The sequence below is a fragment of the Pseudomonas sp. PDM02 genome, from assembly GCF_014852285.1.
In the GTDB taxonomy this organism is placed as follows: domain Bacteria; phylum Pseudomonadota; class Gammaproteobacteria; order Pseudomonadales; family Pseudomonadaceae; genus Aquipseudomonas; species Aquipseudomonas migulae.
This window is the reverse complement of sequence record NZ_JACVBL010000004.1, coordinates 1-55,990: the sequence shown is the minus strand read 5'-3', so window position 1 is coordinate 55,990 and position 55,990 is coordinate 1. Positions and strand designations below refer to the sequence as shown.

Here is a 55,990-nt window from a genome sequence, read left to right as displayed (position 1 = left end):
CGCGGGCAAGCCTCGCTCCTACAGGTTATTGGTGAACCCTTGTAGGAGCGAGGCTTGCCCGCGAAGGCGTCCTCAGGTCAGACGCGGGACGCGAACAACGCCTGATGCTCCCGGCACTGCTGCGCCGTCAACATGAACACGCCATGCCCGCCGCGCTCGAAATCGAGCCAGGCAAAGTCGACTTCCGGGTACAACGCGTCAACGTGAACCTGGCTGTTGCCCACTTCGACAATCAGCAAACCCTTCTCGGTCAGATGATCCGCCGCTTCGGCGAGCATCCGTCGTACCAGGTTCAAGCCATCGTCGCCACAGGCCAGGCCCAGCTCGGGTTCATGCTGATATTCCTGCGGCATGTCGGCGAAATCTTCCGCATCGACGTAAGGCGGGTTCGACACGATCAGGTCGAAACGCTGACCCGGCAAGCCATCGAAACCATCGCCCTGCACGGTGTAGACCCGCTCATCGACACCATGGCGCTCGATGTTCTGGTTGGCCACTTCCAGCGCTTCGAACGACAGATCCGCCAGCACGACTTCGGCGTTCTGGAACTCATAGGCGCAGGCGATACCGATGCAACCGGAACCGGTGCACAGGTCAAGAATCCGCGCAGGCGCGGCGCCCAGCCACGGTGCGAAACCCTTTTCAATCAGCTCACCGATCGGCGAACGCGGAATCAATACACGCTCATCGACGATGAACGACATGCCGCAGAACCATGCTTCACCCAACAGGTAAGCGGTCGGAATGCGTTCTTCGATGCGCCGCTTGAGCAAACGCTGCAGCTTGACCAGCTCATCGTCTTCCAGATTGCAGTCGAGGTAGCTGTCAGCAATTTCCCACGGCAAGTGCAAGGCACCCAACACCAGTTGACGGGCTTCGTCCCAGGCGTTGTCGGTCCCATGGCCGAAAAACAGATCCTCCCCATGGAAGCGGCTGACGGCCCAACGGATATGGTCACGCAGGGTACGAAGTCGGGAAGTGATCACGGGGTAAGCTCCAGAAAAAACGACTGGCAATTCTAACAGCCAAAACGCGTTACGACGACGCAGGAAAAACACCGGCTCAGATGTAGGACATATCCATTTTTATCGCTGGCTATTGAACAAAACGAGGATATTGACAAGGCTGCAGGCCAGTAACGACGGCGCCTACGATGGTAGCGATTCACAGAAGCGCTCAGCCAGAGGACAATGTCGCAAAAGCCCCACTCCAAGGAGCCCCAGAATGTCCGTTCCAAAAACGATGTTTCAACTCAGCGGTCGCGGTTATGCCGCCGCCAATCTGAGCCATGCGACCCTTGTCATCATCGATGCCCAGAAAGAATACCTCAGCGGCCCCCTGGCCCTGGTCGGCATGGATGCTGCTGTCGCGAACATCAAGCAGCTGGTGAGCGCTGCCCGCGCAGCCGGCCGTCCTATCGTGCATGTGCGCCACCTCGGCACCGTCGGCGGGCTGTTCGATCCGCAAGGCGAGCGCGGTGAATTCATCCCGGGCCTCGAACCACAGAGCGACGAAACCATCATCGGCAAGTTGCTACCGAGTGCGTTTCACGGCACCGAACTGCTGGACCGCCTGCAAAATCTCGGCTCCCTGGACCTGATCGTGTGCGGTTTCATGAGTCACTCCAGCGTCAGCACCACCGTGCGCGCCGCGAAAAACCTGGGCTTTCGCTGCACCCTCGTTGAAGACGCCTGTGCAACGCGCGATTTGCCCTACAAGGGTGGCGTGTTGAGCGCTGACCACGTTCAACAGACCGAAATGGCGATCATGGCGGACAACTTCGCCACCCTCGCCCTGACCCACGATCTGATCTGATCGACGCTTGATGAGCGGTTCATGCCGCCGCTCATCCGCAAAAGCCTCTCGTTCGCTGTAAATGTCATAGCCTCAGGAACATCCCGGTCAACTCCCGGTCGAAGGGCCGATACCCATTGAGGAAGGTCGGAATGAAGTTATCCGATGGTTTTGACGCACGCCGCTTGCGGCCCAAAGGCCAAAGCAACTGGCGTTTTCGATTCGGCGCAGCCTTTGCTGCCTTGCTGGCAACGTGCGGTGTGTTGCTGGCGATGGCCGGCGCCGCCAGCCTGCTGGGCCACCCGCCGGCACTCGGCGAGTTGAATGCCAGCCCGCTGGGCTCGGCAATCATTCTGGCGGTCGGTCTGTTCCTGCTCTACCTCGGCGTTTGGCTGTGGCGGCGTTGCCGTCGCCGCGCGCGCCAGTCGCAAGAGCTGAACATGTCCCCGCATCTGATGAAAAAACACGACTGAATTGACGGCCTGACGTTTACCGGGCCCCAATTGTTATCGGTCGTGTCTCGACTTGGGTAAACTGGCCGCCCTTCGCGGAGGCTGATATGCAAGACAACGATTTTTCCCTGTTCAAAAGCGCGATCCAAGGCGTCAAGCCGATCAAGCACGATCGCGCCGAAACCGGCAAACCCAAGGCTGACCGCGCGCAGATCGCCAAGCTGCGTCAAGCCGCCACCGTGCGCACCGATGCCACCACCGTTGACGGTCTGTCCGATCAGTTCGTGATCGACGTCGGCCCGGAAGACGAGCTGATGTGGGCGCGCGACGGCGTGCAGGAAAGCCAGATGCGCAAGCTCAAGATCGGGCAAATCCCCTTCGAAGGCAGCCTCGACCTGCACGGCATGAGTGTGGAAAAGGCCCGGGAAACCCTCTGGGCGTTCCTGGCGGAAGCGACCAAATTCGAAATCCGCTGCGTGCGCGTCACCCACGGCAAAGCCGTACGCCTGGACGGCAAGCGGCCGATGATCAAAAGCCACGTCAACACCTGGCTGCGCCAGCATTCACAGGTACTTGGCTTCACCTCGTGCCAGGCGAAACATGGTGGTGCCGGAGCGGTTTATGTGATGCTCAAACGCACCATGATGGAAGGTCGCGACGAGTAAAGTCGTTGCGCCACGCTTGCAGCGTCGTAGCCGCCACACCGATCTGGCTACTGGCTGACCACTCAGTGCGGGTACACCGACTTGCAATGATATGGGAGCTCCCGTAATACTTCGCAGATGGAATTTAAAGAAAGACTCAAAACAGCCCGCCAACACGCCAAGCTCAATCAGACCGAGCTTGCCGAGCGCGCGGGGCTGACTCAAACCTCAATCTCCGACCTCGAGCGCGGGAAATCGAAAGCGACAGCCTTTGTTGCCCAGATCGCTTCAGTGTGTGGCGTTTCACCGATGTGGCTGGCTGAAGGTGTCGGTGACATGCTTAAAGGGGTCTCCCCCCCTCCAGGCATTTCAATGTCAGACATCCAGCCTTGGGACGACAGCACACCCCTGGATGACGATGAGGTTTATGTCCCCTTCCTGCGTGAAGTTGAGCTGGCGGCGGGTTCAGGCCGTTTCGTGATCGCAGAAAACGACAGCGCCAGGCTGCGTTTCTTCAAGAAAGACCTGCGTCACAATAACGTGCAGTTCAACAACGCCAGGTGCGTGTCGGTGAGCGGGAACAGCATGTTCCCGGTACTGCGCGACGGCGCCACCGTTGGCATGAACATTGGCAAGAATTCGCTGGGCGACATCGTCGACGGCGACATGTACGCGATCAACCACAACGGCCAGCTCCGTGTGAAACAAGTCTACCGACTGCCCAGCGGGATCCGTCTACGCAGCTTCAACCGTGACGAGCATCCGGACGAGGACTACACCTTCGCCGAGGTCCAGGAGCAGCAGATTGCGATCCTGGGTCATGTCTTTTGGTGGGCAATGTATTCGCGGTGAACCGAGTTGCGGTGATTCGTGAACGTCCAGTGCCATAACGTGCAATACAGCAAATCGACGCACATCCAAGAGGAGCCCGCCAAGCGCGGGCTTTTTTGCATCTGGAATACAGGCACAGAATAAAATATGGGAATACCCGTTTACACGAAATATGGGAACGCCTATATTCGTATTCAAGCCAACGGGAAATCGATCGGAAGCTGCCAACTATCACTTCTGCCCATTCATTGAGTGGGCAGTGGGATGTAGGCCTGCATCAAACGCAAGGCTCACCAGAGCAAAAAGCGACATCAATGGACTGAGGTAAAAACCATGACTGTAGACATCAGCAACTTCACCATCGCTACCCCGCTTCCAATCTCCGACACCAACCCGATTGCGCTTGAACTCATCGGCTGGCGCGCACTGCTCGAATGCCCCGACGTCATCTCAATGCTTGAAGATGGTTCGCTGCAGATGACGGCGCCGACGCTTGGAGCGTCCAGCAAGAGCACGCTACGAACTCGCTGTGAGTGGAAGGAGCCAGGTTACTGGCTGTTCTCCAGCGCAGCGGACCACTGGAACCGCCAGGAAATGCGACTGACCAAAGTCAACTCGCTGCAGAAAGTCGTGATTGGCCAAATTCATGTGAAGGGTTCAGAACGACCTCCGGTGAAGGTGTTCTGGAACAAAGGAAAAATCACCATGGGGTTCCGGTCAAGCTACCTCCAGGACGATCCGGTCAACTCGACGGTGTTGGAAAACGTACCGCTCGGTGCACTTTTCAAAATCAACATTCACGCCAACTCGAGCGGCGCCGTTTCTGTATCGGCCAGCTGTAACGGCGTCAAATCCACTTCCGCGATCATGCGCCTCGACAACACTTGGGACACGAAAACGCTTGCCTTTCACGGCGGCGTGTACAACCAGATCGATTACTCCGACACCACCGACCCGCTAGACGGTTCTGTCTGCATCATCAGCGATCTGTCGATCACTCACGCCTGATAGACCTGCTCGGCCTGATGAGCAAAACAGGTTTCAGGGGAACATCACTGCTGCAGCCTGGCGACAGGCTGTAGCGGGATGCGGATAAAATCCGGCAGGCCTGCGCGACCGACAAACACTTGCATGCCGTGATGACCGATTTTGGGCTTCGCGCCCGCTGGCAATACAACTGCCGTCACACATACGCTACCATGTGCCTCATGTCGGGGATGAACCCTGCGTTTTATTGCCACTCGGCTCGGTCGTAGCGTTCAGATGTTGCTATCGACCACGCCCGACGAATCAACTCCGGCATCGACCAGAGTGAACGGGCCGTTTGAAACGAGCTCGATTGGTACAACATTGGTACAGACAGAAACAGTACCCCTCTGAAACCCTTATGGAATCAGCCCCTGTGACACTGGAACAGAATTACACCGCGATTCTCGGCCAATTGGGCGAGGACGTCTCCCGCGAGGGCCTGCTCGACACGCCAAAACGTGCCGCCAAAGCCATGCAGTACCTCTGCCGCGGTTATGAACAGACACTGGAAGAAGTCACCAACGGTGCCTTGTTCAGCTCCGACAACAGCGAAATGGTGCTGGTGAAAGACATCGAGCTCTACTCGTTGTGCGAACACCACCTGCTGCCATTCATCGGCAAGGCGCACGTCGCCTACATCCCGAGCGGCAAAGTGCTGGGCCTGTCGAAAGTCGCGCGGATCGTCGATATGTACGCCCGCCGCCTGCAGATCCAGGAAAACCTCAGCCGCCAGATCGCCGATGCGGTCCAGCAGGTCACCGGCGCCCTGGGCGTTGCGGTGGTGATTGAGGCCAAGCACATGTGCATGATGATGCGCGGTGTGGAAAAGCAGAATTCGACGATGATCACCTCGGTGATGCTCGGTGAGTTCCGCGAAAACGCGGCGACCCGCAGCGAGTTTCTCAGCCTGATCAAGTAATTCGCAGCAACGAAGAAAACCGGCATTCATCGCCGGTTTTTTTTCGTCTGCGAAAAATCAGGTAAGCTGCGCGCCTTCTTTCGCCCCGTGAGGCTTGTACCGTGTTCGTTAAAGCGCTTCGTGTCGGCCTCGGCCAACTGATCATTTTCATCGACTTCATCACCCGTCCCGGCAAGAAGCAGCGCCCTGCCGCCGCCCAGGCTCAGGTTGAAGCGGCTGCCAAGGACCTGACGCTGTATCAGTTCCACGCCTGCCCGTTCTGCGTGAAAACCCGCCGCACCCTGCGCCGCCTGAACGTGCCGGTGGCGTTGCGTGATGCGAAGAACAACGAGCAGGATCGTCAGGTTCTGCTGGAGCAAGGCGGCAAGATCAAGGTCCCGTGCCTGCGCATTGAAGAGAATGGCCAGACCACCTGGATGTATGAGTCCAAGGTGATCATTGATTATCTGGACAAGCGCTTCGCTGCGGCGTGAGGTTTGTGGTGTGGCTGACGGCCTCTTCGCGGGCAAGCCTCGCTCCTACAGGTTATGCATCTTCTGTAGGAGCGAGCGGTGCGGCGATCCGACTTGCCCGCGAAGGCGTCGGATCAACCACCACAAATCTCAGACAAAAAAAACCGGCCCATGAGCCGGTTTTTTTATCGCTGCGATCAGGCCGCTTCCGCCGCCTGCGCCTGTCGCACCACCGCCGCCAATCGCTTCAACCCTTCATCCAGCCGCGCCGGATCGATGTGGCTGAAGTTCAGCCGCAAATGCCCCGGGTGATTGTCCGGCTCCGGAAAAAACGGCTCACCCGGCATGAACGCCACATCCGCCGCCAGTGCAGGCTTGAGTAACGTGCGCGTGTCCAGCGGTTGTTTCAGCGTCAACCAGAAAAACAGCCCGCCCTGCGGCACGTTCCACTCTGCCAAATCAGAAAAATGCGTTTCCAGCGCCGACTGAAACGCATCCCGGCGCCCCCGGTAAAAATCCCGCAGCTCACTCAGGTGCTGCTGGAATTTCTCGGTGCCGATCCATTGCAGCGCTTGCCACTGGCCGACGCGGTTGGTGTGCAGATCGGCGGACTGCTTGAGCTTCAGCAAATGCGGAAACAGGTCCGGACTGGCGATCAGGTAGCCGACCCGCAGCCCCGGTAACAGGGTTTTCGACACGGTGCCGGTGTAGATCCAGCTGGTCTTTTTCAAGCGACTGACGATTGGCCTGGCACTGCCGCCATCAAACGTCAGCTCGCGATACGGCTCGTCTTCGATCAGGGTGACGCCGAACTCATCCAGCAACGCGGCGACCGCATCGCGCTTGGCCTCGCTGTAGCGTACCGCCGACGGGTTCTGGAACGTCGGGATCAAGTAGATGAACGCAGGCTGGTGTTTTTCCAGACGCGTGCGCAGCTCAAGCAGATTAGGGCCATCGGCCTCCAGCGGCACGGTGATGCAGTCGGCGCCAAACAGTTGAAAGATCTGCAACGCCGCCAAATACGTCGGCGCTTCAAGCAGGATCTCGGTGCCTTTGTCGATGTAGAGCTTGGCCGCCAGATCGAGGGTTTGCTGCGAGCCGCTGACCACCAATACCTGACTCGCCTCGCACGGCACGCCCAGCGCTCGCGCCTCGGCCGCCAAGGCTTCGCGCAACGCCGGCTCCCCTTCGCTCATGCCGTATTGGCCGATGGACAGCGGCATGTCGGCCCATTCGACGGTCGGCAGCATGACTTCGGCCGGCAAGCCACCGGCAAACGACATCACTTGCGGGCGCTGGGCTGTGGCGAGAATTTCACGAATCAAAGAACTTTTAAGGCGCGAGACACGTTCGGAAAAAGCCATGGGGGGTCACCGGTAGCGAGGCCTGAGAAAAATGAGTCAAACTGGTTGACCGAAATTACGACAACCCGAACGGATACGTCAACATGCTTGACCTTAAAAATCCCGCCTCCCAGCAACAGGCCATGGAAGCGTTTTTCTTCGGCTACCAGGCGTTCACCGCCAAGGCCGACGAAATGCTCGAGCGTCGCGGCTTGAGCCGGGTGCATCAACGCATTGTGTTTTTCATCGCCCGTTATCCGAACCTGAGCGTCAAGGAGTTGCTGGCATTGCTCGGTGTGAGCAAGCAGGCACTGAACATTCCGCTGCGCCAGTTGGTGGAAATGCACCTGGTGGACAGCGTTGCGTCCGAGACCGACAAGCGTAAACGGTTGCTGGAACTGACCGTGGAAGGGGCGCGGTTTGAGCAGTCGTTGCGGCGTGAGCAGGTGAAACTGCTGGAGCGGGTGTTTGCCGAGGCTGGGGAGACGGCGGTGAATGGGTGGTTGGCGGTGAATCTGGCGTTGGGGGAGAACCAGCAGAAGATGTGACCTCGAGTCAGTCTTCGCGGGCAAGTCGGATCGCCGCACCGCTCGCTCCTACAGGATATGCGCCGCTTTTGTAGGAGCGAGGCTTGCCCGCGAAGGCGTCCTTTCTGGCGATATATCCCTATTGCCAAACTTTTCGTCTACAAAATCAAAAACATTATTTGCATTATTTGTATACAAAAGCATAATCCACTGCGTGCGAGTTCCTGACCAAGCGGTCAACAAATTCGCGAATGCCTCAAAGGGCCGCTGCCACCCTCATGGGTCCGGCCCTGGAAATAACAATAAAACTCTTGAGGAGTACTCGCTGTGGAAAGCCGCAAATCCGAAGCCCCGTCGCTGGAACTCTCGCCGCCATTACGCAATGGCTGGCTGGAACGCATCTTCAAACTCAGCTTGCATGGCACCACGGTGAAGACCGAGTTGATTGCCGGTCTGACAACCTTCATCACCATGGCTTACATCATCTTCGTCAACCCCAACATCATGGCCGACGCCGGGATCGATCACGGCGCGGCATTCGTTGCAACGTGCATCGCGGCTGCACTGGGTTGCCTGTTGATGGGCCTGTACGCCAACTGGCCAGTCGGCCTCGCGCCGGGCATGGGCCTCAACGCCTTCTTCACCTACACCGTGGTCGGCACCATGGGCTACAACTGGGAAACCGCACTCGGTGCAGTGTTCGTTTCCGGTGTGTTGTTCATGATCCTGACCTTCTCCAAGATCCGCGAATGGCTGCTCAACAGCATTCCGGTGAGCCTGCGCTTTGCGATGGGCGCCGGCGTAGGTCTGTTCCTCGGCCTGATCGGCTTGAAAACCGCCGGCATCGTCGTCGATAGCCCGGCGACGCTGATCAAGCTCGGCTCGCTGCGTGAACCCGGCCCGCTGCTCGCCGCGATCTGCTTCCTGATGATCGCCGTGCTCAGCTACCACAAGGTGTTCGGTGCGATTCTCATCAGCATCATCACCGTAACGCTGGCCGGCTGGGGTCTGGGCCTGGTGCATTACGAAGGGATCATGTCGGCACCGCCGAGCCTGGCACCGACCTGGATGGCCATGAACGTTGCCGGCGTATTCAACGTCAGCATGATCAGCGTGGTGCTGGCCTTCCTCTTCGTGCACATGTTCGACACCGCCGGCACTTTGATGGGCGTCGCCCAACGCGCCAACCTGGTGAACGCGGACGGCCGCATCGAAAACCTCTCTCGCGCCATGAAAGCCGACAGCGCCTCCAGCGTATTCGGTGCCGTGGTGGGTGTTCCTCCGGTAACAAGCTACGTGGAAAGTGCCGCGGGTGTAGCCGCTGGTGGTCGGACTGGTCTTACCGCTGTTACCGTAGGTGTGTTATTTATTGCAGCCATGTTTTTCGCACCGCTGGCTGGCATGATCCCCGCTTATGCAACAGCCGGCGCGCTGATTTACGTGGCGATGCTGATGATGGGCGGCATGGCGCACATCGAATGGGACGAAGCGACCGACAGCATTCCGGCGATCGTCACCGCGATCATGATGCCGCTGACCTTCTCGGTCGCCGACGGTATTGCGCTGGGCTTCATCACCTATGTGGCGTTGAAAGCCGGCACCGGTAAATACAAGGAAATTTCCGTGAGCCTGTGGGTGCTCTGCGCGATCTTCATCGCCAAGTTCATCTTCTTGTAAACACAGGTACTCGCTTGAAAACAGCCTCACCCCGTCGGGTGAGGCTTTTGTGCAAATGGAGGAAAGTGATGAGTCTGGAAACCTGGCTGCTGTTCAGCGGCGCTGCGCTGGTGGTGATCCTGATCCCGGGGCCACTGTCTTTGCTGATGATCAGCAACAGTCTGAATTACGGTTTGCGTCGTTCTTACCCAGCGTTTTTGGGTGGCGTGATTGCGTCGATCTGCTTGCTCAGCGCTTCCGCGTTGGGATTGGGGGCGTTGTTGCTGGCTTCGGAACAGCTGTTCAGCGCATTGAAAATCGTCGGAGCGCTGTACCTGTTCTACCTCGCCTGGCAGAGCTGGCAGCAATCGCGCCAGCCATCGGTCGGCGCTGAAGTGCCCCAGGCTGCGCCGGTGCCACGTTTCCGTGCCCTGTTCGGGCGCGCATTTGTGCTGGGTGCGAGCAATCCGAAAGACATCCTGTTCTTTGCCGCATTCCTGCCGCAGTTCTTGAGCGCCGGGCAACCGTTCCTGCCGCAGTTGCTGGTGATGATTGCTACGTGGACGGTGTTGGATCTGCTGTGCAAATTGGCTTACGGGTTAGGTGCCCATGGTGCGGCGCGGTATCTGCGCAGTGGCAAGGGGCAGAGCTGGTTTAACCGGGTGAGTGCCGGACTGTTTAGCGGCGCCGGCGCAGCGTCGCTGTTGAGCCGTTAAGAGCTTCGCGGGCAAGTCGGATCGCCGCCCGCTCGCTCCTACAGGTTTTTGTGTCGTTCATGGAATGGAAAACAACCTGTAGGAGCGAGGCTTGCCCGCGAAGGCGTCGGCACATTCACCACATTCCTCGGGACGAAAAAAAGCCCGCAGTGTGAGCGGGCGAAAGACCAAAGAAGCTATATGCGCAGTCGCTTCTCGGAGGCGACAGCTGCTTGGGGGATCAGCTGCCGCGGTACGTGGAATAGCTATAAGGCGAAATCAGCAGCGGCACATGGTAGTGATCCTGTTCCGCAGAGATGCCAAACCGCAGCACCACCACATCCAGGAACGCAGGCTCCGGCAGCTGAACGCCACGGGCGCGGTAGTAATCGCCCGCATGAAACTGCACCTGATAGACCCCGGTGCGGTAGTCATCGCCCTGCAGCAGCGGTGCATCGACGCGGCCGTCGCTGTTGGTGATTGCGCTGGCGACCAATTCCAGCTGCGAGCCTTCAACGCGGTACAACTCGACCTTGATCGAGCTGCCCGGGCAACCGTGTGCAGCGTCCAAAACGTGTGTAGTCAAACGTCCCATTGATTCTGCGCGCCTGCCTGCGTGGAGCAGTCAGACCTCGCGCCTCCCGAAGTCAGTTGAAAAGGAGACCGCACCGATTCGGAGCACGAAAAGCTGCGGCGAGCGACTGATTAAGACACTTTTCATAAAAATTGTACACAATAAAAACGACATTTTTGCAGCCAGTACCGCCATTCAAGGATTCGCAGTCAATCTGACGCCAAACCATGCGAGCAGCGGACCTTCTATCCATTAGCTGACCAACTGGGCAGGTTTCTTGCAGTAGCACTCCAAGATGACAGCAGATGAAAAATGCGAAAATTCAGGCTTACAAAGTGGATATAAAGTTGTATACAATCAGCCCATCGCTGTGACGCCAGCCTGTCATCCCATCGCCAGGCCGCCACACAACCTGTCAACGAATAAGAAGGAAGACTGCAGTGAGCGCTGACTACCCACGCGACCTGATCGGTTACGGCAGTAACCCTCCTCACCCACACTGGCCGGGCAATGCGCGCATCGCCCTGTCTTTCGTGCTCAATTATGAAGAAGGCGGCGAGCGCAACATCCTGCACGGCGATAAAGAGTCCGAAGCCTTCCTTTCGGAAATGGTCTCGGCGCAGCCGCTGCAAGGCGCGCGCAACATGAGCATGGAATCCCTTTACGAGTATGGCAGCCGCGCCGGTGTCTGGCGGATTCTGAAACTGTTCAAGGAATTCGACATTCCGCTGACCATCTTCGCCGTGGCCATGGCCGCCCAGCGCCACCCGGACGTGATCCGCGCGATGGTCGATGCCGGTCACGAGATCTGCAGCCACGGCTATCGCTGGATCGACTACCAGTACATGGACGAAGCACAGGAACGTGAGCACATGCTCGAAGCGATCCGCGTCCTCACCGAAATCACCGGCGAACGCCCGTTGGGCTGGTACACCGGCCGCACCGGCCCGAACACCCGTCGGCTGGTGATGGAAGAAGGCGGCTTTCTCTACGACTGCGACACCTACGACGACGACCTGCCCTACTGGGAACCGAACAACCCGACCGGCAAGCCGCACCTGGTGATCCCGTACACCCTGGACACCAACGACATGCGCTTCACCCAGGTCCAGGGCTTCAACAAGGGCGACGACTTTTTTGAATACCTGAAAGACGCTTTCGATGTGCTGTACGCCGAAGGTGCCGAAGCGCCGAAAATGCTCTCGATCGGTCTGCACTGCCGGCTGATCGGCCGTCCGGCGCGTCTGGCCTCGCTCAAGCGCTTTATCGAATACGCTAAAAGTCATGAACAGGTGTGGTTCAGCCGCCGCGTCGACATCGCTCGCCACTGGCACGAAACCCACCCGTACCAAGGGGCTGCCCAATGAGCACCTTTCAAACCCTGAAACCCTCGACCCTGAGCCGCGACGCGTTCGTCACCGCTTTCGCCGACATCTACGAACATTCGCCATGGGTGGCCGAGAAGGCCTTCGACCTGGGCCAGGACGCTTCGATCGACGAGATCGAAACCCTGCACCAGCGCATGAGCGACATCCTGTTGAGCGCTGATCACGAAAGCCAGTTGTCCCTGATCAACGCTCACCCGGACCTGGCCGGCAAAGCCGCCGTCCAGGGCCAGTTGACCGAAGCCAGCACCAATGAACAGGCTGGCGCCGGTATTCACCAATGCACGGCCGAAGAGTTTTCTCGCTTCACCGAGCTGAACGACGCCTATAAAGCCAAGTTCAAGTTTCCCTTCATCATGGCGGTAAAAGGCAGCAACCGGCATCAGATCCTCGCGGCGTTCGAAACGCGCATTCACAACCCGGCAGATACCGAGTTCAAGTGCGCGCTGGCGGAGATCAACAAGATTGCCCTGTTCCGATTACTGACCCTATAGCGAGCCTTCCCCGAGCGACATTGGACGCAAACATCGCCCAGGGCACTGCAAGCATCCCAAGCCAACTTATTAAAGGCAGACAAGAAGAATGAAAGCTTACGCCGTACCTTTCGAGAAGTTCGTCAACCTGGCCGACGCCCGCCTGGGCACCAAAATCATTTCGGTCACCGATGACTGGTTCGCAGACGCCAACCGTCTGTTCCAACCGACCCCGGCCGTGTGGAAGGAGGGCGTGTTCGATGACAACGGCAAGTGGATGGACGGCTGGGAATCGCGTCGCAAACGCTTCGAAGGCTACGACAGCGCGGTCATCCGCCTGGGCGTGCCAGGTTCGATCAAAGGCGTAGACATCGACACTTCATTCTTCACCGGCAACTTCCCGCCGTCGGCTTCGCTGGAAGCCTGCTTCCTCGCGTCTGGCGAACCGGACGACAACACCCAGTGGACTGAAGTGCTGTCGGCCGTCGAGCTGCAAGGCAACAGCCACCACTACCACGAAATCAGTAACGACCAGGCCTTCAGCCACCTGCGCTTCAACATCTACCCGGATGGTGGCGTGGCCCGTCTGCGTGTCTACGGCATTCCGTTCCGCGACTGGTCCGCTGTCGGCGACAACGAACAAGTGGACCTGGCCGCCGCCCTGAACGGTGGCCGCGCCCTCGCCTGCTCCGACGAACACTTCGGCCGCATGAGCAACATCCTCAACCCAGGCCGTGGCATCAACATGGGCGACGGCTGGGAAACTGCACGTCGTCGCACGCCGGGCAATGACTGGGTCATCGTCGCGCTGGGTCATGCCGGCGAGATCGAAAAAGTCGTCGTCGACACTTTGCACTTCAAGGGCAACTACCCGGACACTTGCTCGATCCAGGGCGCCTTTGTGAAGGGCGGCACCGACAGCCAGATCGAAACCCAATCGCTGTTCTGGCGCGAACTGTTGCCGGCGCAGAAACTGGAAATGCACGCCGAACACACCTTCGCCGAGCAGATCAAGGCGCTGGGCCCGATCACCCACATCCGCCTGAACGTGTTCCCGGATGGCGGTGTGAGCCGCCTGCGTGTCCTGGGCAAGGTCGCTAAATAAGCGGCGCGCCATTCGCGGGCAAGCCTCGCTCCTACAGGTATCACCGACCGTAGGAGCGAGGCTTGCCCGCGAAGACGCCAGATCAAACAACACAAATTTTGGATAAGAAGACCAGCATGCGCACACTGACGATTGAACCGCTGACCAAAGAAGCCTTCGCCCCTTTCGGTGACGTGATCGAAACCGACGGCAGCGATCACTTCATGATCAACAACGGTTCGACCATGCGCTTTCATAAACTGGCGACGGTGGAAACCGCCACGCCAGAAGACAACGCGATCATCAGCATTTTCCGCGCCGACGCGCAGGACATGCCGCTGACCGTCAGCATGCTGGAGCGTCACCCGCTGGGCAGCCAGGCTTTCATTCCGCTGCTCGGCAACCCCTTTCTGATCGTGGTCGCGCCACTTGGCGATGAACCTGTATCAGGCTTGGTCCGCGCCTTCGTCACCAACGGCAGGCAGGGCATTAATTACCATCGCGGCGTCTGGCACCACCCGGTGCTGACGATCGAAAAGCGGGATGACTTCCTGGTGGTTGATCGCAGTGGCACAGGCAATAACTGCGATGAGCATTTTTTCAAAGAGGATGAGCGTTTGATCCTCGCCCCCCACCAATAAGAGAAGGTCTGATCACTCGACAACAGAGTGACAGGCGAGAGGTAAAGACTGTGGAAGCACATCTGTTGGAATGGCTGAACCTGAGCGTGCGCTGGGTTCACATGATTACTGGCGTGGCCTGGATCGGTGCGTCGTTCTATTTCGTCTGGCTGGAAAACAACCTCAATCGGGTCAACCCGAAAAGTGGTCTGGCCGGCGATTTGTGGGCGATCCACGGCGGCGGTATCTATCACCTGGAAAAATACAAACTGGCTCCACCGACCATGCCGGACAACCTGCACTGGTTCAAATGGGAAGCCTACTTCACCTGGATGTCGGGGATCGCGCTGCTGTGCGTGGTGTTCTACTCCAACCCGACGCTGTACTTGCTGGCACCGGGCAGCAGCCTGACCGGCCCTGAAGGTGTTGCCCTGGGCATCGCTTCTTTGTTCGTTGGCTGGTTCGTCTACTCCTTCCTCTGCGACTCGGCCCTGGGCAAACGCCCTGCCCTGCTCGGCTTCATCCTGTTCGTGCTGATCATTGGCGCCGCTTACGGCTTCAGCAAAGTGTTCAGCGGTCGTGGTGCGTACCTGCACGTCGGCGCGATCATCGGCACCATCATGGTCGGCAACGTGTTCCGCATCATCATGCCGGCACAGCGCGCACTGGTAGCGGCGATTGCCGAGAACCGCACACCCGATCCGGCACTGCCGGCCAAAGGCCTGCTGCGTTCGCGTCACAACAACTACTTCACCTTGCCGGTGCTGTTCATCATGATCAGCAACCACTTCCCGAGCACTTATGGCAGCCAGTACAACTGGCTGATCCTGGCCGGGATCGCAGTGTTGGCGGTGTTGGTGCGTCACTACTTCAACACCCGTCATGACAGCCACAAGTTTGCCTGGACCCTGCCCGTCGCAGCCGTGGGCATGATCTGCCTGGCTTACGTGACTGGCCCGGCGCAGATGCCAAGCGCACCTGAAGTGGCCAAGGCACCTGGCACCATCGAGTACCAGCCGCTGCCGGAAACCGCCCTCGGTGGTGGTGCCAAACCTGCCGCACCGAAACCGGCTGAAGCACCGGTCCAGGCGGCAAACGCCGGCCCGGGGTTCGACAAAGTGCACAGCGTGATCCAGGAACGTTGCGCGGTATGCCACTCGGCCAAGCCGACCAGCCCGTTGTTCAGCGCAGCGCCGGCCGGCGTGATGTTCGATACCCCCGAGCAGATCCGCCAGAACGCGGCGCGCATCCAGGCTCAAGCCGTCACCAGCCAGATCATGCCACTGGGCAACATCACCCAGATGACCCAGCAGGAACGTGACCTGATCGGCGCGTGGATTGTTCAGGGAGCTCCGACCAATTAACCGTTGAAAAGCTTCGCGGGCAAGTCGGAACGCCGCCCGCTCGCTCCTACAGGTTTTGTGTCGTTCACAAATGATGCAAATCGCCCCAGAACCTGTAGGAGCGAGGCTTGCCCGCGAATGGCCGCGCCGCGGTCTCCCCTGATGCACAAAATCACAAGAATAAAAAAGATCCGAGGTGTTGCATGTCCGAGCTATCCCAAGCGCGCATCCCCGACGCACCCGCCATTCAGCGTTTGCCCCTTTTGCAACTGATCCTGGTCGGTCTGCAACATGTTTTGCTGATGTACGGCGGAGCCATCGCGGTGCCGCTGATCATCGGACAGGCCGCTGGCCTGAGTCGTGAAGAAATCGCCTTCCTGATCAACGCCGACCTGCTGGTGGCCGGCATCGCCACCATCGTCCAGTCGCTGGGCATCGGCCCGATGGGCATTCGCATGCCAGTGATGATGGGCGCCAGCTTCGCCGCCGTCGGCAGCATGGTCGCCATGGCCGGCATGCCCGGTATCGGCCTGCAAGGAATCTTCGGCGCGACCATCGCCGCCGGGTTCTTCGGCATGCTCATCGCACCGTTCATGTCCAAAGTCGTTCGGTTCTTCCCGCCGCTGGTGACCGGCACAGTCATCACCTCGATCGGTTTGTCGCTGTTCCCCGTCGCCGTCAATTGGGCGGGCGGTGGTGCCGGCGCCGCTCAATTCGGTTCACCGATTTACCTGGCCATCGCCGCACTGGTGCTGGCAACCATTCTGTTGGTCCATCGTTTCATGCGCGGTTTCTGGGTCAACATTTCCGTGCTGATCGGCATGTGCCTCGGTTACGTGATCTGCGGGTTGATCGGCATGGTCGACCTCAGCGGAATGGCCCAGGCGCCTTGGCTGCAATTCGTCACCCCGCTGCACTTCGGCATGCCGAAGTTTGAACTCGCGCCGATTCTGTCGATGTGCCTGGTGGTGGTGATCATCTTCGTCGAGTCCACCGGGATGTTCCTCGCGCTGGGCAAAATCACCGGCCAGGAAGTCTGCCCGCGCATGCTGCGTCGCGGCTTGCTGTGCGATGCCGGCGCGTCGTTCTTCGCCGGTTTCTTCAACACCTTCACCCACTCCTCTTTCGCGCAGAACATCGGTCTGGTGCAGATGACCGGCGTGCGCTGCCGCTCGGTGACCATCGTTGCCGGCGGGTTGCTGATCGTATTGAGCCTGCTGCCGAAAGCCGCGTTCCTGGTCGCCTCGATTCCGCCCGCCGTGCTTGGCGGCGCAGCGATTGCGATGTTCGGCATGGTCGCCGCCACCGGGATCAAGATTCTCCAGGAAGCCGACATCGGTGACCGTCGCAACCAATTGCTGGTGGCGGTGAGCATCGGCATGGGCCTGATTCCAGTAGTACGTCCGGAGTTCTTCGCCCACCTGCCGTTGTGGATGAGCCCGATCACCCACAGCGGCATCGCCATGGCAACGTTGAGTGCCTTGGCGCTGAACCTGCTGTTCAACATCCTCGGCGGCAAGGAACGCGCCGCGATCAACGACTGCCACGCCCACTCGCACTAAGACAGAACGCAAACCCTGTAGGAGCCGGCTTGCTGGCGAAGCGGTGGGTCAGACGACATCAATGTTGGATGTTCTGACCTCATCGCCAGCAAGCCGGCTCCTACAGGGGTGGGACACCTGCGCCTTGAAAATAAAAACAAGAGGGAGCAACAGATGATTCGGACACAGACAAACCTGCTGTTAGGCAGCGGTCTTCTGGCTGCCAGCCAAGCCATGGCCGGCGATTTACTGCTGTGGCAGACCAACAGCCTGAGCTATCTGTACGGCAAGGATTTCGCGATCAACCCGTCGATTCAGCAGACGATCACCTTCGAACACGCCGACCGCTGGAAGTACGGCGACAACTTCCTGTTCGTCGACAGCACTTACTACAACGGCGAAAAAGACCGGAACAAAGGCGTTCATGCCTATTACGGCGAATTCAGCCCACGCCTCTCCTTCGGCAAAATCCTCGACCGCCGCTTCGAATTCGGCCCGATCAAGGACGTGTTGCTGGCCATGACCTACGAGAATGGCGAAGACGACACCGAAGCCTACCTGATCGGCCCCGGCTTCGACCTTGCAGTACCGGGCTTCAACTTTTTCACCTTGAATTTCTACTATCGCCAGACCGAAGGCTCGCGCCCCGGCGATGATGTCTGGCAGATCACACCGGCCTGGTCCTACACCGTCCCGCTGGGCAATTCGAACCTGTTGATTGACGGCTACCTCGACTGGGTCGTGGACAACGACCAGAACGCGCGCGGCACCTATCACGCCAACCTGCATTTCAACCCGCAGATCAAATACGACCTGGGCAAGGCCCTGGGCTGGCGGGAGAAACAGGTGTATGTCGGCGTCGAGTACAGCTACTGGAAAGACAAGTACGGCGTGGAAAACAACGCCCGCCTCGACACCAATGAAAACACCACCAGCCTGCTGGTGAAGGTGCACTTTTAAGATGACCCGCAACGGTGCCCAAAACCTGTCGTCGGTGCGCTGTTGCGGGGCACTTGAGACCAGGCCCTGGAGTCAGTATTCTCCGCGGCCGCCTGAATCCGCTTTAAAAAAAAGCCCGGATTTAATTCCTGACCAGAAAGCCAACTTATCCCGGCCCTGGACGGTATCAAGGCATTCCACCCCCCCTCTCAATCGACGGCTCTTGAGCCGCCGAACGGGAGTTTTTTTGCTTTTCGAAAGCCTTGGCGCAGCTCTTGCTAACAGCACTGAAGCTGACCGATTGGATGATTTTTTACCGCTACGGAAAAAGGCGCCACACCAGAGCGCCGACCTTAAAAAAACAACGTGAAACACCTACTTTTTGGGAGCAACCGAATGAAACGTACGTGCACTAGCCTGATGCTGGCGGGATCCTTGCTGGCCGGGGGCCAGGCCATGGCCAGCGACTTGCTGCAATGGCAGAACAACAGCCTGACCTACCTCTATGGCAAAGACTTCCAGGTCAACCCGCGCATTCAGCAGACCGTGACCTTCGAACACGCCGATGGCTGGAAATATGGGGATAACTTCTTCTTCGTCGACAAGATCTTCTACAACGGCGAAAAGGATTTCAACGTCGGCCCGAACACCTATTATGGTGAGTTCAGCCCACGTATTTCCCTGGGCAAAGTCCTCGACCAGAAAATCGGATTCGGCCCGGTCAAAGACGTGTTGCTGGCGATGACGTACGAGTTTGGTGAAGGCGATACCGAGTCCTACCTGATCGGCCCGGGTTTCGACCTGGCGATTCCAGGCTTCGACTACTTCCAGCTGAACTTTTACCAGCGTCATACCGAAGGCAGCCGTGCGGGCGACAACGTCTGGCAGATCACGCCAGTGTGGTCCTACACCATCCCGGTCGGCGATTCGAGCATCCTGATCGATGGTTTCATGGACTGGGTAGTCGACAACGACTCCAACTCCAAAGGCGACTACCACGCCAACCTGCACTTCAACCCGCAGGTTAAATATGACTTGGGTAAAGCGCTGAATTTTGGCGAGAAGCAGTTGTATGTGGGTGTGGAGTATGACTATTGGTCGGACAAGTACGGGATTAAGGATAGCCAGTACTTCAAGACTGATCAGAGTACTACGAGCTTTTTGGTGAAGTTCCACTTCTAATTACCACCCTCCGTGTCCAGAGCATATTCTGGACACCCGGAAAGAGGCTAGTGATTTAGCCTCTTTTGGTATTCCACATGCAAGGCATACGCCAAATATGTCGAAGTATCTGCATTATTACTGCCCATTACACCTCGAACATCTGCACTACCATTAAACTCATCAAGCGCGGCGCGGAAATCCATCACGGAATTTTCCGAACCCTCACTTATAGTTTCAGTAAAAAATTTTCGATCCTTTATAAACCCTACACTAAAGAAATCTGGCGACTCGCCCCTCATCACCTGACGAGAAGCCTCCATAACCTCATCTAACGTTTTTCTTACAAGCGAAGTATTCGCAGAAAAACCATTATCAAGCAGCAGTGGAAATGACCAATAATCAACAGTAGAGGCTCCTTTCCCCGGCATTCCTTCAACTTTTTTAGGTAGATGTGACGCCTCATGCAAAATAGTTGTATTTATCGTCACCCCAGCTTCTATATTATTTTCATTTAAAAACATACGACCTACGGTATCGGCTTCCATTATATACCCAACAATACTTACCCCGTCTGGGGCTTTTATTTTCACGAACCGACTCTGCCCACTCTCGGCCTGATAATTAGCCAACATATTCCTGGTTCGCCCCCACCCCTTCACAACGTTCCCAACAACCTCTTCATACGCCGGCCCCAAAAAAGCACTTTGTATTGACTCGCTTGCCTGCGGGTACTCCTTCAGCATCGCAATTGCATCATTGATTATTTCGATAGATTCTTTCAGGCCCTCCAACACAATAGATTGCTCCACACCTGAAAACTCCTTCAATCCCCTCGCCAATATATGATCCCCACCTTTCAATACATCATGTTCTATAGAGTCGCCTTCCCAGTCATATCTACCGTCAATATCAACATTTAAAACGGGTCTCCCGCCAACAAAATTATAAATATTCAGGCCATTTATCCGCCCCAAAGGATCCGGACTCACCCACCTTTGTAACCAAGGCGCGTAATACCGATACCCATAATAATAAAGCCCCGCCGCATCCCGTTCTTTACCCGAATAACGAATCGTTTTGTACCTGGCTTCGATCTCGCTGACACCCGCCCACAACGCCGTCCCACCAAACGCGTAATAAACCTCCCGACTCAGAACTCTGCCCTGCTCATCCAACTCCAGAGTGCTGGAATTCAGATGATTGCTCAGGCAAAAACGCAGTTGATCGTTACGAACATCACGAGGCAATCCATCGACCCAGTGCAAGGCGCGGACCTGACCGCGCCCGGCCTCAACACTGACCACATGCCGCTCTTCTCCAGTGGCCTTGTCACGATGGATTTCCAAACCCGGCAAGTAGCGCGTTTCAGAACGCAATGTGCGATGCGCAGCCAGAGTCAGTCGGACTTTTCGCAAGCGATGTCCGGGACTGTCGTAGCAGTAACATTCAGTATCGTCAGGACCGTCGTCGCGCTTGACCATCGTTACGCTGCTGAGCTGGTTCCGTACATCCCAACTCATCTTTTGCCCGCGCAGTAACTCCAACTGATTGCCGTTGGCATCGAAACCGTCGACCAGATTGCCTTTATCCGCAACGCTGCGATTACTGTCCGTCGCCGTAAACATCTCAAAGGTTTCTGCACCGCTGTGATGGCGGGTTTTCAGATTGCCGGCGGCGTCGTAATTGAAAGTCTGGGTGTAATTGCGCAACTGGTTGGGGTCCAGCGGCGTGGTTTGCCAGGTTGGCAAAGCCGGGCCGTAACTGGGTTGACTGACTTCGCTGCCAATGGCTTCGGTCAGTTGGTAAAGGCTGTCGTAGCCATAGCGACAGACCGGATCGATCCGCTGATTATTGAAATAACGCGTCAGTTGAGCCAGGTCTTCGATGAAGGTGATATTGCCGACGGGATCGTAACCGTAGCTAAAATCCTGAAGCGGCTTGCCATCGACATCGCAGGACTGCAATTGCAGGAGGCGCCCGTCTTCACCTGCATACCGTGCAATGGTGGTAACGCCATTGCCAGCCCGTTCGCTGACGCCCCGGCCGAAGGCGTCGTAGCGGATTTCACTGACCAGCAAACGGGGATCTTCTAAAGAACCGGCCAGCTTCAATCGGGTTTCACGTAGCTGACCGGCCCGGTCGTAAGCGAACGATCTGACGTTATCCATGGCGTCAGTCTGACAATGCATTTCTCCTACAGGGCCGTACTGCCACGTCGTCTCGAACACCTCGTCTTCCAGTTCCGCCTCGGCGAATTCAGATGACCAGTCCGGCAGCTCCAGATCGCGCAGGAAACGCGTTTGCTCCGCCAGCAGCGATCCACCCACGCCATAGTCACAGAAGCTGCGCCTGCCGGCCGGATGGTCATGGCGGATCGGTTGACCACACTGGTTATGGGCCGCCCGCTCGTCACGGGCATCGCCATACGTAAAGCGCTCGGAAACGCGCGGCAGCTGCTGCGCCATATGCTCCGTAACGGCTGTCAGGCGCTGGAGCTCATCAAATTCGCTGTGACGCTGACCGCCGCGACCGTCCCAGAACGAGCAGGCCGCATCCGCCTGATTCATTAAGCTGAGCTGCCACCCGGCATCGACACTGTCCACCAGCAGAGCCCGGCCTTGCAGATCAAAGGTGTTTTCAAGATTGGGTTTCGGCGCCGTTCCCCACAAGCGTGGGTCCCAGGACGCAAAAAGCCGTCCGGCAGGATCGAAGTGGTTACGGGTAATGCGGGTATCAACGGACGGGTTCAACGGATGACGGCAATAGGCGACATTTCGCACAACCAACCCGCGTGAATCCACCACCGCCAGACTCGGTGTGTGAGCATCAATCCATTGCGCGGCCGCCATGTTCGAACCCTCTGCCTGAGGGTTTTAATCTGATCAAAGTAGCAAGTGTACGTCTACTGTCACAAATGACAGTTCAAGCGGGCTCCGGCACCGAAAGCCCGAGAAACCGACACAGCTCTTCGCGTTTGGCCAACGCATCCCGTCGCCCCAAATCAATCAACTCGCTGCAATACCCCGCCTCGAACAGCAGGTAACTCAACACCCCCGCCCCGCTAGTCTTGGTCGCACCCGGCCCGCGCAAAAACAGACGCAGCGCTGCCGGCAGTTCCTGGCGATGTCGCGCAGCGATCTCATCAATCGGCTGGCTCGGCGAAATCACCAGCACCTCCACCGGCGCTACGCCGAGCGTGCGGGTCGGCGTGCCGGCGGGCATCAGATGGCTGAACTGATTCAAGCGTTGCAGCAGTTCGATGTCACTTTCCAGGCTGTCAATGAACGTACTGTTGAGCATGTGCCCACCGATCTGCGCGAGCGTCGGCTGCTGCCCGGTGTAGGCCCGTTGCAGCGGTCGCTCCGGGTCGACCCCGCGCGGGTTGCCGCTGACGCCCACCACCAGCACGCGGCTGGCACCCAGGTGCAGGGCCGGGCTGATCGGTGCCGATTGGCGCACCGCGCCGTCACCGAAATATTCCTCGCCGATTTTTACCGGGGCGAACAGCAGTGGGATGGCGGAGCTGGCGAGCAAATGCTCGACGGTCAACTGCGCAGGAACGCCGATGCGTCGATGGCGTAACCAGGCGTCGATGGTGCCGCCGCCCTGATAGAAGGTGACTGCCTGACCCGATTCGTAACCGAACGCGGTGACCGCCACGGCCTTCAACTGCTTCTGCGCGATGGCTTCGGCGATGCCGGTCATGTGCAATTTGTCGTTGAGCAACCGGCGCAGCGGCGAGCTGTTGAGCAGGGCCACCGGCACCTGAGCGCCGATGCCGAGCAGACTGTGGCTGACAAACCGGCTGGCCTGACGGATCACGCCCGGCCAGTCGCTGCGCAAAACCAGATGGCTACGGAACCCTTGCCAGAAAGCGGTCAGGCGTTCGATGGCATTGCGAAAATCCATCGCCCCACTGGCGAGGCTGACCGCATTGATCGCCCCGGCCGAGGTGCCGACGATCACCGGGAACGGATTGTTTGCCCCCAACGGCAGCAATTCGGCAATCGCTGCCAGCACGCCGACCTGATAGGCCGCCCGAGCCCCGCCGCCGGAAAGAATCAACCCTGTAACCGGTTCGCCTGGACTCATGCACAACTCTCCATGGTGCTAGTTGGAATTTTCCATTTCCCTGCAGGAGCGAGACCGGCTTGTCGGCGATGGTCGTCAACGATGACGTTGGCTGCCTGACACTCCGCGACGCTCTCGGGTTTTTCGCGAGCAGGCTCGCTCCTACAGGGATTGGGGATTCAGCCGCGTTTTGCGTACAACTTGGGTTCGCCCGGCGGACGACTCTTGAAGCGGCGATGGGCCCAGAGGTATTGCTCCGGGCAGTCGCGCAAGACGCCTTCGATCCATTGGTTGATCCGCAGGCAATCGGCCTCTTCGGTCTCGCCGGGGAAACCTTCGAGCGGCGCATGGATCACCAAGCGATAACCGCTGCCGTCCGCCAGACGCTCTTGCGTGAACGGCACCACCAGCGCCTTGCCCAGCCGCGCAAACTTGCTGGTGGCAGTGACGGTCGCGGCCTGAATCCCGAACAGCGGCACGAAGATACTTTGCTTGGCGCCGTAGTCCTGATCCGGTGCGTACCAGATCGCCCGGCCGGCCCGCAGCAGTTTGAGCATGCCCCGCACGTCTTCACGCTCCACGGCCAGCGAGTCGAGGTTGTGTCGCTCACGACCATTGCGCTGGATGTAATCGAACAGCGGGTTCTTGTGCTCGCGGTACATGCCGTCGATGGTGTGTTGCTGGCCGAGCAGCGCCGCGCCGATTTCCAGCGTGGTGAAATGCACGGCCATCAGAATCACGCCTTTGCCTTCGCGCTGGGCCTTTTTCAGGTGCTCCAGCCCTTCGACATGCGCCAACCTGGCCAGGCGCTCCCGCGACCACCACCAGCTCATGGCCATTTCAAAGAATGCGATGCCGGTGGAGGCAAAGTTTTCCTTGAGCAGGCGCTTGCGCTCGGCAGCGGATTTTTCCGGGAAGCACAGCTCCAGGTTGCGCTTGGCAATGCGCCGTCGGTCGCCCGCCGCGCGATACATCAATGCACCGAGGGCACGACCAATAAACAGCAGCGCCGGGTAAGGCAACTGAACGATCAGCCACAACAGCCCCAAGCCGCACCACAGCGGCCAGAAACGCGGCATCAGAAATGTTTTTTGAAAACGCGGGCGATCCATTAAAGGTTCCGGAAAGACAATGGCCGCGCATTCTACATCGTTCGACCCGGCTTGCGGCTCGCGAGCGTTCTCGTTATAAGTCTCGGCACTTTTAGTGACAAGCCGTTGTATGCCGACCATGAGCCAAATCGAACCGCAAGACCAGGATCCCGTGTTCCAGTTGAAGGGCAGCATGCTCGCCATTACCGTGCTGGAGCTGGCCCGCAACGACCTCGAAAGCCTTGATCGGCAATTGGCCGCCAAGGTCGCCCAGGCGCCCGGCTTTTTCAGCAACGCGCCGCTGGTACTGGCGCTGGACAAGCTTCCGGCCAGCGAAGGTGCGGTCGATCTGCCAGGTTTGATGCGCGTCTGCCGCCAGCACGGCCTGCGCACCCTGGCGATCCGTGCCAGTCGCATCGAAGACATCGCCGCCGCCATCGCGGTCGACCTGCCGGTGCTGCCGCCGTCCGGCGCCCGCGAGCGTGCGCTGGACCCGCTTGAAGGCACCGTGGCGAAGAAACCGGAAAAACCCGCTGAACCGACGATCAAACCGACGAAAATCATCACCTCGCCGGTACGCGGCGGCCAGCAGATTTATGCCCAGGGTTGCGACCTCGTCGTGATCTCTTCGGTCAGCCCGGGGGCGGAACTTCTCGCCGACGGCAACATCCATGTATACGGACCGATGCGCGGTCGTGTATTGGCCGGGGTCAAAGGCGACACGAAAGCCAGGATTTTCTGTCAGCAAATGAGCGCTGAACTGGTCTCCATCGCAGGCCACTACAAGGTTTCGGAAGATCTGCGTCGCGACCCTTTGTGGGGCGCGGGTGTACAGGTCAGCCTGTCGGGCGATGTGTTGAACATCATTCGGCTTTAACGGATACTGCCGCATTTTCCAAGCATCTCTAAAACGTAGCGAAAACGGCTCAAACGAAGTAGGAAAAAGGCCTAAAGCAGTGTTTACCGGGGGTAAGCGCGGTTCAGGACCGGATTCCAGCCAAGCTGTCCGACTGCAGTCGTTTTTCCAGAGATGTTTTTCAGGGGCTAAATGTCCTTTTTCCTTAGGGGTGAAACACCTTGGCCAAGATTCTCGTGGTTACATCCGGCAAGGGTGGTGTGGGTAAGACCACCACCAGTGCTGCTATCGGTACCGGCCTCGCACTGCGCGGTCACAAAACAGTTATCGTCGACTTCGACGTCGGCTTGCGTAACCTCGACCTGATCATGGGTTGCGAGCGTCGCGTCGTGTATGACTTCGTCAACGTGGTTAACGGCGAAGCCAACCTGCAACAGGCCCTGATCAAAGACAAACGCCTGGAAAACCTCTACGTACTGGCCGCCAGTCAGACCCGCGACAAAGACGCGCTGACTGTCGAAGGCGTGGAAAAAGTCCTGATGGCGTTGAAGGAAGACTTCGAATTCGTGGTCTGCGACTCCCCGGCCGGCATCGAGAAAGGTGCTCACCTGGCCATGTACTTCGCCGATGAAGCGATCGTCGTGACCAACCCGGAAGTCTCCTCGGTTCGTGACTCGGACCGCATGCTGGGCCTGCTGGCCAGCAAATCGCGTCGCGCCGAAAACGGCGAAGACCCGATCAAGGAACACTTGCTGTTGACCCGTTACAACCCGCAACGCGTCAGCGATGGCGAGATGCTCGGCGTTGAAGACGTCAAGGAAATTCTCGCTGTGACCCTGCTGGGTGTGATCCCTGAGTCCCAAGCGGTACTCAAGGCGTCCAACTCCGGCGTGCCGGTGATTCTCGACGATCAGAGCGACGCCGGTCAGGCGTACAGCGATGCGGTCGAACGCCTGCTGGGCAAAACCGTGGAGCATCGGTTTCTCGATGTGACGAAGAAAGGATTCTTTGAGCGTCTGTTTGGAGGCCGGTAATGAACATTTTTGACTTCTTTCGTGCTAACAAGAAGCCAAGTACCGCCTCGGTAGCGAAAGAGCGTCTACAGATTATCGTGGCGCATGAACGCGGCCAACGCAGTACGCCGGATTACTTGCCAGCCTTGCAGAAAGAGCTGGTCGAAGTCATCCGCAAGTACGTCAATATCGGGTCCGATGACGTGCATGTCGCCCTGGAAAACCAGGGTAGCTGCTCGATTCTGGAACTCAATATCACCCTGCCGGATCGCTGAGTCGACCCGTCGGGAGCCACGGCGGCTCAGGCTTTTGCAGCTCCTTGTAGGAGCGAAGCTTGCTCGCGAAGGTGTGTCAGTCGACATTAACGTTGCTGACACACCTTCGCGAGCAAGCTTCGCTCCTACAAGAGCCCTGAAAGCCTGAGTCGCCGTTGGCGTTTGTTACGAGGCTGTTTAATGCCGCTGTCCAACGTCCACATCATTCATCAGGACGCCGCCGTACTGGTGGTGAATAAACCGACCCTGTTGCTTTCCGTCCCTGGCCGGGCCGATGACAACAAGGATTGCCTGATCACCCGCCTGCAAGAAAACGGCTACCCCGAAGCCCGCATCGTCCATCGCCTGGACTGGGAAACCTCCGGCATCATTCTGCTGGCCCGTGACCCGGACACCCATCGCGAATTGTCTCGGCAATTTCACGACCGTGAAACCGAAAAGGCCTACACCGCACTTTGCTGGGGTCAGCCGGAACTGGACAGCGGCAGCATCGACCTGCCCCTGCGCTACGACCCGCCGACCAAGCCGCGCCATGTGGTGGATTTCGAGTTCGGCAAAAACGCCCTGACATTCTGGCGCGTGCTGGAACGATGCGGCGACTGGTGCCGGGTTGAACTGACGCCGATCACCGGCCGCTCCCATCAGTTGCGCGTGCACATGCTCTCCATCGGCCACCCGCTGCTGGGTGACGGGCTCTATGCCCACGAGCAGGCGCTGGCTGCCTGGCCACGGCTATGCCTGCACGCGAGCATGCTCAGCTTCACTCACCCGCAGACCGGTGAACGCCTGCGTTTCGAGTGCCCCGCTCCGTTTTGAGCAGACTCGCCGAAATGAAAAACGCCCTTCAACTGAAGGGCGTTTTCATTTACTGAAACAAATTACCCGTCGTAAAAATGGCGTTAAATTATTGTCATAAATTTGTAAAGAAACGTAAAATGATGGCACTACGATAGCAGGCAGGATGCCCCGTGCTCAGTTGCAAGACACTTCAGAACGACTACCCAATCACCTTCAACTTTTCCAACACCACCCTGCACCTCAGTGAACAGCCTTGCATCGAAGCACGGCAAGCGCTGGAGCAACTGATTGAAAAGCGCAGCGCTCGCAAGCTCACCCGCGCGAGCGCACCGCTCGCCAGCGGTGACACCCCTCTATTTGCCAAGGTTCAGCCGCTGGATACGTTAAAGGCGAAAGTGCGGGTAACCTTTGGCAAACCACAGCGTAACGGTCGCTTCGACTGGCCGCTGGAAGAACTGATCAATACCCATGAAGCGCAGCGCCGTGGCGTCCGGATGCCACCACTGCAAGGGTTTGGCTACACCAAAGATCTGCTGGGACTGACCCAGGAGTATTTCATTATCACGCGCCTGCTTGACGACCATCTTGACGGCGTACAGTGGCTTAAACGCAACCCCGGCAACGTGGAGGCATTTATCCTGGATGCTTTCGATCTGCTCCACTCCCTTGCCCTGAAGAACATCACTCACATGGATTTCTGGGCCGGCAACATCATGATCCCAGAATCGTCGCAGTCACCGCTCAAAGCCATCGATTTTGAAAACTGCTTCTCCGGCCAGACACCCCATCAAAGCGAAACCCTGGGTTTCCAGCTGGGATTTTTCTATCGCCGGGAAATCTACAAACACATTACTGAAGCCGACTATGATCGGCTGGTTGAAACGTACACAGGACAACTCCCTGGCATCTCGAAGAAAAAGTTCAACCCGGTGTATGTCGCGAGCAAGCATGAATACGTGGGTCGCAAGCAACGCCGTGAAGTGTTCCTCAGCGGACTTCTGATCACAGGCTGACGCGCAAATCAGACCCACCGACAAACGTCGCGCGACGGACGGCATTGTGTCTGCAATGCCGTGAGCCAATACGGTAAACTTGCGCCATTGCTGTCTGGAGCTACTTATGCGCGAAGAGTTGAACCAAGGCCTGATCGATTTCCTCAAGGCCTCCCCTACCCCGTTTCATGCCACCGCCAGCCTTGTTCAGCGCCTGGAAGCGGCGGGTTATCAGCGTCTCGACGAACGCGAGCCCTGGACCACCGAAGCCAACGGCCGCTACTACGTCACCCGTAACGACTCTTCGATTGTCGCCGTCAAAATGGGCCGTCACTCTCCCCTGCACGGCGGCATCCGCCTGGTCGGCGCCCATACCGACAGCCCGTGCCTGCGAGTCAAACCCCAGCCGGAACTGCAACGCCAGGGTTTCTGGCAGCTGGGTGTCGAAGTGTATGGCGGCGCGCTGCTGGCTCCGTGGTTCGACCGCGATCTGTCCCTGGCGGGCCGCGTGACCTTCCGACGCGACGGCAAGGTCGAGAGCCAGCTGATCGACTTCAAGACGCCGATCGCGATCATTCCCAACCTGGCCATTCACCTCAATCGTGAAGCCAACATGGGTTGGGCGATCAACGCCCAGACCGAATTGCCGCCGATCCTCGCGCAATTCGCCGGCGACGAGCGCGTGGACTTCCGGGCCGTGCTCACCAATCAACTTGCTCTCGAGCATGGCCTGAACGCCGACGTGGTGCTCGACTACGAGCTGAGCTTCTACGACACCCAGAGCGCTGCGGTCATCGGCCTGCATGGCGACTTCATCGCCGGTGCGCGCCTCGACAACCTGCTGTCCTGCTACGCCGGCCTGCAAGCGTTGCTGACGGCTGAAACCGACGAAACCTGCGTACTGGTCGCCAATGACCACGAAGAAGTCGGCTCCTGCTCGGCCTGTGGCGCTGATGGCCCGATGCTGGAGCAGACGCTGCGTCGCTTGTTGCCCGAAGGTGATGAATTCGTACGCACCATTCAGAAATCCCTGCTGGTCTCGGCCGACAATGCCCACGGCGTACATCCCAACTACGCCGACAAGCACGACGCCAACCACGGCCCGAAACTCAACGCCGGCCCGGTGATCAAGGTCAACAGCAACCAGCGTTACGCCACCAACAGCGAAACCGCCGGGTTCTTCCGCCATCTGTGCATGGCCGAAGAAGTGCCGGTGCAAAGCTTCGTGGTGCGCAGCGACATGGGCTGCGGCTCGACCATCGGCCCGATCACCGCCAGCCACCTGGGCGTGCGCACCGTGGACATCGGCCTGCCGACATTCGCCATGCACTCGATCCGGGAGCTGTGCGGCAGTCATGATCTGGCGCACCTGGTGAAAGTGCTTAGCGCGTTTTACGCCAGCCAAGAGCTCCCGTAAAACCTTGTAGGAGCCGGCTTGCTGGCGATCCAGGCGACGCGGTGCAACTGACGCACCGCGCTGATCCTATCGCCAGCAAGCCGGCTCCTACATGTGTTAAAACCGCTAGACTTTAAATATCCCCTTCGACAAGGCAGTCGCTCATGATCTCGATGTCTTCATTTCACGCCATGCTGATCCCGATTCTTGCCGGGATGATCCTGCTGGCGATCGGCTTCAACTTCCGCGACAAGAATGCCGGCGTGTTCGCGATGTGGATCGGCATGCTGACCATCCTCGCTACCGTCGTCTTCAAGATCCTCGCCAAACTCAACGAATAAATCCTCGCCCTCGGCTCGCATTGATTTTGGCGGGCTCGTACACTCGGTCGACCTGCTCTTTTCAAGGTTGACCGCCTAGTGTTCGCTCGTCTTTTTGCCCTGCCCAGCCTTTTCCTCGTCTGCCTGATGGCGCTGCTGCCGATCATGCCGGCCCAGGCCGTCGGTTTACCGAGCCTGCTCAACAGCTCGGCGAAAACCCAGCCCGAGGCGCAAGAACCCCTCGGGCAATCCCTCGACGAAGTCATCAAGTCACTGGAGAACGATCAGCAACGCAGCAAATTGCTGGCCGACTTGAAGAAGCTGCGCGACGCCACCAAAAAAGCCCAACCGGCTGCTGAAGAAGGCGTGTTGGGCCTGATTGGCGGCACGCTGGCCAATTTTGAAAAACAATTCTCCGGCGCTGACAGCCCGCTCACACGCTGGTCCGACGAGTTTGATCTGGCCAAGGAAGAACTGGCGGGGTTGGTGTTGCCGGCCAATGAATGGCTGCCGATCATCTTTGGCTTCGCCATGATTCTGATGGTCTGGAGCCTGCTGGCCGCCGCGCTTATCTGGCTCGGTCACCGGGTACGGATGCGCTTCGGCCTGACCGAAGAATTACCGCAGCACCCCAAGGCCCTCGACATGTTGCGCTTTGCCCTGCGCAAACTCGGGCCTTGGCTGATCGCCCTGGTGATGACCGTCTACATGACCTACGCCCTGCCCTCGTCATTGGGCAAAAGCCTGGCGATGGTGCTGGCCTATGCGCTGGTGGTCGGCACGTGTTTTTCGGCGATCTGTGTGATCGCCTTTTCCTTGCTCGACGGGCCACACCGCCACCGCGCCTTGTACATCCTGCGGCATCAGGCCTTTCGGCCGCTGTGGCTGATCGGCAGTTTTGCCGCGTTCGGCGAAGCCTTGAACGACCCGCGACTGGTCGCCAGCCTCGGCAGCCATTTGGCGCACACCGCCGCCACCATCGCCAACGTGCTGGCCGCGCTGTCTACCGGGCTGTTCATCCTGCGCTTCCGACGCCCCATCGCCCACTTGATCCGCAACCAACCGCTGTCACGGCGCCTGACCCGCCGCGCACTCAGCGACACCATCGAAATTCTCGGCACCTTCTGGTACATGCCAGCGCTGGTGCTGGTGGCGATTTCGCTGTTCGCCACCTTCGTTTCCGCCGGCGACACCAGCACCGCGTTGCGCCAGTCGCTGATCTGCACCGTGCTGCTGGTGTTGTGCATGGTCATCAACGGGCTGGTACGCCGGCATGCACTGAAACCGCAACGGGGCGTGAAGCGTCATGCACTGTATTCCGAACGCCTGAAAAGCTTCTTCTATACCCTCGCCCACTTGCTGGTGTGGCTAGCGTTCATCGAACTTGGCCTGCGGGTCTGGGGCATGTCGCTGATTGCGTTCACCGAAGGCGAAGGCCATGAAGTCAGCGTCAAACTGTTCAGCCTCGGCGGCACACTGATTTTTGCCTGGCTGATCTGGATCCTCAGCGACACGGCGGTGCACCACGCCCTCACCCGCTCGCGCAAAGGCCAGGCCAACGCGCGTGCGCAGACGATGATGCCGCTGATCCGCAACGTGCTGTTCGTGGCGATATTCATCGTTGCACTGATCGTCGCCCTGGCGAACATGGGCATGAACGTCACGCCACTGCTGGCCGGTGCCGGCGTGATCGGCCTGGCCATCGGTTTCGGCGCACAATCGTTGGTCGCGGACCTGATCACCGGGCTGTTCATCATCATCGAGGACTCCCTGGCCATCGACGACTACGTGGATGTTGGCGGCCACCTCGGCACTGTCGAGGGCCTGACCATTCGTACCGTGCGCCTGCGGGACATCGACGGCATCGTCCACACCATCCCGTTCAGTGAAATCAAAAGCATCAAGAACTACTCGCGAGAGTTCGGCTACGCGATCTTTCGCGTGGCGATCCCCTCGAACATGGACATCGATAACGCGATCAAACTGATGCGCGACGTCGGCCAGAAGATGCGCGCCGATCCATTGCAACGACGCAACATCTGGTCGCCGCTGGAGATTCAAGGGGTCGAGAGTTTCGAGTCAGGCAACGCGATTCTGCGGGCCCGCTTCAAGACCGCGCCGATCAAACAATGGGAAGTTTCCCGGGCGTTCAACCTGTCCTTGAAACGACACCTGGATGAAGCCGGGCTCGATCTGGCGACACCGCGCATGAGTGTGCAAGTGGTCACGGCGGGTGGCGGGCCAGCAACAGATTAAACCCAGCCCCCTGTAGGAGCCGGCTTGCTGGCGATGGGCGTGAACGATTACGTGTGCGGTCTGAATGTACGCAGTGCCTGTGCGTTTATCGCCAGCAAGCCGGCTCCTACAGGAATCGCAGCTAAACGTGAAATCGGCGATATTTAACAAATCGCAGGCAAAAAAAATCCCCGAACCAGTCGGGGATTTTTTATGTTCGATCAATCAGCCCGGGGGCGGATCAATCTTCGCGATAGCGACGCAGCTTCAACTGCTTACCGGCAACGCGAGTGTCCTTCAGCTTGGTCAGCAGACGCTCCAGACCATCTTCCGGCAGCTCGACGAGGCTGAAGCTGTCACGCACCTGGATGCGACCGATCGCTTCACGCGCCAGACCACCTTCGTTGAGGATGGCGCCCAGCAGGTTTTTCGCCGCGATACCGTCACGCGCGCCCAGCGCGGTACGGCAACGGGCACGACCTTCGGCCAATGGAACCGGAGCACGACGCTCACGATCACCACGGTCCGGACGATCACCGGTGCGCTCTGGACGATCGCCACGCGGTGCGTTGTTCGGCACCAGTGGACGTTCTTTTTCGATTGCAGCCAGGGTCAGCGCCTGAGCGTTGGTCGCCTTGCGCAGCAGGGCAGCAGCCAGTGCACGCGGCGTGCAACCGATATCGGCAGTCAGGCGATCCAGCAGATCACCGTGAGTCGATTCGGCATCGCCAACCAGCGGCGACAGGCTGTTGGTCAGTTTCTTGATGCGGGCATCGAGAACAGCCTGAGCGTCCGGCAGGCGAACTTCGGCAACTTTTTGACCGGTTACACGCTCGATCACTTGCAGCATGCGGCGCTCACGCGGAGTCACCAGCAGCAGTGCACGACCTTCGCGACCGGCACGGCCAGTACGGCCGATACGGTGAACGTAGGATTCCGGATCGTACGGCATGTCAACGTTGAACACGTGAGTGATGCGCGGAACGTCCAGGCCACGAGCGGCAACGTCGGTCGCCACAACGATGTCCAGACGGCCATCCTTGAGGGAGTCGATCACGCGCTCACGCTGGTTCTGGGCAATGTCACCGTTCAGCGCAGCGGCTTTGTAGCCTTTGGCTTCCAGGGCGCTGGCCAGGTCCAGGGTCGCTTGCTTGGTGCGCACGAACATGATCAGGGCGTCGAAGTCTTCGACTTCCAGCAGGCTCAATACAGCCGAGGTCTTCTGGTCAGCGTGAACCAACAGGTGAGCCTGTTCGATCGCGGTAACGGTCTGAGTCTTGGTCTGGATCTTCACGTGCTGCGGATCACGCAGGTGACGCTCGGCGATCGCACGGATCGACTGCGGCAGGGTGGCCGAGAACAGTACGGTCTGACGGGTTGGAGGCAGCGCCTTGAAGATGACTTCGAGGTCGTCCATGAAACCCAGTTTGAGCATTTCGTCGGCTTCGTCGAGAACCAGGTGGTTAACGGTCGACAGGACTTTTTCGTCGCGACGCAGGTGGTCGCACAGACGGCCCGGAGTGGCGACAACGATCTGTGCGCCATTACGGATTGCTTTCAGTTGTGGACCCATAGGGGCGCCGCCGTAAACGGCCACAACGGTAACGCCTGGCATTTGCTTGGCGTAGGTTTCGAAAGCGGTTGCTACTTGCAGCGCCAACTCACGGGTTGGCGCCAGGATCAGGGCTTGCGGCTCGCGCTTGGCAGGATCGATGCAGTGCAGGATAGGCAGGGCGAACGCAGCGGTTTTACCCGTACCGGTTTGCGCCTGACCAATCATGTCCTGGCCGGCCATGATGATCGGGATCGATTGCTGCTGAATAGCCGAAGGCTCTTCGTAGCCAGTCGCAATGACGGCTGCAAGGATATTCGGATTAAGATTAAAAGCGGCGAAGCCGCCGGTTTCCTGGGTCATGGGTCTGCCTCTAAGTGCATCCGCAAAGACCCATGCTCCAAAGCTGCGCATGCCGTGTAAGACTCAAGAGTCGCCCTGGCTGCTTTGTCGGCGGGGATTTGCGAAAACGAATGAATGAAAAAGATTCGTCAAGGGAGAGTCCGCTGTGCGGACGTGCAGCCGAAGCTGACTTCGGGGAATTGCGCTACCTAAACGCGGCCCGGTTAAAGGCCGGCGCGCACTATACCGGAATTCGCCCAAAAAGGGAGCATTATTTGTCGGAAAACTGACGGATACACCGTTGTGTCACAGGCTTTGCGGATAATCGTGCGACGGTCTATTTTTCAAAGGCCCGGCCCTGCTGGGGATGGCGCTAAAACGGTTCACCGTTGTGACTCGGACCTGCGGCCTCGCCTACCCCTTCAAACCCCTTCCCGTCCGAGGAATTGTTCGATGAATCAACCTGTTACCAGCCGTGTGACCTGCGAAAGGCGTGGCCATGTCCTGTTGATCGGCCTGGATCGGGTGGCCAAGCGCAATGCCTTCGACCTCGACCTGCTCAACGCACTCAGTCTGGCCTACGGTGAGTTCGAGGCTGACAGCGAAGCGCGGGTGGCGGTGGTGTTCGGCCATGGCGAGCATTTCACCGCCGGGCTTGATCTGGTCAGCACCAGTTCGGCCCTGGCCGAGGGCTGGCAGGCACCGCCCGGCGGTTGCGATCCGTGGGGCGTGTTCGCGGGTCCGCGAGTCAGCAAACCGGTGATCGTCGCCGCGCAAGGTTATTGCCTGACCATCGGCATTGAGCTGATGCTCGCCGCCGACATCAACCTCTGCGCCAGTAACACCCGGTTTGCCCAGAAAGAAGTGCAGCGCGGGATTTTCCCGTTCGGCGGGGCCACATTGCGCCTGCATCAAGTCGCCGGCTGGGGCAATGCGATGCGCTGGTTGCTGACCGGGGATGAATTCGATGCGCATGACGCGTTGCATCTGGGGTTGGTGCAGGAAGTCATGGCCAGCGAGGATTTGCTGCCCCGGGCGATCGGGCTGGCGGAGCGGATTGCCCGGCAGGCGCCGCTGGGGGTTCAGGCAACGTTGATGTCGGCGCGACAGGCGCGTTATGAGGGCGAAACAGCCGCAGCGCTGGGGTTGCCGCCGCTGGTGAAGAAGTTGTTGGCGAGTGAGGATGCGAAGGAAGGCGTGCGGTCGATGGTTGAGAAGCGGCCCGGCATTTTCAAAGGGGTTTGAGGTTTGTGGCGAGGCGGATATTGCCTTCGCGGGCAAGCCTCGCTCCTACAGGGAAATGCGCACCCTTGTAGGAGCGAGGCTTGCCCGCGAAGAGGCCCTAAAGAACAACAAATCATGTCGCCGGGCGAATCGCCTTGATCAACGACTGCAACGAATACCCCAACCGTGGCGCCAGCCCTTCGGCCCGCGCAACCAACCCATCCATGTCCAGTTCCTGATCCAGCTCCGACGGCACGAGCAGAATCACATTGCCCTCCTTCACCGGCAGCTCCCAGTAATGCCGGTGATAGAGCCCACGCAACAGCGCCGCGCCCAACGGTTTGCCATCATCGGTGGCCCACTGGTTGATCACCAGCCAGCCGCCCGGATTCAGGCGTTTCTGACAGTTTTCCAGAAAACTCCAGGCCAGATGCCCGACACCCGGCCCGACATCGGTATAAAGGTCGACAAAAATCAGGTCGGCCGGCTCGGCGGTATCGAGCAGTTCCAGCGCATCGCCGACACGGATGTACAGCCGCGGGTCGTCATCCAGCCCCAGGTATTCGATGGCCAGGCGCGGCACGTCGGGCCGCAGCTCGATGGCTTCGACATCTTCCAGCGGCAAGAACTTCAGGCAAGCCTGAGTCAGCGTGCCGGCACCGAGGCCGAGGAACAGCGCGCTTTCCGGTTGCTCGTGGCACAACGCGCCGATCAGCATGGCACGGGTGTAATCGTATTCGAGCCAGCTCGGGTCGGCAGTGAACACGCAGCTCTGTTCGATGGCATCACCGAACTCGAGAAAACGGTAATCGGCCACTTCCAGCACGCGAATCACGCCGAACTCGTCCTGTACCTCGGCGAGCAGATGCTCGACGCGCTCCTCAGTCATTTCGTCTCCAGATCGTCACCGGGCCCGGCAACGCAATGCACCGCAACATCAGGCGGCAAAGGCGCGATTGTCCGCGAAGCGACGGGAACAGGTCACGCACTAATTTGCTGATAACATGAACGTCCGAGCGTAAAACAACCGAGACCGTGATGAGCCAACCCTGGAGCCCTGACAGCTGGCGCGCCCTGCCGATCCAGCAACAACCCCACTACCCCGACGCGGCGCATTTGCTGCACGTCGAGCAAACCCTGGCGAGTTATCCGCCGCTGGTGTTTGCCGGTGAAGCCCGGGAGTTGCGACGTCAGTTTGCCGAAGTGACCCAGGGCCGCGCATTTCTGTTGCAGGGCGGCGATTGCGCCGAAAGCTTCGCCGAGTTCTCTGCCGCGAAAATCCGCGACACCTTTAAAGTGCTGCTGCAAATGGCGATCGTCATGACCTTCGCCGCGGGCTGCCCGGTGGTCAAGGTCGGGCGCATGGCCGGTCAGTTCGCCAAACCGCGTTCGGCCAACGACGAAACCATCGACGGCGTGACCCTGCCCGCCTACCGTGGCGACATCGTCAACGGCATCGGCTTCGACGAAAAAAGCCGTGTGCCGGACCCGGAGCGTCTGCTCCAGTCCTATCACCAGTCCACCGCGACCCTGAACCTGCTGCGCGCCTTCGCCCAAGGCGGCTTTGCCGACCTGCATCAGGTGCACAAATGGAACCTGGACTTCATCGCCAACTCGGCGCTGGCGGAAAAATACAGCCACCTCGCCGATCGCATCGATGAAACCCTGGCATTCATGCGCGCCTGCGGCATGGACAGCTCGCCACAACTGCGCGAAACCAGTTTCTTCACCGCCCACGAAGCGCTGCTGCTGAACTACGAAGAAGCCTTCGTGCGTCGCGACAGCCTGACCAACGATTACTACGATTGCTCGGCGCACATGTTATGGATCGGCGACCGCACCCGTCAGCTCGACGGCGCTCATGTCGAATTCCTGCGTGGGGTGAACAACCCGATCGGGGTCAAGGTTGGTCCGAGCATGAATCCGGAAGACTTGATTCGCCTGATCGACGTGCTCAACCCGGACAACGATCCAGGCCGCTTGAACCTGATCGCACGGATGGGCGCGAACAAGGTTGGCGATCATTTGCCGCAACTGATCCGCGCGGTGCAGCGTGAAGGCAAGCAAGTGCTTTGGAGTTCCGATCCGATGCACGGCAACACTATCAAGGCCAGCAGCGGCTACAAGACCCGCGACTTTGCGCAGATTCTTGGCGAGGTGAAGCAGTTCTTCCAGGTGCACGAAGCGGAAGGCACCTATGCCGGCGGCATTCACATCGAGATGACCGGGCAGAATGTCACCGAGTGCATTGGTGGTGCGCGACCGATCACCGAGGACGGGTTGTCGGATCGGTATCACACCCATTGCGACCCGCGGATGAATGCGGATCAGTCGCTGGAGTTGGCGTTCCTTATTGCCGAAACCCTGAAACAAGTCCGTCGGTAAACCGTGTCGCTGCCTTCGCGGGCAAGCCTCGCTCCTACAAGGGATCGCGAACCCCTGTAGGAGCGAGCGGTGCGGCGATCCGACTTGCCCGCGAAGGCGTCAGCTCAATCACCGCCAATACCGGCCAATGCCACCCGCAACCGCCCCGCACTCTCCCGCGGGCAATTCAACTGCACCCGCTCCAACCCCAGCCAATCCGCCATCCGCCGCAAATTCACCGCCAACGCCAGCATCCCTTCCTCATCCAGCCCCGGCTCTTCCTCATGCACTGCATGCACCGCCAAACGCCCCAACGCCCGCTCCGCACGCAAATCCACCCGCGCAGCAATCCGCTCGTTGTATAAAAACGGCAACACGTAATAGCCGTAGACCCGCTTGTCCGGCGGCGTATAAATCTCCAGCCGATAGCGAAAATCGAACAAACGCTCGGTACGACTGCGCTCCCAGATCAGCGAATCAAACGGTGACAGCAAGGCACTGGCCTCAACCTTGCGCGGCACTTTCGGCTCTGGCAAACAAAAGCCCGGTTGCCGCCAGCCCTGGACTTCACAGGTCAGCAGCTCCCCGGCTTCCACCAGTTCCGCAAGGCGCGGACGCGCATCACCCGGACTGAGCCGGAAGTAATCGCGCAGGTCCTTTTCCGTCGCCACACCCAAGGCATTCGCGGCGTGCAACAGCAGCCCGCGCTGGGCCTCGTCCTCCGCGAGCAACGGCTGCTGCAGAATCGCCGAAGGAATCACCCGCTCGGGCAAATCATAGAGCCGCTCGAACCCACGCCGCCCGGCCACGGTCACTTCCCCGGCGGCGAACAACCATTCCAGCGCATGCTTTTCCGCACTCCAGTCCCACCACGGCCCTGCCCGCTCCTGACGGGTCGAAAGGCTGCCGGCGCCCAGTGCGCCGAGCTCTTCAACCGAGGCCAGCACCCGCCGGACAGTGTCCTGTTGCTCACGCCCGAAACGTGCCAGCTGCTGATAGATATCTTCGCCACGACTCGCGCGCCGCATGCGCCAGCGCATCAACGGGTACATCGACAGCGGCAGCAACGAGGCTTCATGCCCCCAGTATTCGAACAGCGTACGTCGCCGGCCCGAACTCCAGGCAGCCTGGTCGAGCAAGTCGGATGAGTAATTGCCGAGGCGGGAAAACAAGGGAAGGTAGTGCGAACGCACCAACGCATTGACCGAATCGATCTGCAAGATGCCCAGCCGCTCGATCAGGCGATTGAGCTGCACCGCTTTGATCGCCGCTGGCGGCTGGCGCCCGTTGAATCCTTGGGCGGCCAGCGCCAGGCGTCGAGCCTGTTTGATGGAAAAGGACAGCGTTGCGGGCATGAGCATCTCCTTGTCTGCTCGCAACCTACCTCACCGGGAGACGGTTTGTGTAGTTGTGGCTTACTCATTTGTGCATCGGGTCATCCCAGAATGGGCGCACGGTTTCGTGCTCGACATCTGCACGACTGAGCCCGATGTCCTTCAACGCTTCGTCGCTCATGCCCGCCAACAACTCGCGTTCACGGTGCAATTCGTACCAGCGACTGATCTTGTGCAGTAAATCCGAGACGACGTGGATGGAATGTTTCTCTACCTCGACATAACCTTTTTGACCTTTCATCTTGTTGCCCTCCGTTTGGGATGGCTCAAGTGTCACGCCAGAGCTAAGATCAATCCAACGAATGTTTCTTATGCAATACATCTCGGAGATTGATGTATGTCCGCCTTCCCAAGTATCGACACCGAAGTGCTGCGCACCTTTGTTGCCATCGCCGATCAGGGCGGTTTCACCCGCGCAGGGGAGCTGGTCAACCGCACGCAATCCGCCGTCAGCATGCAAATGAAGCGGCTGGAAGAGGACGTGTTGCAACGCCAACTGTTCCAGCGCGACGGCCGTCAGGTGCGGCTGACCGCTGAAGGCCAGGTGCTGCTGGGTTACGCCCGGCGCATCCTCAAGTTGCACAGCGAGGTGTTCAACACCCTGCGCGAGCCGCACATGGTCGGCACGGTGCGGATCGGCACGCCGGACGATTACGTGATGCGTTTTCTGCCGGGGATTCTGCGGCGATTCGCCCAGTCATATCCGCTGATCCAGATCGAGGTGCACTGCGAATCATCAAAACAATTGCTGCTACGCCAGGATCTTGATTTGTCCATCGTCACCCGCGAGCCGGGCAACGAGATCGGCCAGTTGCTGCGCAAGGAACGTTTCGTCTGGGCCGAAGCACAATGCTACAGCGCCCACGAGCAGACACCGTTGCCGCTGGCGATGTTCAACAGTGATTGTTTCTGCAGGCTGTGGGCCTGCAATGCGCTGGACGCAATGGGTCGCGACTACCGCGTTGCCTACAACAGCTCGAGCCTGTCGGCGATCATGGCGGTGGTCAGCGCCGGCCTGGCCGTCACCGCACAACTGGAAAGCCTGATCACCCCGGACATGCGCATTCTCGGTGACGCCGAAGACCTGCCCTTGCTGCCTGAAGCCAGCATCATGCTGGTGCGCAACCTGCACAATCCGTCACCGATTACCGAATGCCTGGCTGAGCACATCGTCGACGGCTTCAAACTTTAAACGCGAGCATCACCGCGCACAGCACCAGGAAGCCACAGAATAGCCCGCGCAGGAGGCGCTCCGGCATGGCGTGGGCGATCTTCACGCCCCAGCTGATGCTCAGCAGTCCACCCACGGCCAACGGCACGCCGATCATCCAGTCCACTTGATGATGCACGGCATAGGTGACCAGCGTGACGCCCGTGCTGGGCAATGCCAGTGCCAGCGACAACCCTTGGGCCACCACCTGGCTGGTGCCGAACAGGCTGGTCAGCACCGGTGTTGCCACCACCGCCCCGCCCACGCCAAACAATCCGCCCATGGTCCCGGACGCCGCGCCGAGCACACCCAGCCATGGCCAGGCGTAATTCATCTGCGAAGAAGCCGGCGCATTGGCGTAGAACATTCGCAGCAGGTTGTAGGCCGACAGCGCGATCAGGAAGGCGACAAATCCGATGCGCATGGTTTGCGCATCAATGCCCACCGCCCAGATGGAGCCGGCCCAGGCAAAGCAAAAGCCCATCGAGGCCAGCGGCAGCGCGTGACGCATTTCGATTTTGTTGCGCTGGTGATAACGCCATAGCGCCAGCATCACGTTCGGAACCACCATCACCAGCGCGGTGCCCTGGGCAATTTGCTGATCAAGACCGAACAACACGCCAAGCAACGGAATCGCGATCAGACCGCCGCCAATGCCAAACAAGCCGCCGAGGGTTCCCAGGGCTGCGCCAAATACCAGGTACATCAAAAACTCGATCACGGCCGATTTCCTTTTATCTCAGGCCATTCATCCTACGCAGTCGGCGCTGGCGGGGAAACGCACAGCAACGCACAATGGCTGTGCCAACTTCGCATAGGCATTGATACGCCATGAACCCTAATCAATTGACCGAACAACTCGGGCTGTTCCTCGATGTGCTGGAAACCGGCAGCTTTTCCGCTGCCTCTCGCCGTCATCCACTGACCCCTTCGGCCGTGGCGCGGCGCATCGATAGCCTGGAAAGCGCGGTCGGCAGCCAGTTGTTCATTCGCAGCACCCATGCCGTCCGAGCGACCCCGGCCGGCGTGGCGTTTGCCGAGCGTGCGCGGCGGATCGTGGCAGAATTGCAACTGGCCCGCGCCGAGGCAGTGTCCCTGAGCAGTGCGCCGGAAGGCTTGATCCGGATCGACGCGCCCGCCGCGTTCGGCCGACGGCATCTGGCGCCGGTGATCGCTGATTTTCTGATGCTGTACCCCGGCCTCGACGTGCAACTGCACCTGATCGACAGTTTTGTCGACATGCAGGGTTTGAACCTGGGCAAGGTCGACCTTGTGCTGCGCGCCGGGCAAATGGCCGATACCCGACTGGTGGCCACACCACTGGCGAGCATGGTGCGCATCGCCTGCGCCAGCCCCGCATACCTGCAACGCCGAGGCGTGCCGACCGACCCGGCGCAGTTGAGTGATCACGACGGTCTCGACTGGGATGGCCTGGCGCCGCCATTTGCCTGGCGTTTCGAGCAAAACGCAGAAATGCATTTGCATCGTCCCGGGCGCATCCGCATGAGCGCCAACAATGCCGAGGCGCTGGTCTGCGGTGCGCTGGCCGGGCTCGGTATCGCGCACTTGCCGACCTGGCTGACCAGTGAATACCTGTTGCGCGGCGAACTGCTGCCGCTGTTCTGTGAACACGGCCTGCCACCGCCGGAAACCACCGGCATCTATGCGTTGCGCCTGGAGCAGCAACCCAACCCGAGGAGTCGTTTATTGCTGGAGTACCTGAAAGTCCGCTTCAGCCCTGTCCCGCCGTGGGATCTGGCGCTGCGAACCAATCTGGACCGGCACTAGGGCAGAATTATCTGGCGCATTAAAGATTCGCCCGCTAGATTCATGAAGATCACTGATCAAGGCTTTGAGATGAACACCGAACGCGACACCACGGATAACTGCGACGACCTGCTGCTGGACAACCAGGCCTGCTTCGCCCTGCATTCCACTTCACTGCTGATGACCAAGGTCTACAAGCCGCTGCTGCAAGCGCTGGGCCTGACCTATCCGCAGTACCTGGCGATGATGGTGTTGTGGGAACGGGACGGTTTGACCGTAGGCGAAATCAGCACGCGCTTGCTGACCGATCCCGGCTCGTTGACCCCGTTGCTCAAGCGCCTGGAAGTCGAAGGCTTGCTCAGCCGCACTCGCAGCCGCGAGGACGAGCGAGTGGTGATTGTCGAGCTGACTGAACAGGGCCGCGCGTTGCGGGACAAGGCGCGAGGCGTGCCCCAGTGCATCCTCGGCGCCAGCGGCATGACGCTTGAGCGGTTGCAAAAACTGCAAGCGGAGCTGCAAGTGCTGCGCAGCAATCTGCAGGACAGCCTTTAAGCGATCACCTGATAGATCGCGTTATCGTTCTTCGCGGGCAAGCCTCGCTCCTACAGACCGCACATGACCTGTAGGAGCGAGCGGTGCGGCGATCCGACTTGCCCGCGAAAGCATCCTCGACGCCATAAAAAAATTTCTGCCTGTCACTCCCACACCAAAGCCTCTACATCAAGCCTCTCCCCGCCGAATGCATACCCTGCGCATGCTTTCAGGAAAACTTTTTTAAAAATTTATCTTGCGCGCTAAATATTAGCGCGATACATTCATTTCGCACTTACTTAGCGCGCAAACATTTAGCGCAAATCACCAAAACCTGAAACGAGGCCTACATCATGCAAACTCTCTACACCGCAATCGCAACCTCCACTGGCGGCCGTGACGGTCGTGCGGTTTCCAGCGACAACATCCTCGACGTCAAACTCGCGACCCCGAAAGAACTCGGCGGTGCTGGCGGCGCGGCCACCAACCCGGAACAACTGTTCGCTGCCGGTTACTCGGCCTGCTTCATCGGCGCGCTGAAATTCGTTGCCAGCCAGACCAAACGCAGCATCCCGGCCGACGCCTCGATCACTGCCCACGTCGGCATCGGCCAGATTCCTGGCGGCTTCGGTCTGGACATCGACCTGCACATCAGCCTGCCGGGTCTTGAACAAGCCGATGCGCAAACCCTGGTCGACGCGGCCCACCAGGTCTGCCCGTACTCCAACGCCACCCGCGGCAACGTCGAAGTGCGCCTGCACGTAACCGTCTAACCGTCGACTCCAAGACCGAACAGGAAACCAACATGAACACTTTCAGCAAAGTCTTGACCGGCACCCTTCTCGCCCTGTCCATCCACAGCGCATTCGCGGGCGAGGGGGTTGAACACAACACCCAGGCGTTCCTCGATGTCCTGAATGCCGGCACCGGCAAACCGATGGAACAGCTTTCACCGAAAGATGCCCGGGCCATTTTGGTCGGCGCGCAAGCCGGGGTGAAACTGACGCTGCCAAAAGCAGACGTCAGCCAGAAGACCATTCAAGTCGACGGCCAACCGCTCAGCCTGACCATCGTCCGGCCGGCCGGGGTCAAAGGCGAGCTGCCGGTGTTCATGTTCTTCCACGGCGGCGGCTGGGTGCTGGGGGACTTCCCGACCCACGAGCGGCTGGTTCGGGATCTGGTCACGGGCTCGGGGGCGGCGGCGGTGTTCGTCAACTACACCCCATCACCGGAAGCGCATTACCCGGTGGCGATCAACCAGGCTTACGCGGCCACTAAATGGGTGGCCGAGCACGGCAAAGAGATCAACGTCGATGGCAAGCGACTGGCCGTGGCCGGTAACAGTGTCGGCGGCAACATGGCGGCCGTGGTTGCGCTGATGGCCAAAGACAAAGGCACCCCGGCGATCAAGTTCCAGGTGCTGTTGTGGCCGGTGACCGACGCCAGCTTTGAAACGGCGTCTTACAACCAGTTTGCCGAAGGGCACTTCCTCACCAAAAACATGATGAAGTGGTTCTGGGACAACTACACCACCGACGCCAAGCAACGTAACGAGATCTACGCTTCACCGCTGCGGGCGACCACCGCACAACTCAAGGGCTTGCCACCTGCGCTGGTGCAGACGGCCGGTGCTGATGTGCTGCGCGATGAGGGTGAAGCCTATGCGCGCAAACTGGATGAGGCCGGCGTGCCGGTCACGGCGGTGCGTTACAACGGCATGATTCACGATTACGGTTTGCTGAACGTAGTGAGCCAGGTGCCGGCGGTTCGCTCCGCAATGCTGCAAGCGTCTGAAGAACTGAAGCAACACCTGAAGAAATAACACCGCCCCCCCTGTAGGAGCGAGGCTTGCCCGCGAAAGCGGTGTGTCAGAAAAGACGCCTTCGCGGGCAAGCCTCGCTCCTACAGGGGCTCGTGTGTAGTTTGCAGGCACAAAAAAGCCCGACTCAATGGTCGGGCTTTTTCATTCCTGAAGCAGTGCTTATTTAGCACGGCCTTTGTAGGAACCGCCTTCGCGGGTATCGATCTCGATCATGTCGCCGATTTCGATGAAGTCAGCAACCGACAGCTCGGTACCGTTCTTCAGTTTGGCAGGCTTCATTACCTTGCCGGAAGTGTCGCCGCGAGCGGAACCTTCGGTGTAGTCAACCTGACGCACGATAGTGGTCGGCAGTTCTACGGAAACCAGACGCTCTTCGAAGAAGATCGCTTCGCAAACATCGGTCATGCCTTCTTCAACGAAAGGCAGAACGGCTTCGATGTCTTCAGCGTTCAGCTCGTACATGGTGTAGTCGGTGGTGTCCATGAACGTGTAGGTGTCGCCGCTGATGAAGGACAGGGTCGCTTCTTTGCGGTCGAGGATTACGTCGTCCAGTTTGTCGTCAGCGCTGTAAACGATCTCGGTCTTGTAACCGGTCAGCAGGTTTTTCAGCTTGGTCTTCATGATCGCGCTGTTACGACCGGATTTGGTGAATTCAGCTTTCTGAACCAACCATGGATCGTTTTCGAGACGGATCACGGTACCGGGTTTCAGTTCTTTACCAGTTTTCATTGCGAATATCCGAATTTGGATGGGATTTACAAAAATCTAGGCCGCGTATCATATCCAATTTAGGTAAAACTGTACCAGCGCTGCGGCAAGATCAGCCTGCAAAGCCTGTTCCAGACACCACGCTTCGGCGTGTTTTTGCAGTTCTGGCCAGTGTTTACGGGTCGTAGCCCAACGGTCGGACATATCATGCCCGGCATTCCACTCTCGCCAAAGACCGCTGATCGCCTCGCGGGCAGGCGCAGACAGGCCTTTTGTGTAGAGCGTGAGGAAGGCTTCGAGCTTGTCCAGGTGAATGTCTTCGTCCTGCCGATAGATGTGCCAGAGCAGCGGCCGCCCTGCCCATTGCGCGCGGACAAACGAATCTTCGCCGCGCACGGCGTTGAAATCGCAGCACCAAAGCAGGTGATCGTATTGATCCTGTCGGACGAACGGCAGCACTTGCACGGTCAATGACTCGCGCACATGCACCGCGCCAGCCGCCAAACCCTCGACACCGAGCCAACGCTCGACATCACCGAGAATCCGCCCTTCGGGCACCAGCAGATGCGTGGGCACGGAATCTGCGGCCAGGACATCCAGCCAACTGGCCAGGCCGGCATTTTCGTAGGCGAACAGCGAAATCAACTGCGCGCCTTGCGCCCGATCAATCCCTAAACCTTGCAGGAATGCGCGCTGAGCCTCGGGGTCTTGCTGAAACTGCCGACGCCGTTCCAGCAATCCGTTTTCACGCAGCAAGCCACCGGTGCCCTTTTGGAACCCCGGAAAGAAAAAGAATTTCTGCACGTTTTTGTACTTCACCGACGGCAAGCCGTGGCAGCCAACGACCCAATCCTCAGCGCTCAGGTAGTCGAGGTTCAACCACAGTGGCGGCTTCTCCCGCGCAGCCATGGCCTCCATGTAAGCACTCGGCAACTGGCAGGCGAACGCGGCGATCACCACATCAGCCGCGTCAGTCGGCTGCCAGTCGGCCGTCCACTGATGCACCTCGACCCCCTCCTGCCACTGCTGTGGAAGATTGAGATCAATGGCTGGGCACAAACGCTCGAAGGCCCGCAAATCATCGACCCACAAACGCACGTCCATCGCATGTTCGGCCACCAATTGGCGGGCCAGGCGCCAGGTCACACCGATGTCGCCAAAGTTATCGACCACGGTGCAAAAAATATCCCAGCGCCTGCGGTTTTTCATTTGAGGCATTTCAGGCATTCCAGGCTCCCGTTGGCAAAGGCGCCGATTGTCCGCATAAATTACCCCGTGCAGAAGAGCCGACGGCGATTAATCTTCATGCGACAATCGCCACTCGCCCGCGACCACCCGCCAGGAGGCAGTCATGCCCTACCGTCCCAATCCGCGCCGCCGCTTGCCGATCCAGCTTAATGCCCTGCAACTGACGGGCAGTATCGCCCTCGGATTGTGGCTGGGTTTCCTCGCGATCGCACTGACCTGCTGGCTCGCCTCGCGCCTGTTGTTCAGCGAGCAACTGGCGCCCGTCGCGCAAGCGGTGGAGCAATTGGCCAAGCCGCCGGTAGTGGTGCAACCGGTGCCGGACATTCCGCCGCAGAGCCCGATGTTCCAGCAGTACGAAGAGAACCTGCGCAAGAACGAACAGGCACAACGGCTGGATCAGGCGCGCAGCAGCAACCGCAATCTGTCGAACCCCAATTGCCAGTTCTGGCTGCAACAGGACCGCACCGCACCGAGCGAAAAAAGCCGCGCCAATGTCCTGCAATTCTGCGATTGATCATGAATAAGCAAACCGTCCACCAACTGATTATCGACAAGCTGCGGATCGATCTCGACATTGCCGAGCGTGCCGCGCAAACCGCTTACGAAACGGCGACCCACGAAGAAAACATCGCCGAAAACAAGTACGACACCCTGGGTCTGGAGGCGTCATATCTGGCGGCCGGGCAGGCAAAGCGCGTGGAGGAAATCAGGCAGTCACTGACGCTGTGCCAGAACCTGACGCTGCGGCCTTATGACGACCAGCGCGGCATCGAAGTCGGCGCCCTGCTCGGTCTCGAAGACGAAAAGGGACGTGAGCAATGGCTGTTCCTGGCGCCCGACGCGGCAGGTTTGAAGGTCGATCTGGTGGGGCAATGGATTACCGTCATCACCCCTCGCTCGCCGCTGGGCAAAAGCCTGCTGGGCAAGTTCGAGGGGGACGAGGTGGAGATTCTGGTGGCGGGTGCTCGGCAACAGTTTTCTGTTACCGAGGTGGTTTAGCGGGAGATCAATGAACCGGCAGTTCGACGCCGTCGAATAGCTCTTCCAGTTCCTGCTTGTTGTGGCACTGAATGGCTTTGGCCATGACTTCGCGGGTCAGGTGCGGGGCGAACTTCTCGATGAAGTCGCACATGAAGCCACGCAGGAAGGTGCCGCGACGGAAACCGATTTTGGTGATGCTGGATTCGAACAATTCGCTGGCATCGAGCACCACCAGGTCATTATCGAGTTTGGTATCGACCGCCATTTTCGCCACGATGCCCACGCCCAGCCCCAGGCGAACGTAAGTCTTGATCACGTCGGCGTCGGCGGCGGTGAACACCACTTTCGGCGTCAGGCCGCGATGGCTGAAGGCTTCGTCGAGTTTCGAACGGCCGGTGAAACCGAACACATAAGTCACGATCGGGTATTCGGCCAGCGCTTCGAGGGTCAGCTTCGACAGTTTGGTCAGCGGGTGGCCCTGAGGCACGACCACGCAGCGGTTCCAGCGGTAGCACGGCATCATCACCAGGTCACCGAACAGCTCCAGCGCTTCAGTCGCGATGGCGAAATCGACGGTGCCGTCAGCGGCCATTTCGGCTATCTGCATCGGCGAACCCTGGTGCATGTGCAGCGCAACGTCCGGGTATTGTTTGATGAAATTGCTGATCACCGGCGGCAACGCATAACGCGCCTGGGTGTGCGTGGTGGCGATCGACAGGGTGCCTTTCTTCTCGTTGGAGAATTCCTGGGCGATCTGCTTGATGCTTTCAACCTTGCGCAGGATCTCGCCGGCGGTGGTGATGATGCGCTCGCCGGCCGGGGTGACGCGGGTCAGGTGCTTGCCGCTGCGAGCAAAAACCTCGACGCCCAATTCGTCTTCCAGCAGACGGATCTGCTTGCTGATGCCCGGTTGCGAGGTGTAAAGGCTTTGGGCTGTAGCGGAAACGTTGAGGTCGTGGTGCGCCACTTCCCAGATGTAGCGCAATTGTTGAAGCTTCATATGAATCCCTCAAAGCAGGTAGACGCCACGGGCATCAGCGACGGTATATAACTATATTAATGGTTTGAAGAATAAATCTAGAACTTTTTTATCAAACTGCCACTATTCGTGGACTAGCGGTCCCCTTGGCGACGGCGTTCCACCAGCGGCACCAGATAGACCGGGACCCGAGCCAACTGCAACACCCGCGCTGCGGTCCGCCCCAAAGGCGTTTCCGCGCCAGCACCATGGCTATGACTACCTACGATCAACAAATCCACAGAGAGTTTCTGCGCCTGTTCGAGAATCACCTGCGACGGATCGCCCTGAAGCACCCGCACCGCTTGTATCCGCTCCAGATCCTGCTCCCCTTCATCCCCCAGTTCTTCACGAAAACTGTCGAGCACGCGCTGCTCGATATTGGCGATCACGGTGTTCAGGCCCTGACTGTGAAACTCGTTCAGCGCCTGCTCATCGAGGTAACTCTGAAGCACCGATTCGGCAAACAGCCCCATGGGTTCAACCGCGTGCACCACATACAGGTCGGCATTGAATGTTCGAGCCAGCTCCAGGGCATGCTGCATCACCAAAGGGGCGTACAGGCCGAGGTCAGTGGCATAGAGCATCGAACGAATCATATGACCTCCTCGAGTGCCAACATGGCGGAGATTGATTCAGCTTAGCAGTGCCTTGGCGAGTGCGACGTCCCGCGTAACGCGTTGAACGGCGGGCTTAAACCTTTTGCTCATTGCTTATGCCATGCGGCACATGGCCGGTAGCGACCACCTCGCGAGCCAACTCGCAATGGCCGGCCTGATCGTCGAAAAACACGTCAGCGGCAAAGGCTTCAAGGAAAGCGGACTTGGTCAGGCCACCCAGAAACAGCGATTCGTCCAGACGAATATCCCACTCGCGCAGGGTCCGAATCACCCGTTCATGAGCCGGTGCGGAACGCGCGGTGACCAGCGCGGTACGGATCGGACAGTCGTCCTCCGGGAACTCGCGCTGCAACAGATTGAGCGCCGCGAGAAAGCCTTTGAACGGCCCACCGCGCAAGGGCTCGCGGGCGCTTTCGCGTTCGCTGGCCTGGAACGCTTCAAGGCCGCCCGCCTGATAAACCCGCTCCGACTCGTCGGAAAACAGCACGGCGTCACCGTCGAAGGCAATCCGCAATTCATCGCTGGCCGCACGGCTGGCGCCGCCCGACAGAATGGTCGCCGCCGCGAACCCGGCATCCAGTGCGCTGCGCACGTCTTCGGCATGGGTCGACAGGAACAGGTCGCAGCCAAACGCCTTGAGGTACGGATACGGGCTGCGCCCGCCGACAAATGCCGCGCGCGAAATCGCCAGCCCGTAATGGTGAATCGAGTTGAACACCCGCAGCCCGGTGTCGGCACTGTTGCGCGACACCAGGATCACCTCGACCCTGGCCCGGCCGAGGCTGGCGTTCAGGTTCAGGAGTTTTTCAACGAGAGGGAATGCGTCGCCGGGCTCGAGGATTTCGTCTTCGTGTTCGATCTGATATTGCCGATAAGCCTCGACGCCGCTCGACAGATAAACCTTGTGGCTTTCGCTCAGGTCGAACAGCGCACGCGAAGAAATCGCCAGCACCAGTTTGTCGTCAATCGTCTTTGCCATGCCCTTCCCCCTCGGGTTGATCGACTCAGGTGTTGCGTCGATCGATAAATCTCAAACTGCGATACAACGCGTCGATTCGCGGCAATTCGCACCCGGCAGCCTTGGCCACCGCCAGTGGCCGGGCGTAAATGGCCGCCAGTTCCAGCGGTCGCTTGTGCAAAAAGTCGTGGTGCATGCTCGGCCAGTAGTCCGGCATTTTCTCGGTCATCATGAACAGATAATCGGCATAACCGGCCGGCATGTCGTGACCGCAGGCCTTCGCGCCCCGGACCACTTCGGCCATCAAGGCCTTGATCAGTTCGCGGCTGTCGGCGTCGGCCATCAACGCTGTGGTGCCCGCCCCAAGCAGAACCGACAGGCCGTTGTAAGGAATATTCCAGACCAGTTTTTGCCAGCGCGCCTGTTGCAGGTTCGCCATGGCCTGGGAATCGATGCCGGCGCTGCGGAACAACCCGGCGCCCTCCTCGACAATCGCCATGCGCGCCTGCTCATCGCCTGCTGGGCCACTGTGGTAGCCGACGTTCACCGCGCCGAGGGCCTGATGGGTGATCGCGCCCGGGCCGGTGCGATGCACGCAGATCAGACAAAGCCCGCCAAGCAGGTGCAGCGTATCGGGAAGCAATGCCCGCAGACTGTCTTCGACGTCCAGGCCGTTTTGCAGCAGCAGTACCTTGGCATTCGGCGCTGCGGCTTGAATGATCGCCGGCGCCAGACCGGCATTGCTGGTGGTCTTGGCGCCGACCAGCAACCAGTCGCAGGGCGGCATGTCTTCGGCCGACGAATAGGCCTGAACCGGATTCAACGTCAGCGCGCCGTGCGGTGCACTGTCGACGTGAAGTCCGTGCTCGGCCACCGCCGAAAACTCGCTGCGCAGCAGAAAGTGCACATCGAAGCCGGCACGCGCCAGCATGACCCCGTAAAACCCGCCGATTGCACCGGTTCCGATAATACCGATGGTCGGTTTGGCAACTGCAGCCGTCATGGCAACTCCTCTGCTGTTCTCGTCAACGCCTGACCTACGGCCTCATTCAGCTCGGTAGCGGTCAGGCGTGATTTTAGTGCCCCGAAGAACTCACCGTCGCGCACCACAAACAGCGCCGGCAAATGAAAGACCTGATAACGCTCGACCACCCCGCCGTTGTCCCCGGCATCGATCCAGCACAAGCGATCGACATCCAGATCGAGCCTGGGCAATTGCTCTCGGGCAAAACGGCAACTGGCGCAGCCGACGCTGGTAAAAACAACCAGCGAAACGCCGCTCATCGCCAGCAACCGTTGGTCGGCGTCGAAATCGGCCAGTGCCAATTCGACCACTATACTGGGGGAAACAATGTCAGATGGCCGACACATGGAGTCCGTGCTCATGGGACGTTTTATTCCTCATCCTGACGATGTACCCGTCGAATTAACGTTGCTAAAACCTGAGTGTATTTCACGGCAACAGCTGCACACTATCAGCCTCGGGGGCATGGCTTGCAATTACCACCGCGCCTGGCGTCACGGTACCGCGCTGGAAGTACGCATGCCGACCTTGAACCCCGATATGCGTTTTCTGGGCTACGTGGCCTGGTGCTTGCGACGCAAGCGCGGCTACCTGGTAGGCATTGCCTTTGTTGACGAGCAGATGATGTTCAGCGCCCGAATGGGCGAACAGGTGTGTCAGATCGAGCGTTACTGTCGCCTGCATGACGCCCACGACGACCTGCAGGAAACCCAGGCGCTGGCCCTCGAATGGGTCCAGCAGCACGCCGACGAGTTCTCCCACGACACGGTTCGCAAGGCATTTGCGCAGGCGGTGCTGGATTAAGGGACGTCATCAATTCGTTGCGAATGGCCCTTAAACCGCTGTCTGCCCATTGTCGAGCCACGGTGTAACGCGCTAAGGTTCCGCTCCCCGACGCGCTTAATTTGCTGTGCTCCGCCGCGCGGGTTCGCTGGCGGCCGGCACCCGTGACCTGACGAGTAAACGATGGCTGATTTACCGATCAACGACCTAAACGTCGCCTCCAACGAGACGCTGATCACTCCTGACCAGCTCAAGCGTGATATCCCTCTGAGCGACGCTGCCCTGCGCACCGTCACCAAGGGTCGCGAAGTCATTCGCAACATTCTTGATGGCACCGACCACCGCCTGTTTGTCGTCATCGGGCCGTGCTCGATCCACGACATCAAGGCTGCCCACGAATACGCCGAGCGCCTGAAAGTGCTGGCCGCGGAAGTGTCCGATACGCTGTATCTGGTCATGCGCGTGTATTTCGAGAAGCCACGCACCACTGTCGGCTGGAAAGGCTTGATCAACGACCCGTACCTGGACGACTCCTTCAAGATTCAGGACGGTCTGCACATTGGTCGTCAGTTGCTGCTGGACCTGGCCGAAATGGGCCTGCCGACCGCGACCGAAGCCCTTGACCCGATCTCTCCGCAATATTTGCAGGACCTGATCAGCTGGTCGGCCATCGGCGCGCGCACCACCGAATCCCAGACTCACCGTGAGATGGCTTCCGGCCTGTCCTCGGCGGTCGGCTTCAAGAACGGCACCGACGGCGGCCTGACCGTGGCGATCAACGCCCTGCAATCGGTTTCCAGCCCGCATCGTTTCCTGGGGATCAACCAGGAAGGTGGCGTGTCGATCGTTACCACCAAGGGCAATGCCTACGGTCACGTGGTGCTGCGCGGCGGCAACGGCAAGCCGAACTACGATTCGGTCAGCGTCGCACTGTGCGAACAAGCGCTGAACAAAGCGAAGATCAAGCCGAACATCATGGTCGATTGCAGCCACGCCAACTCCAACAAGGACCCGGCCCTGCAACCGCTGGTGATGGAGAACGTCGCCAACCAGATCCTCGAAGGCAACCGGTCGATCATCGGCCTGATGGTCGAAAGTCATCTGAACTGGGGCTGCCAGGCGATCCCGAAAGACCTCGCCGACCTGCAATACGGCGTGTCGATCACCGATGCCTGCATCGACTGGTCCGCCACCGAAAACACCTTGCGCAGCATGCACGCCAAGCTCAAGGATGTGCTGCCTAAACGTGATCGCACCTGATCACTGTTCAGCGCACACAAAAACGCCGGGCTTAACCCGGCGTTTTTTTATGCGTTCGTTTTACTGGCTCAGCTTGGCCGCATGCCGCTGGTGGCGCTCCATGTAGCGCTCCACGTAGGAACACGATGGAATCACGGTGTAGCCCATTTCCTCGGCGTACTCCAGCGCCTTCTCGGTCAAGGCTGCCGCAATGCCGCGACCACGCAATGCATTGGGCACGAAGGTGCGATAGATATCCAGAGTCTGTTTCCCCAGATCCATATAGGTCAGGTAGGCACGATGACCGTCCACATTGGTCTCGAACTGATGACCTGCCTGGTCATGGTTGATGGACAACGCCTCGCTCATCACAACTCCTCTGCGGGTCTTGAATTCTGACCCCTACCTTACCGATGTTTTTCCGGCGAAGGAACATCTACGCCACCCCCGTGCCTGAATGGACACCGAGAAGAGCTGCACCGATCTCGCGCAACCGAGCACGTATCAAATAGTAGGCACCATTGGCAGAAATGCTCAAGGTGCGCTCGTCATCACGCAGGGTTGGGCGGGTGCTGCTCCGGGTTACGCAGGGACGGCTCGACCGAAGCGCTCTGCGGGTCGATAGCCTGAACATTGCCGGATGTTGAGACTTAAGACGAGCGTCCCTCTATTAAGTCACCTCAACTAGGCGAAAGAGTTTGAGAGGTGCCGCGCAAATTCCGAACAAAAGTGTAGACGAATCCATCTAGACAGACTTTAGCCAAGATGGGAAAAACAGTCCTGCCGCCGGGAACTTTTTCGTGCCAACTCGCTCAGCTCGGGCCTTGCAGCTGGATATTTTTTAATCAATCGCAAGTAAAAGTTGCTCGAAAAAGAATCAACGCCTACAATTTTTTTTGCTTCTTGCTTTACGTCAGTTTACTTACGACAAGTAATGGGTAGTATGTACGCCGGCTATTTCCTCACTCTGAGGAGACAGCTAATTTAATTGAAAGTCCTTGAAGGGGAACACGATGAACAACGTTCTGAAATTCTCTGCTCTGGCTCTGGCCGCAGTTCTGGCTACCGGTTGCAGCAGCGTATCGAAAGAAACCGAAGCACGTCTGACCGCTACTGAAGACGCAGCTGCTCGCTCCCAGGCTCGTGCAGACGAAGCTTACCGTAAAGCTGATGAAGCTCTGGCTGCTGCTCAAAAAGCACAACAGACTGCTGACGAAGCTAACGAGCGTGCTCTGCGCATGCTGGAAAAAGCTAGCCGCAAGTAATAATCCTTCGGGGTTGTTATCAAGCCGACCCATTTTTTGGGTCGGCTTTTTTATTGCCCGGCGTTTGTCCAGGCAATAAAAAACCCGCCGACGCTCTCAGCGCCGGCGGGTTCTGTTCAAGCCTTACTGCAACGGATCGATCGGTGCACTCGTCACCATCGGCGCAGAAGTATTCGGCACGGCGATCTCCACCGGCAGGCCATCTTCAGCGGCAACCACATCACGCACCACATCCCAGTTCATGCGCAGGTTGTTGGTGATGTCTTCGCGCTTGAGCATCGCGTTGATCACAGCCGTGTGCTTGTCGACGACCGACGGGTTGCCCTTGTCGTCCAGCGGCGTATGCGCTTCCAGATAAACCTTGCCGCCACTTACACCGAACTTGTAGGGGTCGTTGAGAATGCGCACTGACGTGCCGACCGGCACCATGCCTGCCATTTGCAGCACGTTGTTGTTGAACATGCGGAAGCAGCCGTGGCTGGTGCGCATGCCGATGCCGAACTTCTTGTTCGAACCGTGGATCAGGTAGCCCGGCGTGCCCAGGGTGAACTTGAACGGGCCCAGCGGGTTGTCCGGGCCGGCCGGCACGACGTTCGGCAGCGGATCACCGTCAGCGGCGTGTTCGGCCTTGATCGACGCTGGTGGGGTCCAGGTCGGGTTCGGCGTCTTCGCAACGATGCTGGTGTGGGCAATCGGCGAACCCCAGCCCTCACGACCGATACCCAGCGGGAAGGTGTAGACCACGTTCCGGCCTTTCGGGAAGTAGTAGAGGCGGTATTCAGCCAGGTTGATGACGATGCCTTCACGTGGGCCTGGCGGCAGGATGAAGCGCGTCGGCAGCACGATCTCGGTGCCGGCACCCGGCAACCATGGATCGACGCCCGGGTTGGCCGCAACCATTTCCGAGTAGCCCAGATCGTAGGTGGTGCCAAGGTCGGCGAAGGTGTCTTCGTACTTGGCCTTGATCACTTGCACCTGGCCGATGATGTCTTCACCGGGCGGTGGCAGGGGTAGCTCCAATGCTGCTACGGGGCCAGCCACACAAAGGGCGGCAAGAGTCAGGCAGCGGGTGACGGCAGGAAAGCGCGGCAACATCCGGAAAATCCTTCGCATAATCGACTGGGGTTTAAGAACGCAATTGTACACTGGCGCTCTGGTATTCGGGGAGAGACACCGATAGAGCGTGAATTGGCTGCGATATTTTTTCAGGGGGGCATATCCGTTTTTGCGGTAACGGCCGCTATTGGTTTCGCCCTTACGGCGAGTCACTTTGGAAAAGCCCCAAAGTAACCAAAGCGCTCTTGCCCCTTTCGTTCGGTGCCTCGCTAAGGCTCGGCATGCCCTCGCTCCGGTCCTGCTCCGTGGGCCCGCCGCCATCGGCCATCCATGGCCGGGGGCGGCTAACCCGGCATCCATGCCGGGTTGCCC

Annotated in this window: 58 protein-coding genes and 1 pseudogene; 39 read left to right on the top strand and 20 right to left on the bottom strand. The window is 59.1% G+C overall.

The window, feature by feature from the left end; translation table 11 throughout:
• Positions 1–77: 77 nt before the first annotated feature.
• On the bottom strand, positions 78–986 hold the full coding sequence (gene prmB, locus IB245_RS08660; protein ID WP_192227315.1) for a 50S ribosomal protein L3 N(5)-glutamine methyltransferase: 909 nt from the start codon (positions 984–986) through the stop codon (positions 78–80).
• A 238-nt stretch (positions 987–1,224) separates the two neighbouring features.
• Between prmB and IB245_RS08655 the strand changes: the two genes are divergently transcribed.
• The 8 genes and pseudogenes from IB245_RS08655 to IB245_RS08625 all read left to right on the top strand — a co-directional run bounded on the left by IB245_RS08655 (position 1,225) and on the right by IB245_RS08625 (position 6,142).
• Positions 1,225–1,815 carry a cysteine hydrolase family protein gene (locus IB245_RS08655; RefSeq protein WP_008031485.1) on the top strand — a complete coding sequence of 197 codons (591 nt, stop codon included), beginning with the start codon at positions 1,225–1,227 and terminating at the stop codon, positions 1,813–1,815.
• A 131-nt stretch (positions 1,816–1,946) separates the two neighbouring features.
• A complete protein-coding gene (locus IB245_RS08650) occupies positions 1,947–2,267 on the top strand; it encodes a hypothetical protein (protein WP_008031483.1) in 321 nt (106 codons plus the stop codon).
• 86 nt (positions 2,268–2,353) lie between these two features.
• Positions 2,354–2,911: a Smr/MutS family protein gene (locus IB245_RS08645; RefSeq protein WP_008031481.1), complete on the top strand. Its 558-nt coding sequence runs from the start codon at positions 2,354–2,356 to the stop codon at positions 2,909–2,911.
• Positions 2,912–3,028: 117 nt separating this feature from the next.
• Positions 3,029–3,742 (top strand): XRE family transcriptional regulator, encoded by a 714-nt coding sequence (locus IB245_RS08640; RefSeq protein ID WP_192227314.1) that lies wholly within the window; start codon positions 3,029–3,031, stop codon positions 3,740–3,742.
• Between the two features lie 312 nt (positions 3,743–4,054).
• On the top strand, positions 4,055–4,729 hold the full coding sequence (locus IB245_RS08635; RefSeq protein WP_008042798.1) for a polysaccharide lyase family 7 protein: 675 nt from the start codon (positions 4,055–4,057) through the stop codon (positions 4,727–4,729).
• Between the two features lie 140 nt (positions 4,730–4,869).
• Positions 4,870–5,101 (top strand): annotated as a pseudogene (locus IB245_RS29350) (site-specific integrase); the annotation flags it as partial.
• Between the two features lie 22 nt (positions 5,102–5,123).
• Positions 5,124–5,669 (top strand): GTP cyclohydrolase I FolE, encoded by a 546-nt coding sequence (gene folE / locus IB245_RS08630; protein ID WP_032832746.1) that lies wholly within the window; start codon positions 5,124–5,126, stop codon positions 5,667–5,669.
• 101 nt (positions 5,670–5,770) lie between these two features.
• Entirely contained in the window at positions 5,771–6,142 is a 372-nt protein-coding gene (locus tag IB245_RS08625) for a glutathione S-transferase N-terminal domain-containing protein (protein WP_008042800.1), read from the top strand.
• A gap of 176 nt (positions 6,143–6,318) precedes the next feature.
• Here the strand turns inward: IB245_RS08625 and IB245_RS08620 are convergent, their stop codons facing one another.
• Positions 6,319–7,485, bottom strand: coding sequence for a PLP-dependent aminotransferase family protein (locus IB245_RS08620; protein ID WP_192227313.1), 1,167 nt, complete (start codon positions 7,483–7,485; stop codon positions 6,319–6,321).
• A gap of 83 nt (positions 7,486–7,568) precedes the next feature.
• Between IB245_RS08620 and IB245_RS08615 the strand changes: the two genes are divergently transcribed.
• The 3 genes from IB245_RS08615 (at position 7,569) to IB245_RS08605 (ending at position 10,363) form a co-directional block, all read left to right on the top strand.
• Positions 7,569–8,012, top strand: a complete 444-nt coding sequence (locus IB245_RS08615) for a MarR family winged helix-turn-helix transcriptional regulator (protein WP_192227312.1) — start codon at positions 7,569–7,571, stop codon at positions 8,010–8,012.
• A gap of 306 nt (positions 8,013–8,318) precedes the next feature.
• A complete protein-coding gene (locus IB245_RS08610) occupies positions 8,319–9,668 on the top strand; it encodes an NCS2 family permease (RefSeq protein WP_008031464.1) in 1,350 nt (449 codons plus the stop codon).
• 68 nt (positions 9,669–9,736) lie between these two features.
• Positions 9,737–10,363 (top strand): LysE family translocator, encoded by a 627-nt coding sequence (locus IB245_RS08605; RefSeq protein ID WP_008031463.1) that lies wholly within the window; start codon positions 9,737–9,739, stop codon positions 10,361–10,363.
• 220 nt (positions 10,364–10,583) lie between these two features.
• Here IB245_RS08605 and uraH read toward each other — a convergent pair whose 3' ends face one another.
• Entirely contained in the window at positions 10,584–10,937 is a 354-nt protein-coding gene (uraH, locus tag IB245_RS08600; protein ID WP_008031462.1) for a hydroxyisourate hydrolase, read from the bottom strand.
• A 419-nt stretch (positions 10,938–11,356) separates the two neighbouring features.
• Between uraH and puuE the strand changes: the two genes are divergently transcribed.
• From puuE to IB245_RS08560, 8 genes are all read left to right on the top strand, one after another.
• Positions 11,357–12,283, top strand: coding sequence for an allantoinase PuuE (puuE, locus tag IB245_RS08595; protein ID WP_008031461.1), 927 nt, complete (start codon positions 11,357–11,359; stop codon positions 12,281–12,283).
• The gene (gene uraD, locus IB245_RS08590) at positions 12,280–12,795 is read left to right on the top strand and encodes a 2-oxo-4-hydroxy-4-carboxy-5-ureidoimidazoline decarboxylase (RefSeq protein ID WP_192227311.1); all 516 of its coding nucleotides are present in this window, start codon (positions 12,280–12,282) and stop codon (positions 12,793–12,795) included. The genes puuE and uraD overlap by 4 nt, the downstream gene beginning before the upstream one ends.
• Positions 12,796–12,883: 88 nt before the next feature.
• Entirely contained in the window at positions 12,884–13,879 is a 996-nt protein-coding gene (gene alc / locus IB245_RS08585) for an allantoicase (RefSeq protein WP_008031459.1), read from the top strand.
• Between the two features lie 116 nt (positions 13,880–13,995).
• Positions 13,996–14,499 carry an ureidoglycolate lyase gene (locus IB245_RS08580; protein WP_007960046.1) on the top strand — a complete coding sequence of 168 codons (504 nt, stop codon included), beginning with the start codon at positions 13,996–13,998 and terminating at the stop codon, positions 14,497–14,499.
• A 50-nt stretch (positions 14,500–14,549) separates the two neighbouring features.
• Positions 14,550–15,842 carry a urate hydroxylase PuuD gene (locus IB245_RS08575; RefSeq protein ID WP_192227310.1) on the top strand — a complete coding sequence of 431 codons (1,293 nt, stop codon included), beginning with the start codon at positions 14,550–14,552 and terminating at the stop codon, positions 15,840–15,842.
• 182 nt (positions 15,843–16,024) lie between these two features.
• A complete protein-coding gene (locus IB245_RS08570) occupies positions 16,025–17,383 on the top strand; it encodes a nucleobase:cation symporter-2 family protein (RefSeq protein ID WP_192227309.1) in 1,359 nt (452 codons plus the stop codon).
• A gap of 153 nt (positions 17,384–17,536) precedes the next feature.
• Positions 17,537–18,322 (top strand): outer membrane protein OmpK, encoded by a 786-nt coding sequence (locus IB245_RS08565; RefSeq protein ID WP_008040551.1) that lies wholly within the window; start codon positions 17,537–17,539, stop codon positions 18,320–18,322.
• 375 nt (positions 18,323–18,697) lie between these two features.
• Positions 18,698–19,483 (top strand): outer membrane protein OmpK, encoded by a 786-nt coding sequence (locus IB245_RS08560; protein WP_192227308.1) that lies wholly within the window; start codon positions 18,698–18,700, stop codon positions 19,481–19,483.
• Positions 19,484–19,530: 47 nt separating this feature from the next.
• Here IB245_RS08560 and IB245_RS08555 read toward each other — a convergent pair whose 3' ends face one another.
• From IB245_RS08555 to IB245_RS08545, 3 genes are all read right to left on the bottom strand, one after another.
• Positions 19,531–22,314 carry an RHS repeat domain-containing protein gene (locus tag IB245_RS08555; protein WP_192227307.1) on the bottom strand — a complete coding sequence of 928 codons (2,784 nt, stop codon included), beginning with the start codon at positions 22,312–22,314 and terminating at the stop codon, positions 19,531–19,533.
• Positions 22,315–22,387: 73 nt separating this feature from the next.
• Positions 22,388–23,557 carry a patatin-like phospholipase family protein gene (locus tag IB245_RS08550; RefSeq protein WP_192227306.1) on the bottom strand — a complete coding sequence of 390 codons (1,170 nt, stop codon included), beginning with the start codon at positions 23,555–23,557 and terminating at the stop codon, positions 22,388–22,390.
• Positions 23,558–23,715: 158 nt separating this feature from the next.
• Entirely contained in the window at positions 23,716–24,648 is a 933-nt protein-coding gene (locus IB245_RS08545) for a lipid A biosynthesis lauroyl acyltransferase (RefSeq protein WP_008031451.1), read from the bottom strand.
• A 118-nt stretch (positions 24,649–24,766) separates the two neighbouring features.
• Between IB245_RS08545 and minC the strand changes: the two genes are divergently transcribed.
• The 8 genes from minC (at position 24,767) to IB245_RS08505 (ending at position 32,533) form a co-directional block, all read left to right on the top strand.
• Positions 24,767–25,504, top strand: coding sequence for a septum site-determining protein MinC (gene minC, locus IB245_RS08540; RefSeq protein ID WP_032832547.1), 738 nt, complete (start codon positions 24,767–24,769; stop codon positions 25,502–25,504).
• A gap of 200 nt (positions 25,505–25,704) precedes the next feature.
• Complete coding sequence (gene minD / locus IB245_RS08535; protein WP_008040547.1) at positions 25,705–26,517, top strand: septum site-determining protein MinD; 813 nt, start codon at positions 25,705–25,707, stop codon at positions 26,515–26,517.
• Positions 26,517–26,771, top strand: a complete 255-nt coding sequence (gene minE / locus IB245_RS08530) for a cell division topological specificity factor MinE (RefSeq protein WP_007944431.1) — start codon at positions 26,517–26,519, stop codon at positions 26,769–26,771. Before minD ends, minE begins: the two co-directional genes overlap by 1 nt.
• A 180-nt stretch (positions 26,772–26,951) precedes the next feature.
• Positions 26,952–27,587 carry an RluA family pseudouridine synthase gene (locus IB245_RS08525; protein WP_008031443.1) on the top strand — a complete coding sequence of 212 codons (636 nt, stop codon included), beginning with the start codon at positions 26,952–26,954 and terminating at the stop codon, positions 27,585–27,587.
• 152 nt (positions 27,588–27,739) lie between these two features.
• The gene (locus tag IB245_RS08520; protein ID WP_008040546.1) at positions 27,740–28,582 is read left to right on the top strand and encodes a lipopolysaccharide kinase InaA family protein; all 843 of its coding nucleotides are present in this window, start codon (positions 27,740–27,742) and stop codon (positions 28,580–28,582) included.
• Between the two features lie 106 nt (positions 28,583–28,688).
• Complete coding sequence (locus tag IB245_RS08515; RefSeq protein ID WP_008040545.1) at positions 28,689–29,978, top strand: M18 family aminopeptidase; 1,290 nt, start codon at positions 28,689–28,691, stop codon at positions 29,976–29,978.
• 152 nt (positions 29,979–30,130) lie between these two features.
• Positions 30,131–30,298 (top strand): hypothetical protein, encoded by a 168-nt coding sequence (locus IB245_RS08510; RefSeq protein WP_162130712.1) that lies wholly within the window; start codon positions 30,131–30,133, stop codon positions 30,296–30,298.
• 78 nt (positions 30,299–30,376) lie between these two features.
• Positions 30,377–32,533: a mechanosensitive ion channel family protein gene (locus IB245_RS08505; protein ID WP_192227305.1), complete on the top strand. Its 2,157-nt coding sequence runs from the start codon at positions 30,377–30,379 to the stop codon at positions 32,531–32,533.
• 220 nt (positions 32,534–32,753) lie between these two features.
• Here the strand turns inward: IB245_RS08505 and IB245_RS08500 are convergent, their stop codons facing one another.
• Positions 32,754–34,427, bottom strand: coding sequence for a DEAD/DEAH box helicase (locus IB245_RS08500; RefSeq protein ID WP_008031432.1), 1,674 nt, complete (start codon positions 34,425–34,427; stop codon positions 32,754–32,756).
• Positions 34,428–34,859: 432 nt separating this feature from the next.
• Between IB245_RS08500 and IB245_RS08495 the strand changes: the two genes are divergently transcribed.
• Positions 34,860–35,651: a crotonase/enoyl-CoA hydratase family protein gene (locus IB245_RS08495; RefSeq protein WP_192227304.1), complete on the top strand. Its 792-nt coding sequence runs from the start codon at positions 34,860–34,862 to the stop codon at positions 35,649–35,651.
• A 112-nt stretch (positions 35,652–35,763) separates the two neighbouring features.
• Here the strand turns inward: IB245_RS08495 and IB245_RS08490 are convergent, their stop codons facing one another.
• Entirely contained in the window at positions 35,764–36,519 is a 756-nt protein-coding gene (locus IB245_RS08490; protein WP_008040534.1) for a spermidine synthase, read from the bottom strand.
• Between the two features lie 149 nt (positions 36,520–36,668).
• Here IB245_RS08490 and IB245_RS08485 point away from each other — a divergent pair, with 149 nt between their 5' ends.
• The gene (locus tag IB245_RS08485; RefSeq protein WP_008031425.1) at positions 36,669–38,015 is read left to right on the top strand and encodes a class II 3-deoxy-7-phosphoheptulonate synthase; all 1,347 of its coding nucleotides are present in this window, start codon (positions 36,669–36,671) and stop codon (positions 38,013–38,015) included.
• A gap of 104 nt (positions 38,016–38,119) precedes the next feature.
• Here IB245_RS08485 and IB245_RS08480 read toward each other — a convergent pair whose 3' ends face one another.
• Positions 38,120–39,349 carry a winged helix-turn-helix domain-containing protein gene (locus tag IB245_RS08480; protein ID WP_192227303.1) on the bottom strand — a complete coding sequence of 410 codons (1,230 nt, stop codon included), beginning with the start codon at positions 39,347–39,349 and terminating at the stop codon, positions 38,120–38,122.
• A gap of 64 nt (positions 39,350–39,413) precedes the next feature.
• Positions 39,414–39,629 carry a DUF1127 domain-containing protein gene (locus IB245_RS08475; protein ID WP_008031420.1) on the bottom strand — a complete coding sequence of 72 codons (216 nt, stop codon included), beginning with the start codon at positions 39,627–39,629 and terminating at the stop codon, positions 39,414–39,416.
• Positions 39,630–39,725: 96 nt separating this feature from the next.
• Between IB245_RS08475 and IB245_RS08470 the strand changes: the two genes are divergently transcribed.
• Positions 39,726–40,580 carry a LysR substrate-binding domain-containing protein gene (locus IB245_RS08470; RefSeq protein ID WP_008031417.1) on the top strand — a complete coding sequence of 285 codons (855 nt, stop codon included), beginning with the start codon at positions 39,726–39,728 and terminating at the stop codon, positions 40,578–40,580.
• Here the strand turns inward: IB245_RS08470 and IB245_RS08465 are convergent.
• Positions 40,570–41,319 carry a sulfite exporter TauE/SafE family protein gene (locus IB245_RS08465; RefSeq protein ID WP_032832543.1) on the bottom strand — a complete coding sequence of 250 codons (750 nt, stop codon included), beginning with the start codon at positions 41,317–41,319 and terminating at the stop codon, positions 40,570–40,572. The genes IB245_RS08470 and IB245_RS08465 overlap by 11 nt on opposite strands.
• A 110-nt stretch (positions 41,320–41,429) precedes the next feature.
• On the opposite strand from IB245_RS08465, the gene IB245_RS08460 reads away from it, so the two are divergent.
• The 4 genes from IB245_RS08460 to IB245_RS08445 all read left to right on the top strand — a co-directional run bounded on the left by IB245_RS08460 (position 41,430) and on the right by IB245_RS08445 (position 44,718).
• The gene (locus IB245_RS08460; protein WP_008031414.1) at positions 41,430–42,386 is read left to right on the top strand and encodes a LysR family transcriptional regulator; all 957 of its coding nucleotides are present in this window, start codon (positions 41,430–41,432) and stop codon (positions 42,384–42,386) included.
• A 69-nt stretch (positions 42,387–42,455) separates the two neighbouring features.
• Positions 42,456–42,917, top strand: a complete 462-nt coding sequence (locus IB245_RS08455) for a MarR family winged helix-turn-helix transcriptional regulator (RefSeq protein ID WP_008031411.1) — start codon at positions 42,456–42,458, stop codon at positions 42,915–42,917.
• A gap of 332 nt (positions 42,918–43,249) precedes the next feature.
• The gene (locus IB245_RS08450; RefSeq protein ID WP_008031409.1) at positions 43,250–43,669 is read left to right on the top strand and encodes an organic hydroperoxide resistance protein; all 420 of its coding nucleotides are present in this window, start codon (positions 43,250–43,252) and stop codon (positions 43,667–43,669) included.
• Positions 43,670–43,701: 32 nt separating this feature from the next.
• Positions 43,702–44,718, top strand: coding sequence for an alpha/beta hydrolase (locus IB245_RS08445; RefSeq protein WP_192227302.1), 1,017 nt, complete (start codon positions 43,702–43,704; stop codon positions 44,716–44,718).
• A 159-nt stretch (positions 44,719–44,877) separates the two neighbouring features.
• Here IB245_RS08445 and IB245_RS08440 read toward each other — a convergent pair whose 3' ends face one another.
• Positions 44,878–45,447, bottom strand: coding sequence for an elongation factor P (locus IB245_RS08440; RefSeq protein ID WP_007943632.1), 570 nt, complete (start codon positions 45,445–45,447; stop codon positions 44,878–44,880).
• A 48-nt stretch (positions 45,448–45,495) separates the two neighbouring features.
• Entirely contained in the window at positions 45,496–46,653 is a 1,158-nt protein-coding gene (gene earP / locus IB245_RS08435; RefSeq protein WP_225609838.1) for an elongation factor P maturation arginine rhamnosyltransferase EarP, read from the bottom strand.
• 124 nt (positions 46,654–46,777) lie between these two features.
• Here earP and IB245_RS08430 point away from each other — a divergent pair, with 124 nt between their 5' ends.
• Both IB245_RS08430 and IB245_RS08425 read left to right on the top strand, forming a co-directional pair.
• The gene (locus tag IB245_RS08430; RefSeq protein WP_008040529.1) at positions 46,778–47,188 is read left to right on the top strand and encodes a hypothetical protein; all 411 of its coding nucleotides are present in this window, start codon (positions 46,778–46,780) and stop codon (positions 47,186–47,188) included.
• Positions 47,189–47,190: 2 nt separating this feature from the next.
• On the top strand, positions 47,191–47,673 hold the full coding sequence (locus IB245_RS08425; RefSeq protein ID WP_008031400.1) for a GreA/GreB family elongation factor: 483 nt from the start codon (positions 47,191–47,193) through the stop codon (positions 47,671–47,673).
• Between the two features lie 7 nt (positions 47,674–47,680).
• On the opposite strand, the gene cysB is transcribed toward IB245_RS08425, so the two are convergent.
• The 5 genes from cysB to IB245_RS08400 all read right to left on the bottom strand — a co-directional run bounded on the left by cysB (position 47,681) and on the right by IB245_RS08400 (position 51,637).
• Positions 47,681–48,655 (bottom strand): HTH-type transcriptional regulator CysB, encoded by a 975-nt coding sequence (gene cysB, locus IB245_RS08420; RefSeq protein ID WP_008031398.1) that lies wholly within the window; start codon positions 48,653–48,655, stop codon positions 47,681–47,683.
• 113 nt (positions 48,656–48,768) lie between these two features.
• Entirely contained in the window at positions 48,769–49,272 is a 504-nt protein-coding gene (locus IB245_RS08415; protein ID WP_008031396.1) for a universal stress protein, read from the bottom strand.
• Between the two features lie 94 nt (positions 49,273–49,366).
• A complete protein-coding gene (locus IB245_RS08410; RefSeq protein WP_008031392.1) occupies positions 49,367–50,272 on the bottom strand; it encodes a 5'-nucleotidase in 906 nt (301 codons plus the stop codon).
• A 25-nt stretch (positions 50,273–50,297) separates the two neighbouring features.
• The gene (locus IB245_RS08405; protein WP_192227301.1) at positions 50,298–51,254 is read right to left on the bottom strand and encodes a putative 2-dehydropantoate 2-reductase; all 957 of its coding nucleotides are present in this window, start codon (positions 51,252–51,254) and stop codon (positions 50,298–50,300) included.
• Positions 51,251–51,637, bottom strand: a complete 387-nt coding sequence (locus tag IB245_RS08400) for a thioredoxin family protein (protein ID WP_192227300.1) — start codon at positions 51,635–51,637, stop codon at positions 51,251–51,253. Before IB245_RS08400 ends, IB245_RS08405 begins: the two co-directional genes overlap by 4 nt.
• Here IB245_RS08400 and IB245_RS08395 point away from each other — a divergent pair.
• Positions 51,636–52,079 carry a PilZ domain-containing protein gene (locus tag IB245_RS08395; protein ID WP_008031388.1) on the top strand — a complete coding sequence of 148 codons (444 nt, stop codon included), beginning with the start codon at positions 51,636–51,638 and terminating at the stop codon, positions 52,077–52,079. The two genes, IB245_RS08400 and IB245_RS08395, sit on opposite strands and share 2 nt — an antisense overlap.
• Positions 52,080–52,241: 162 nt before the next feature.
• Positions 52,242–53,318: a 3-deoxy-7-phosphoheptulonate synthase gene (locus tag IB245_RS08390; RefSeq protein ID WP_008031386.1), complete on the top strand. Its 1,077-nt coding sequence runs from the start codon at positions 52,242–52,244 to the stop codon at positions 53,316–53,318.
• Positions 53,319–53,378: 60 nt separating this feature from the next.
• On the opposite strand, the gene IB245_RS08385 is transcribed toward IB245_RS08390, so the two are convergent.
• The gene (locus IB245_RS08385; protein WP_008031384.1) at positions 53,379–53,666 is read right to left on the bottom strand and encodes a GNAT family N-acetyltransferase; all 288 of its coding nucleotides are present in this window, start codon (positions 53,664–53,666) and stop codon (positions 53,379–53,381) included.
• Between the two features lie 644 nt (positions 53,667–54,310).
• Here IB245_RS08385 and oprI point away from each other — a divergent pair.
• A complete protein-coding gene (gene oprI / locus IB245_RS08380) occupies positions 54,311–54,562 on the top strand; it encodes an outer membrane lipoprotei OprI (RefSeq protein WP_003172710.1) in 252 nt (83 codons plus the stop codon).
• Between the two features lie 123 nt (positions 54,563–54,685).
• On the opposite strand, the gene IB245_RS08375 is transcribed toward oprI, so the two are convergent.
• Positions 54,686–55,657, bottom strand: a complete 972-nt coding sequence (locus IB245_RS08375) for a L,D-transpeptidase family protein (RefSeq protein WP_008031383.1) — start codon at positions 55,655–55,657, stop codon at positions 54,686–54,688.
• Positions 55,658–55,990: the final 333 nt, after the last annotated feature.

Coding starts and splice junctions, on each gene's coding strand:
- IB245_RS08655 (WP_008031485.1), top strand. CDS start 1,225: ATGTCCGTTCCAAAAACGATGTTTCAACTCAGCGGTCGCGGTTATGCC.
- IB245_RS08650 (WP_008031483.1), top strand. CDS start 1,947: ATGAAGTTATCCGATGGTTTTGACGCACGCCGCTTGCGGCCCAAAGGC.
- IB245_RS08645 (WP_008031481.1), top strand. CDS start 2,354: ATGCAAGACAACGATTTTTCCCTGTTCAAAAGCGCGATCCAAGGCGTC.
- IB245_RS08640 (WP_192227314.1), top strand. CDS start 3,029: ATGGAATTTAAAGAAAGACTCAAAACAGCCCGCCAACACGCCAAGCTC.
- IB245_RS08635 (WP_008042798.1), top strand. CDS start 4,055: ATGACTGTAGACATCAGCAACTTCACCATCGCTACCCCGCTTCCAATC.
- IB245_RS08620 (WP_192227313.1), bottom strand. CDS start 7,485: ATGGCTTTTTCCGAACGTGTCTCGCGCCTTAAAAGTTCTTTGATTCGT.
- IB245_RS08615 (WP_192227312.1), top strand. CDS start 7,569: ATGCTTGACCTTAAAAATCCCGCCTCCCAGCAACAGGCCATGGAAGCG.
- IB245_RS08605 (WP_008031463.1), top strand. CDS start 9,737: ATGAGTCTGGAAACCTGGCTGCTGTTCAGCGGCGCTGCGCTGGTGGTG.
- uraH (WP_008031462.1), bottom strand. CDS start 10,937: ATGGGACGTTTGACTACACACGTTTTGGACGCTGCACACGGTTGCCCG.
- uraD (WP_192227311.1), top strand. CDS start 12,280: ATGAGCACCTTTCAAACCCTGAAACCCTCGACCCTGAGCCGCGACGCG.
- alc (WP_008031459.1), top strand. CDS start 12,884: ATGAAAGCTTACGCCGTACCTTTCGAGAAGTTCGTCAACCTGGCCGAC.
- IB245_RS08580 (WP_007960046.1), top strand. CDS start 13,996: ATGCGCACACTGACGATTGAACCGCTGACCAAAGAAGCCTTCGCCCCT.
- IB245_RS08570 (WP_192227309.1), top strand. CDS start 16,025: ATGTCCGAGCTATCCCAAGCGCGCATCCCCGACGCACCCGCCATTCAG.
- IB245_RS08565 (WP_008040551.1), top strand. CDS start 17,537: ATGATTCGGACACAGACAAACCTGCTGTTAGGCAGCGGTCTTCTGGCT.
- IB245_RS08560 (WP_192227308.1), top strand. CDS start 18,698: ATGAAACGTACGTGCACTAGCCTGATGCTGGCGGGATCCTTGCTGGCC.
- IB245_RS08555 (WP_192227307.1), bottom strand. CDS start 22,314: ATGGCGGCCGCGCAATGGATTGATGCTCACACACCGAGTCTGGCGGTG.
- IB245_RS08550 (WP_192227306.1), bottom strand. CDS start 23,557: ATGAGTCCAGGCGAACCGGTTACAGGGTTGATTCTTTCCGGCGGCGGG.
- IB245_RS08545 (WP_008031451.1), bottom strand. CDS start 24,648: ATGGATCGCCCGCGTTTTCAAAAAACATTTCTGATGCCGCGTTTCTGG.
- minC (WP_032832547.1), top strand. CDS start 24,767: ATGAGCCAAATCGAACCGCAAGACCAGGATCCCGTGTTCCAGTTGAAG.
- minE (WP_007944431.1), top strand. CDS start 26,517: ATGAACATTTTTGACTTCTTTCGTGCTAACAAGAAGCCAAGTACCGCC.
- IB245_RS08525 (WP_008031443.1), top strand. CDS start 26,952: ATGCCGCTGTCCAACGTCCACATCATTCATCAGGACGCCGCCGTACTG.
- IB245_RS08515 (WP_008040545.1), top strand. CDS start 28,689: ATGCGCGAAGAGTTGAACCAAGGCCTGATCGATTTCCTCAAGGCCTCC.
- IB245_RS08510 (WP_162130712.1), top strand. CDS start 30,131: ATGTCTTCATTTCACGCCATGCTGATCCCGATTCTTGCCGGGATGATC.
- IB245_RS08500 (WP_008031432.1), bottom strand. CDS start 34,427: ATGACCCAGGAAACCGGCGGCTTCGCCGCTTTTAATCTTAATCCGAAT.
- IB245_RS08495 (WP_192227304.1), top strand. CDS start 34,860: ATGAATCAACCTGTTACCAGCCGTGTGACCTGCGAAAGGCGTGGCCAT.
- IB245_RS08490 (WP_008040534.1), bottom strand. CDS start 36,519: ATGACTGAGGAGCGCGTCGAGCATCTGCTCGCCGAGGTACAGGACGAG.
- IB245_RS08485 (WP_008031425.1), top strand. CDS start 36,669: ATGAGCCAACCCTGGAGCCCTGACAGCTGGCGCGCCCTGCCGATCCAG.
- IB245_RS08480 (WP_192227303.1), bottom strand. CDS start 39,349: ATGCCCGCAACGCTGTCCTTTTCCATCAAACAGGCTCGACGCCTGGCG.
- IB245_RS08475 (WP_008031420.1), bottom strand. CDS start 39,629: ATGAAAGGTCAAAAAGGTTATGTCGAGGTAGAGAAACATTCCATCCAC.
- IB245_RS08470 (WP_008031417.1), top strand. CDS start 39,726: ATGTCCGCCTTCCCAAGTATCGACACCGAAGTGCTGCGCACCTTTGTT.
- IB245_RS08460 (WP_008031414.1), top strand. CDS start 41,430: ATGAACCCTAATCAATTGACCGAACAACTCGGGCTGTTCCTCGATGTG.
- IB245_RS08455 (WP_008031411.1), top strand. CDS start 42,456: ATGAACACCGAACGCGACACCACGGATAACTGCGACGACCTGCTGCTG.
- IB245_RS08450 (WP_008031409.1), top strand. CDS start 43,250: ATGCAAACTCTCTACACCGCAATCGCAACCTCCACTGGCGGCCGTGAC.
- IB245_RS08445 (WP_192227302.1), top strand. CDS start 43,702: ATGAACACTTTCAGCAAAGTCTTGACCGGCACCCTTCTCGCCCTGTCC.
- IB245_RS08440 (WP_007943632.1), bottom strand. CDS start 45,447: ATGAAAACTGGTAAAGAACTGAAACCCGGTACCGTGATCCGTCTCGAA.
- earP (WP_225609838.1), bottom strand. CDS start 46,653: ATGCCTGAAATGCCTCAAATGAAAAACCGCAGGCGCTGGGATATTTTT.
- IB245_RS08430 (WP_008040529.1), top strand. CDS start 46,778: ATGCCCTACCGTCCCAATCCGCGCCGCCGCTTGCCGATCCAGCTTAAT.
- IB245_RS08425 (WP_008031400.1), top strand. CDS start 47,191: ATGAATAAGCAAACCGTCCACCAACTGATTATCGACAAGCTGCGGATC.
- cysB (WP_008031398.1), bottom strand. CDS start 48,655: ATGAAGCTTCAACAATTGCGCTACATCTGGGAAGTGGCGCACCACGAC.
- IB245_RS08415 (WP_008031396.1), bottom strand. CDS start 49,272: ATGATTCGTTCGATGCTCTATGCCACTGACCTCGGCCTGTACGCCCCT.
- IB245_RS08410 (WP_008031392.1), bottom strand. CDS start 50,272: ATGGCAAAGACGATTGACGACAAACTGGTGCTGGCGATTTCTTCGCGT.
- IB245_RS08405 (WP_192227301.1), bottom strand. CDS start 51,254: ATGACGGCTGCAGTTGCCAAACCGACCATCGGTATTATCGGAACCGGT.
- IB245_RS08395 (WP_008031388.1), top strand. CDS start 51,636: ATGGGACGTTTTATTCCTCATCCTGACGATGTACCCGTCGAATTAACG.
- IB245_RS08400 (WP_192227300.1), bottom strand. CDS start 51,637: ATGAGCACGGACTCCATGTGTCGGCCATCTGACATTGTTTCCCCCAGT.
- IB245_RS08390 (WP_008031386.1), top strand. CDS start 52,242: ATGGCTGATTTACCGATCAACGACCTAAACGTCGCCTCCAACGAGACG.
- IB245_RS08385 (WP_008031384.1), bottom strand. CDS start 53,666: ATGAGCGAGGCGTTGTCCATCAACCATGACCAGGCAGGTCATCAGTTC.
- oprI (WP_003172710.1), top strand. CDS start 54,311: ATGAACAACGTTCTGAAATTCTCTGCTCTGGCTCTGGCCGCAGTTCTG.
- IB245_RS08375 (WP_008031383.1), bottom strand. CDS start 55,657: ATGTTGCCGCGCTTTCCTGCCGTCACCCGCTGCCTGACTCTTGCCGCC.